The 57,671-nt window shown below is 65.2% G+C and carries 46 protein-coding genes; 20 read left to right on the plus strand and 26 right to left on the minus strand.

Annotated features, from left to right (window positions below; genetic code table 11):
- The 6 genes from mutL to ileS form a co-directional block, all read right to left on the minus strand.
- Positions 1–894: DNA mismatch repair endonuclease MutL (mutL, locus tag ACRECX_RS02570; RefSeq protein ID WP_431557250.1), on the minus strand; the 894-nt coding region annotated here is incomplete at its 3' end.
- Between the two features lie 67 nt (positions 895–961).
- Positions 962–2,233 (minus strand): M16 family metallopeptidase, encoded by a 1,272-nt coding sequence (locus ACRECX_RS02575; RefSeq protein ID WP_431557251.1) that lies wholly within the window; start codon positions 2,231–2,233, stop codon positions 962–964.
- 104 nt (positions 2,234–2,337) lie between these two features.
- Positions 2,338–3,693: a M16 family metallopeptidase gene (locus ACRECX_RS02580; RefSeq protein WP_431557252.1), complete on the minus strand. Its 1,356-nt coding sequence runs from the start codon at positions 3,691–3,693 to the stop codon at positions 2,338–2,340.
- A gap of 256 nt (positions 3,694–3,949) precedes the next feature.
- Positions 3,950–4,549, minus strand: coding sequence for a hypothetical protein (locus tag ACRECX_RS02585; protein ID WP_431557253.1), 600 nt, complete (start codon positions 4,547–4,549; stop codon positions 3,950–3,952).
- Positions 4,550–4,593: 44 nt separating this feature from the next.
- Positions 4,594–5,109 (minus strand): signal peptidase II, encoded by a 516-nt coding sequence (lspA, locus tag ACRECX_RS02590; protein WP_431557254.1) that lies wholly within the window; start codon positions 5,107–5,109, stop codon positions 4,594–4,596.
- 4 nt (positions 5,110–5,113) lie between these two features.
- On the minus strand, positions 5,114–8,104 hold the full coding sequence (gene ileS, locus ACRECX_RS02595; RefSeq protein WP_431557255.1) for an isoleucine--tRNA ligase: 2,991 nt from the start codon (positions 8,102–8,104) through the stop codon (positions 5,114–5,116).
- 73 nt (positions 8,105–8,177) lie between these two features.
- Here ileS and ACRECX_RS02600 point away from each other — a divergent pair, with 73 nt between their 5' ends.
- Complete coding sequence (locus tag ACRECX_RS02600; protein WP_431557256.1) at positions 8,178–8,462, plus strand: hypothetical protein; 285 nt, start codon at positions 8,178–8,180, stop codon at positions 8,460–8,462.
- On the opposite strand, the gene ACRECX_RS02605 is transcribed toward ACRECX_RS02600, so the two are convergent.
- Positions 8,459–9,469: a bifunctional riboflavin kinase/FAD synthetase gene (locus tag ACRECX_RS02605; protein WP_431557257.1), complete on the minus strand. Its 1,011-nt coding sequence runs from the start codon at positions 9,467–9,469 to the stop codon at positions 8,459–8,461. The genes ACRECX_RS02600 and ACRECX_RS02605 overlap by 4 nt on opposite strands.
- A gap of 20 nt (positions 9,470–9,489) precedes the next feature.
- Entirely contained in the window at positions 9,490–9,948 is a 459-nt protein-coding gene (locus ACRECX_RS02610; RefSeq protein ID WP_431557258.1) for a MaoC family dehydratase, read from the minus strand.
- Positions 9,949–10,193: 245 nt separating this feature from the next.
- Here ACRECX_RS02610 and ACRECX_RS02615 point away from each other — a divergent pair, with 245 nt between their 5' ends.
- Together ACRECX_RS02615 and ACRECX_RS02620 are read left to right on the plus strand one after the other, a co-directional pair.
- Positions 10,194–10,583, plus strand: coding sequence for a response regulator (locus ACRECX_RS02615; protein WP_431557259.1), 390 nt, complete (start codon positions 10,194–10,196; stop codon positions 10,581–10,583).
- 41 nt (positions 10,584–10,624) lie between these two features.
- The gene (locus tag ACRECX_RS02620; RefSeq protein ID WP_431557260.1) at positions 10,625–11,074 is read left to right on the plus strand and encodes a hypothetical protein; all 450 of its coding nucleotides are present in this window, start codon (positions 10,625–10,627) and stop codon (positions 11,072–11,074) included.
- A 3-nt stretch (positions 11,075–11,077) separates the two neighbouring features.
- On the opposite strand, the gene ACRECX_RS02625 is transcribed toward ACRECX_RS02620, so the two are convergent.
- On the minus strand, positions 11,078–11,950 hold the full coding sequence (locus tag ACRECX_RS02625) for a TIGR01459 family HAD-type hydrolase (protein WP_431557261.1): 873 nt from the start codon (positions 11,948–11,950) through the stop codon (positions 11,078–11,080).
- A gap of 202 nt (positions 11,951–12,152) precedes the next feature.
- Here ACRECX_RS02625 and ACRECX_RS02630 point away from each other — a divergent pair, with 202 nt between their 5' ends.
- The 4 genes from ACRECX_RS02630 (at position 12,153) to ACRECX_RS02645 (ending at position 14,119) form a co-directional block, all read left to right on the plus strand.
- The gene (locus ACRECX_RS02630; RefSeq protein WP_431557262.1) at positions 12,153–12,857 is read left to right on the plus strand and encodes a hypothetical protein; all 705 of its coding nucleotides are present in this window, start codon (positions 12,153–12,155) and stop codon (positions 12,855–12,857) included.
- Between the two features lie 41 nt (positions 12,858–12,898).
- On the plus strand, positions 12,899–13,126 hold the full coding sequence (locus tag ACRECX_RS02635) for a helix-turn-helix domain-containing protein (RefSeq protein ID WP_431557263.1): 228 nt from the start codon (positions 12,899–12,901) through the stop codon (positions 13,124–13,126).
- A gap of 115 nt (positions 13,127–13,241) precedes the next feature.
- Positions 13,242–13,592 (plus strand): hypothetical protein, encoded by a 351-nt coding sequence (locus ACRECX_RS02640; protein ID WP_431557264.1) that lies wholly within the window; start codon positions 13,242–13,244, stop codon positions 13,590–13,592.
- Positions 13,593–13,804: 212 nt separating this feature from the next.
- Positions 13,805–14,119: a hypothetical protein gene (locus ACRECX_RS02645; protein ID WP_431557265.1), complete on the plus strand. Its 315-nt coding sequence runs from the start codon at positions 13,805–13,807 to the stop codon at positions 14,117–14,119.
- A 15-nt stretch (positions 14,120–14,134) separates the two neighbouring features.
- On the opposite strand, the gene ACRECX_RS02650 is transcribed toward ACRECX_RS02645, so the two are convergent.
- A complete protein-coding gene (locus tag ACRECX_RS02650; protein ID WP_431557266.1) occupies positions 14,135–15,652 on the minus strand; it encodes an EAL domain-containing protein in 1,518 nt (505 codons plus the stop codon).
- Between the two features lie 241 nt (positions 15,653–15,893).
- On the opposite strand from ACRECX_RS02650, the gene ACRECX_RS02655 reads away from it, so the two are divergent.
- From ACRECX_RS02655 to groL, 3 genes are all read left to right on the plus strand, one after another.
- On the plus strand, positions 15,894–16,337 hold the full coding sequence (locus ACRECX_RS02655) for a hypothetical protein (RefSeq protein WP_431557267.1): 444 nt from the start codon (positions 15,894–15,896) through the stop codon (positions 16,335–16,337).
- A 166-nt stretch (positions 16,338–16,503) separates the two neighbouring features.
- Entirely contained in the window at positions 16,504–16,791 is a 288-nt protein-coding gene (groES, locus tag ACRECX_RS02660) for a co-chaperone GroES (protein ID WP_431557268.1), read from the plus strand.
- A 90-nt stretch (positions 16,792–16,881) separates the two neighbouring features.
- Positions 16,882–18,525 (plus strand): chaperonin GroEL, encoded by a 1,644-nt coding sequence (gene groL, locus ACRECX_RS02665; protein ID WP_431557269.1) that lies wholly within the window; start codon positions 16,882–16,884, stop codon positions 18,523–18,525.
- 174 nt (positions 18,526–18,699) lie between these two features.
- On the opposite strand, the gene ACRECX_RS02670 is transcribed toward groL, so the two are convergent.
- Together ACRECX_RS02670 and ACRECX_RS02675 are read right to left on the minus strand one after the other, a co-directional pair.
- Positions 18,700–22,425, minus strand: a complete 3,726-nt coding sequence (locus ACRECX_RS02670) for an autotransporter-associated beta strand repeat-containing protein (RefSeq protein ID WP_431557270.1) — start codon at positions 22,423–22,425, stop codon at positions 18,700–18,702.
- A 12-nt stretch (positions 22,426–22,437) separates the two neighbouring features.
- Complete coding sequence (locus ACRECX_RS02675) at positions 22,438–22,800, minus strand: hypothetical protein (protein WP_431557271.1); 363 nt, start codon at positions 22,798–22,800, stop codon at positions 22,438–22,440.
- 668 nt (positions 22,801–23,468) lie between these two features.
- Between ACRECX_RS02675 and ACRECX_RS02680 the strand changes: the two genes are divergently transcribed.
- Positions 23,469–24,608, plus strand: coding sequence for a helix-turn-helix transcriptional regulator (locus tag ACRECX_RS02680; RefSeq protein ID WP_431557272.1), 1,140 nt, complete (start codon positions 23,469–23,471; stop codon positions 24,606–24,608).
- Positions 24,609–24,656: 48 nt separating this feature from the next.
- On the opposite strand, the gene ACRECX_RS02685 is transcribed toward ACRECX_RS02680, so the two are convergent.
- Together ACRECX_RS02685 and ACRECX_RS02690 are read right to left on the minus strand one after the other, a co-directional pair.
- Positions 24,657–28,076: an autotransporter-associated beta strand repeat-containing protein gene (locus ACRECX_RS02685; RefSeq protein WP_431557273.1), complete on the minus strand. Its 3,420-nt coding sequence runs from the start codon at positions 28,074–28,076 to the stop codon at positions 24,657–24,659.
- Between the two features lie 284 nt (positions 28,077–28,360).
- On the minus strand, positions 28,361–30,088 hold the full coding sequence (locus tag ACRECX_RS02690) for an Ig-like domain-containing protein (protein WP_431557274.1): 1,728 nt from the start codon (positions 30,086–30,088) through the stop codon (positions 28,361–28,363).
- A gap of 378 nt (positions 30,089–30,466) precedes the next feature.
- Here ACRECX_RS02690 and ACRECX_RS02695 point away from each other — a divergent pair, with 378 nt between their 5' ends.
- The gene (locus ACRECX_RS02695) at positions 30,467–32,263 is read left to right on the plus strand and encodes an ABC transporter ATP-binding protein/permease (protein WP_431557275.1); all 1,797 of its coding nucleotides are present in this window, start codon (positions 30,467–30,469) and stop codon (positions 32,261–32,263) included.
- On the opposite strand, the gene ACRECX_RS02700 is transcribed toward ACRECX_RS02695, so the two are convergent.
- The 7 genes from ACRECX_RS02700 to ACRECX_RS02730 all read right to left on the minus strand — a co-directional run bounded on the left by ACRECX_RS02700 (position 32,260) and on the right by ACRECX_RS02730 (position 40,928).
- Entirely contained in the window at positions 32,260–32,976 is a 717-nt protein-coding gene (locus ACRECX_RS02700) for a histidine phosphatase family protein (protein WP_431557276.1), read from the minus strand. The two genes, ACRECX_RS02695 and ACRECX_RS02700, sit on opposite strands and share 4 nt — an antisense overlap.
- A gap of 156 nt (positions 32,977–33,132) precedes the next feature.
- Positions 33,133–33,837: an ATP phosphoribosyltransferase gene (gene hisG, locus ACRECX_RS02705; RefSeq protein WP_431557277.1), complete on the minus strand. Its 705-nt coding sequence runs from the start codon at positions 33,835–33,837 to the stop codon at positions 33,133–33,135.
- The gene (locus ACRECX_RS02710; RefSeq protein WP_431557278.1) at positions 33,834–35,012 is read right to left on the minus strand and encodes an ATP phosphoribosyltransferase regulatory subunit; all 1,179 of its coding nucleotides are present in this window, start codon (positions 35,010–35,012) and stop codon (positions 33,834–33,836) included. The genes hisG and ACRECX_RS02710 overlap by 4 nt, the downstream gene beginning before the upstream one ends.
- Before the next feature lie 5 nt (positions 35,013–35,017).
- Positions 35,018–36,508, minus strand: a complete 1,491-nt coding sequence (gene hisS / locus ACRECX_RS02715) for a histidine--tRNA ligase (RefSeq protein WP_431557279.1) — start codon at positions 36,506–36,508, stop codon at positions 35,018–35,020.
- A 303-nt stretch (positions 36,509–36,811) separates the two neighbouring features.
- Positions 36,812–38,188: a glycolate oxidase subunit GlcF gene (gene glcF / locus ACRECX_RS02720; RefSeq protein ID WP_431557280.1), complete on the minus strand. Its 1,377-nt coding sequence runs from the start codon at positions 38,186–38,188 to the stop codon at positions 36,812–36,814.
- Between the two features lie 8 nt (positions 38,189–38,196).
- Entirely contained in the window at positions 38,197–39,432 is a 1,236-nt protein-coding gene (glcE, locus tag ACRECX_RS02725) for a glycolate oxidase subunit GlcE (protein ID WP_431557281.1), read from the minus strand.
- Positions 39,429–40,928 carry an FAD-binding oxidoreductase gene (locus ACRECX_RS02730; RefSeq protein WP_431557282.1) on the minus strand — a complete coding sequence of 500 codons (1,500 nt, stop codon included), beginning with the start codon at positions 40,926–40,928 and terminating at the stop codon, positions 39,429–39,431. The genes glcE and ACRECX_RS02730 overlap by 4 nt, the downstream gene beginning before the upstream one ends.
- A 276-nt stretch (positions 40,929–41,204) precedes the next feature.
- Here ACRECX_RS02730 and ACRECX_RS02735 point away from each other — a divergent pair, with 276 nt between their 5' ends.
- Positions 41,205–41,600, plus strand: a complete 396-nt coding sequence (locus ACRECX_RS02735) for a c-type cytochrome (protein ID WP_431557283.1) — start codon at positions 41,205–41,207, stop codon at positions 41,598–41,600.
- A gap of 10 nt (positions 41,601–41,610) precedes the next feature.
- Here ACRECX_RS02735 and ACRECX_RS02740 read toward each other — a convergent pair whose 3' ends face one another.
- Entirely contained in the window at positions 41,611–42,693 is a 1,083-nt protein-coding gene (locus ACRECX_RS02740) for a TRAP transporter substrate-binding protein (RefSeq protein WP_431557284.1), read from the minus strand.
- A gap of 181 nt (positions 42,694–42,874) precedes the next feature.
- Between ACRECX_RS02740 and ACRECX_RS02745 the strand changes: the two genes are divergently transcribed.
- From ACRECX_RS02745 to ACRECX_RS02755, 3 genes are read left to right on the plus strand one after another with little or no spacing between them, the layout of a single operon-like run.
- Positions 42,875–44,836 (plus strand): polysaccharide biosynthesis protein, encoded by a 1,962-nt coding sequence (locus tag ACRECX_RS02745; RefSeq protein WP_431557285.1) that lies wholly within the window; start codon positions 42,875–42,877, stop codon positions 44,834–44,836.
- Positions 44,837–45,841 (plus strand): glycosyl transferase, encoded by a 1,005-nt coding sequence (locus tag ACRECX_RS02750; RefSeq protein ID WP_431557286.1) that lies wholly within the window; start codon positions 44,837–44,839, stop codon positions 45,839–45,841.
- Entirely contained in the window at positions 45,842–46,777 is a 936-nt protein-coding gene (locus ACRECX_RS02755; protein ID WP_431557287.1) for an NAD-dependent epimerase/dehydratase family protein, read from the plus strand.
- Here the strand turns inward: ACRECX_RS02755 and ACRECX_RS02760 are convergent.
- Positions 46,774–47,895 carry a glycosyltransferase family 4 protein gene (locus ACRECX_RS02760; RefSeq protein WP_431557288.1) on the minus strand — a complete coding sequence of 374 codons (1,122 nt, stop codon included), beginning with the start codon at positions 47,893–47,895 and terminating at the stop codon, positions 46,774–46,776. The two genes, ACRECX_RS02755 and ACRECX_RS02760, sit on opposite strands and share 4 nt — an antisense overlap.
- 197 nt (positions 47,896–48,092) lie before the next feature.
- On the opposite strand from ACRECX_RS02760, the gene ACRECX_RS02765 reads away from it, so the two are divergent.
- Both ACRECX_RS02765 and ACRECX_RS02770 read left to right on the plus strand, forming a co-directional pair.
- Positions 48,093–48,398, plus strand: coding sequence for a hypothetical protein (locus ACRECX_RS02765; protein WP_431557289.1), 306 nt, complete (start codon positions 48,093–48,095; stop codon positions 48,396–48,398).
- 88 nt (positions 48,399–48,486) lie between these two features.
- A complete protein-coding gene (locus ACRECX_RS02770) occupies positions 48,487–49,206 on the plus strand; it encodes a hypothetical protein (RefSeq protein WP_431557290.1) in 720 nt (239 codons plus the stop codon).
- Positions 49,207–49,218: 12 nt separating this feature from the next.
- On the opposite strand, the gene ACRECX_RS02775 is transcribed toward ACRECX_RS02770, so the two are convergent.
- The 3 genes from ACRECX_RS02775 to ACRECX_RS02785 all read right to left on the minus strand — a co-directional run bounded on the left by ACRECX_RS02775 (position 49,219) and on the right by ACRECX_RS02785 (position 55,372).
- Positions 49,219–51,540, minus strand: coding sequence for a tetratricopeptide repeat protein (locus tag ACRECX_RS02775; protein ID WP_431557291.1), 2,322 nt, complete (start codon positions 51,538–51,540; stop codon positions 49,219–49,221).
- 754 nt (positions 51,541–52,294) lie between these two features.
- Entirely contained in the window at positions 52,295–53,446 is a 1,152-nt protein-coding gene (locus ACRECX_RS02780; RefSeq protein WP_431557292.1) for a hypothetical protein, read from the minus strand.
- Between the two features lie 165 nt (positions 53,447–53,611).
- Positions 53,612–55,372, minus strand: a complete 1,761-nt coding sequence (locus tag ACRECX_RS02785; RefSeq protein WP_431557293.1) for a sulfatase-like hydrolase/transferase — start codon at positions 55,370–55,372, stop codon at positions 53,612–53,614.
- Between the two features lie 219 nt (positions 55,373–55,591).
- On the opposite strand from ACRECX_RS02785, the gene ACRECX_RS02790 reads away from it, so the two are divergent.
- Both ACRECX_RS02790 and ACRECX_RS02795 read left to right on the plus strand, forming a co-directional pair.
- Positions 55,592–56,197, plus strand: coding sequence for an ANTAR domain-containing response regulator (locus ACRECX_RS02790; protein ID WP_431557430.1), 606 nt, complete (start codon positions 55,592–55,594; stop codon positions 56,195–56,197).
- A 10-nt stretch (positions 56,198–56,207) separates the two neighbouring features.
- Positions 56,208–57,458, plus strand: a complete 1,251-nt coding sequence (locus tag ACRECX_RS02795; RefSeq protein WP_431557294.1) for a CmpA/NrtA family ABC transporter substrate-binding protein — start codon at positions 56,208–56,210, stop codon at positions 57,456–57,458.
- The last annotated feature ends 213 nt before the right edge of the window (positions 57,459–57,671 follow it).

The raw sequence follows: 57,671 nt of genomic DNA on the forward strand, positions 1-57,671 counted from the left end.
CACCTCCTCCGGCGGTACGGTCAGGAACAGCGCCAGCATGGGATAGCGGCCGCGCGGCACGAGATCGCCATAGGCGGCGCGCAACGTGCCGGCGAGAAGCTTGTCGCGCACCGGGCGGCCGTTGACCTCGAGGTAGAGCTGCAAGCCGTTCGGCCGGTGCAAGGTCGGCAGTCCGGCAAAGCCTTCGACGGCGAGGGTCGCGCGCGCGGCCCTCACGGGGAGCGCGTCGGCGACGAAGTCGGACCCGAGGATGCGGCCAAGCCGCGCTAGGGCATGATCGAGCAATCCTGGCTGGCAGGATTCGAGGCGAAGCGTGGTGCGGCCCTCCGTGGCGAGCGAGAAGGCGATCTCCGGATGGGCGAGCGCAAGACGCTTCACGGTGTCGGCGATCGACGCGGTTTCCGCGCGCTCGGACTTCATGAATTTGAGCCGGGCCGGCGTGGCGTAGAACAGATCGCGGACCTCGACCTCGGTGCCGGCCGCCAACGCCGTTGGTCTCAGCCCCGACTTGCGGCCTGCGTCGACGGCGATCTCATAGGCTTCGCCGGGCCCTCGGGCGCGGCTCCTGATTGCGAGTCTCGCCACCGCGCCGATGGAGGGCAGCGCCTCGCCGCGGAAGCCGAGAGTCTGGATGCGAGAGAGATCGTCATCCGCGAGCTTTGAGGTGGCGTGGCGCTCGACGGCGAGGGCAAGGTCGGTCGGCGTCATGCCGGCGCCGTCGTCGATGACCCTGATGAGGCTCAAGCCGCCACCGGTGGCCGCCACGTCGATGCGGGAGGCACCGGCGTCGATGGCGTTCTCGATCAACTCCTTGACGACGCTTGCCGGCCGCTCGACGACCTCGCCTGCGGCGATGCGATTGACGAGGTTCGGCGGCAGCTGACGAATGGCCATCGCATGCCTCCGCTGGCGCCGGACCGGCGCGCCCGCAGTCTACCCGATTCTAGGACGTGAGAAGCGCCTAGCCGGGGGCGCCTTCCCGCGCCGTCCCCGCCGGTTCGACCGGCTTGCCGACGATGATGGTGATGAGCCGGTCGGCGTCGATCATGCGCTTGGCAACCCGTTTGATGTCGTCGAGGGTGACCGTTTCGATCAGGGCGTTGCGCCGTTCGACATAGTCGGCGCCGAGATCCTCGATCTGGATCCACAAGAGCTGGCTGGCGATGCTCGTGGACGATTCGAACCTGAGCGCATAGGCGCCGGTCAGATAGCTCTTGGCGCTTGCAAGCTCCTCGGCGCTTGGCCCGTGTTTGGCAAGCCGCTTGAGCTCTTCCTCGATCACGGCGAGCGACTGACCCACCGCCTCGTTCTTGGTGGCCACATTGCCGATGAATACGGCGCCGTGCTGATAAGGATAGAGGTTGGAATAGACCGAATAGGCGAGGCCGCGCTTCTCGCGCACTTCCTCCATCAACCGGGAGGAGAACCCGCCGCCGCCGATGATGTAGTTGAGCACGTAGGCCGGGATGAAATCGCCGTCCTTGCGCGAGATGCCGCGCTGGCCGAACTGCGCCACCGACTGGGGCACGTCCATGACGATGATTTCGCGCTCCGGTCCCACCGGCGGGGTTGCATCTGCCACCGCCTCCAGCTCCGAATGCTCCGGCAGATCGCCGAACAGCGTGTCGAGCGCCTTGCCGAGCGTCTCCGCGTCGATGTCGCCGACCACCGTAATCAGGAGCTTGTCGCGCGCGAACACGCGGCGGACGTAATCCCTGAGATCGTGGGCGGTGATCGCGGCGATCGACTCCCGCGTGCCCTTGACCGGGCGGCCATAGGGATGATCGCGAAACGCAAGCCGATCCCAGGCGAGCGACGCCACGGTCTCCGGATCGTTCTCGTCGAACTTGAGCCCCGCCAGGATCTGCGCACGCACGCGCTCCAGCGCATCCGCATCGAAGCGGGGCTGCGACATGGCGAGCCGCGCGAGCTCGAACACCTCGTCCTTGTTCGCGGTCAGGGTCTGCACGTTGCCGAGCATGACGTCGCGCCCGGCGTCGAAGTCCATGCGCATGGCGAGCGCCTGCTCGCGCTCCTGGAAGGCCGTGGCGTCGAGATCGCCGGCGCCCTCGTCCATCATCGCCGTCACGAAATAAGCGACGCCCTCCTTGCCAGGCACGTCCTGTGACGCGCCGCCGCGAAAGGCAAAGCGGACGGCGATCAGCGGATTGGCGTGGCTCTCGACGAGCCAGGCCTTGATGCCGCCGGGGCTCGTAACCTGTTGAATTTTCATGCCGCTACCTTGAGCCGCGGTGGAAACCAGCAGCACGGCCGCAGCCAGCGAGGCGCCAAGCCGCACTGCCAGGGAAGAGAACCAAGGACGACCCATCATCGCGGCTACGACTTGCCATTCCCGGCCGCCGCGGCGGGCTTCGCACCAATGCTGCTCGTATATTCAGGTGCCGGCATGAGAACCCCCGTGACCGAGTTGTTATCAACAAGATACTTGCGAGCCACGGCGCGAATATCGTCGACGGTGACCTGCTTCAGCCGCTCGGGCCATTGCTGGACGTCCGCCACGGTCATGCCGGCCGACAGCCGCCAGCCATATTGCCTCGCCATGCGCGAAATCGAATCGGCGTTGTAGACGAACTCGGCGATGTGGGCGGCGCGGGCCCGGTCTAGTTCGGCTTGCGTCACGCCCTTCTCGCGGAGCTCGTCGATCACGCCGGCCATCGCCGTCTCGATCTCCTCCACCGTGTGCGCATCGCCGGCGATGGCGTAGAAGCCGAGGCGGCCGGAATCGAGACCGGAGTCGGTGTACCAGCCGCCCGCGCTCGCCGCCGCCTTCTGCTGCACCACGAGTCGCTTGTAGATGCGTCCGGTCGAGCCGTTGGTGGCGATGCGCGCCAACAGGTCGAGCGCTTCGGCTTCGCCCGGGTCGGCGGAGGCGTAGCTCGGCACGATGTAATAGCGCTGCACCGTGATGCGGCCGGCGCGCGGATCCTCCAAGGTCACCTTGACCGGTGCTGCGTGCTCCGGCTCCTTGGGACGCTGGCGCGGATTCATTTCGCCGCCCACAGGGATCTTGCCGAACGTCTTCTCGGCGAGTTCTTTCACGCCGTCAGGCTCGACGTCGCCGGCGACGATAAGGATCGCGTTCTGCGGCGCATAGAAGCGGCTATAGAAGGCGAAGGCGTCCTCGCGGTTCAACCCCTCGATCTCATGCTGCCAGCCGATAATGGGAATGCCGTAGGGGTGATTGCGGTAGAGCGCCGCCATCATCTGCTCTTGCAGGATGCTGCCTGGATCGTTGTCGACGCGCGAGCGGCGCTCTTCGAGGATGACATAACGCTCGGTTTCCACATCCTCCTCGGAGAGGCGGAGGTTGACCATGCGGTCGGCCTCCATCTCCATCACCTCCTCCAGGCGATCCTTGGCCACGCGCTGGAAATAGGCGGTGACGTCGTGATTGGTGAAGGCGTTATCGTCGCCGCCGATCCTGGCGATGATCTTCGAGAAGGCGCCGGTCGGAATGCGCTCGGTGCCCTTGAACATGAGATGCTCGAGAAAATGAGCGATGCCGGAGGCGCCCGGTGGCTCGTCCGCCGCGCCCGCCTTGTACCAGACCATCTGCGTCACGACCGGCGCGCGATGGTCGGGGATGACCACGACGTGGAGGCCGTTGGCGAGCTTGAACTCGTGCACCTGCTCGGGCGCGGTCTCAGCGGCGGCGACAGCGGCGACGGCCATTGGGGCGAGGCTCATTCCGAGGAAGACCAGGCCAGTGCGCGGGTCTAGTGCGGCCATGAGCTGATCTATCATCCATTCCACCATTGATCGGGGCCCGGGGTTAACAAGCAACAAAATAAGGTCGGGGGAGCGCTGAGGTTAACCGTCCGCCGACCTTTGTTCCACATGTCACCCCTTGCAGCCGGGTTTTCAAGCCAAATCATCGTCAAGCCGAATCAATGCAATTCCGCGGCCAGTCGCGGAATTGTGCGGTTCGCTACCAGCCGGCCTGATTGCCCGACGGATTCGACATCCCCTCGTAGGCGTCAGACGTTGTCTGCGGTCCCTCGGGAGGCCGCTCGGGCAGCGGCTCTTGCGGGACATGGGGCGTGAGGGGCTTCGGCCGCGATTCGGCGACCGCGTTGCTCTCGGGCAGGCGATCGGAGGCATCCGGCTCGGGCACGTCGGGGACCGGCTCCGTTTCGCTCTCCGACCCCTTGAACAGCTTGTCGAGGAGGGTCGGCTTGCCGGCATAAGGATTGGTCGGGTTGGCGGCAGCCTGGATCTCGGCCTTTTTGGCCTCCTGCTCCTTGGCAACGCGCTTGCGCACCTTCTCCGGATCATCCGGCCAGTCCTGGCGCGCGGTGACGGCGCTGCCTTGGCCTGGCGAGGGTAGGCTCTGCACACTGGGGGGAACCAGGAGCGGCGGGCGCTCGGTCATTTGCACGTCCGGTTCCTGACGATCGCCGGAGACGCCCATATAGTCGAATACTTTGCCTTGCAGCTCGACGCCGCCGCCGCAACCGCCCAGCAAAGCCACGCAGGCGAGCACACCCGCGAGCTTCAAGATCCGGTCAGCGCAAGCTGTGGCTGTCAAGTGCCCCAACGCTCCCTCAGGATCCGGCCAACTGCCGGATTCGCTTACATTTTGGTGGGGTTTCCGACCTTTTTATGACCCCCGAACAACGAGTCATATAGGAGTCCGAGTACCCCGGCAACTATGGCCACGTCGGCGATATTGAACACGTACCATTCGAAGCCGAAGGCGTGAAAAGCGAAGAAATCCGCCACCGCGCCGTAGACGATGCGGTCGATGGCGTTGCCGATGGCGCCGCCGATAATGAGGCCGATGGCGGCCGCCATGAGGGGCGAGGTCACCCTCGCGAGCCACACGATGAGGGCGAGGCTCGCGGCAAAGGCAAAGACGATCAGCCCCCAGCGTCCAAGTGCGCTGTCCTGAGGGAGCAGCCCATAGCTGATGCCCTTGTTCCACAACAGCACGAGGTCGAGGAACGGCGCGACGGTGACTACGCCCTTGGCGCCGATATCGTAGACGTGGAGCATCCAGGCCTTGTGGGCCTGGTCGGCCAGGATCACGAGGGCGGCGATGGCAAGCCCGAGCGGCGACAGCGGTCCCCAAAGCCAGCGGCGGAGCATGGCGCTACCGGGCCCCGCGGGTGCGGGCATCGAACTGACGCACCGCCGCCGCATCGCGCGGCGAAAGCTCGGGGAACTCGGGGTCGGCCCCAATATCGGGCAGGATCTTCCACGACCGCGCACACTTCTTGCCGCGGGCGCGCGCGAACACCACGGCCACGGACGGCACATCCTCGAGCCGGAAGGCGTCGTCAGGTCCCTTCTCCGCAATCAGAGTGGCGCCGCTGGTGATGGCGATCTCGGCGAGATCGATCCCTCGCAGCGCCTCGCGCAGGCTCGCGTCGGCGACATAGACCTTGGGCGCCGCCTCGAGGCTCGAGCCGATGCGGCCCTCCTTGCGCTCGATCTCCAGTGCGCCGGTCACCACGCGACGCACGGCGCGGACCTTCCTCCATTTCTCGGCGAGCGCCTGGTCGCGCCACTCGGACGGCATGTCGGGGAACCGGCGCAGATGCAGCGAGCCGGTCTCCTTGGGGTAGCGGGTGAGCCACGCCTCCTCCATGGTGAAGCACAGCATGGGCGCTAGCCAGGCGGTGAGCGCGGAGAACAGGCGGTCCATGACGGTCAGCGCGGCGCGGCGTGTCACGCTGTCATACGGCTCGCAATAAAGCGCGTCCTTGCGGATATCGAGATAGAACGCCGACAAATCGTTGACGCAGAAATTGAGCAGCGCGTGGAAGATGCGCTTGAAGTCGTATTCGGCGTAACTCTCGCGCACGAGCGCATCGAGCTCGGCAAGGCGCGCCAGCATGTAGCGTTCGAGCTCCGGCATGTCCGCGTAAGCCACGGTGAGCCGCTCCTGGTAATGGGCGAGATTGCCGAGCAGGAAGCGGAGCGTATTGCGCAAACGGCGATAGGAATCGACGTTGGCCTTGATGATGTCGGGGCCGATGCGCAGGTCCTCGGCGTAGTCGGAGCTCATGGCCCATAGCCGCAAGATCTCGGCACCGGATTGGCGTATGACGTCCTGCGGCGCGACGACGTTGCCGAGCGACTTCGACATCTTGCGGCCGTCCTCGTCGTTGACGAAGCCGTGGGTCAGCACCTGTTCGAAGGGCGCGCGGCCGCGCGTGCCGCACGACTCAAGAAGCGATGACTGGAACCAGCCGCGATGCTGGTCTGAGCCTTCGAGATAGAGCGACGCCGGCCAGGCAAGGTCGGGGCGCTTTTCCAGCACGAAGGCGTGGGTCGAGCCTGAATCGAACCAGACATCGAGAATGTCGTCGACCTTCTCCCAATCGTCGGGGTTGTCCACGAGGCCCGACAGGAAGCGCTGCTTGGCGCCGTCCACGAACCAGGCGTCGGCGCCCTCGCGTCCGAAGGCCTGCACGATCCGGTCGATCAGCTCGGCCGAGGGATTGAACTCGCGGCGCGGGATGACCTCGCCGGTCGTCTTGTGCACGAACACGGTGATCGGCACGCCCCAGGCGCGTTGCCGCGATACCACCCAGTCGGGCCGCGTCTCCACCATGCCCGTGATGCGCTTCTCGCCCTGTGGGGGCACAAATTGCGTCTCGCCGATCGCCTTCAACGCCCGGGCGCGCAAGGTGTCGCCGCCATCGACGGCCCGGTCCATGGCGATGAACCATTGCGGCGTGGCGCGGAAGATGACCGGCTTCTTGGAGCGCCACGAATGGGGATAGTCGTGCTTGCAGCGTGACCTGGCGATGAGCGCGTTGGCCGAGATCAGGGCCTGAACCACCGCCTCGTTGGCGTCGCCGAATTTGCCCTTGTCGTCGACCACGCGCTTGCCTTCGAAGCCCGGCGCATCCTTGGTGAAGAAGCCGGCCTCGTCGACGGTGAAGGGGATCGTCTTGTCAATCTGGCGCTCATGTAGGAGCCGCTCGTTGGCGGTCCACACCTCGAAGTCGTCGACGCCGTGCCCGGGGGCCGTGTGCACGAAGCCGGTGCCGGCGTCCTCGGTCACGTGCTCGCCGGCAAGCAGCGGCACCATGAAGCGGTAGTCCGTGGCGCTGCGCAGCGGATGGGCCGCCATGGAATGACGCAGCATTTCGCTCGTCGCGTCGCCGAGCCGCCGCCACCCTTCGATCCGCGCGGCGGTCTTGATCGTGTCCGCCAAGGTGTCGGCGAGGATGAGCCGTTCGCCGACCTTGGCCCAATTGCCCTCGGGCGCCTGGGTGATCTCATAGAGGCCGTAGGCGATCGAGGGCGAGTAGGAGATGGCGCGGTTGCCGGGGATGGTCCACGGCGTCGTCGTCCAGGTGACAACGGAGGCGTGCTGCAAGGCTTGCGGGTCCGGATTGTCGGCGCTCGCGAACATGATCGGGAACTTGACGTAGATCGCCGGACTCTCGATCTCCGCATACTCGACCTCGGCCTCGGCGAGCGCGGTACGTTCCACCACGGACCACATTACGGGCTTGGAGCCGCGATAGAGCAGCCCGTTCATGGCGAACTTCATGAGCTCGCGGGCGATGGTCGCCTCCGCGTCGAAGCTCATGGTGGTGTAGGGATGATCCCAGTCGCCCTCGACGCCGAGGCGCTTGAACTCCTCGCGCTGCACGTCGAGCCACTTCGCCGCCTCGTCGCGGCATTCGCGGCGGAAGGCGATCAGCGCGCTCGTGTCCGTTAGGTCGGGCTTGGCCTTGCCCTTGGCGCGGTAGTTTTCCTCCTCGACTTTCCACTCGATGGGCAGGCCGTGACAGTCCCAGCCGGGCACGTAGTTGGCGTCCTTGCCCATCATCGCCTGGCTGCGGGTGATGACATCCTTGAGGATCTTGTTGAGGGCGTGGCCGATATGGAGGCGGCCGTTGGCGTAAGGCGGCCCGTCATGGAGGATGAATTTCGGCCGCCCCATGGCCTCCTCGCGCAACCGGTCGTAGAGGCGCATCTTGGCCCAGCGCGCGAGCAGCTCCGGCTCCTTCTGCGGCAGGCCGGCTTTCATGGGGAAGTCGGTCTTGGGCAGGAACAGCGTCTCGCTCCAGTCGCGGCCGGTCTGCACCTTGAGCGGCGACGGCCTGGTCTTCGGCTTCACGGCTTGCGGCTTCTTGGCCGCGGCTTTGGCGGCTCGCTTGGGCTTTGGGAGTTTCCGTGGCCTAGCCGTCGTCTTGGACCTTCCCGGCGCCTTGGGCTTTGCCGGCGCCTTTGCCTTGCGGGCCATCTTTGGCTTCGTCGCCTTCGACCGGGGCTTTGGCGCGTTGGACTTCGCAACCGACCTGGCGGTCTTGGGCTTGACGGCCGGCTTCTTGGCCGGCTTGCCCTTGCGCGCGGATCCCTTGCGCGCGGACACGCCAGACCGCACGGCCTTGGCGGCCGGTTTGCCGCTCTTTCTTTTCCTCACCATGGTCCTTGCTTTCGCCCAGAAGCCTAGAATCGCCCGCGAGGCGTTCTAGCAACCGGCCCTGCCACAATCCAGTGTCCGCTCGGCCAGCGCTTCGCCCAGAGTGAACCGCCGCATGGGATCGTCGGCATCGATTGCGGTTAGCACCCTACGGGCGCTCTCGCAGTCTGCGGCCATCTGGGCGGCGAGCGCGTCCGCGCTGTCGAAGGCATGATCGGGCCGCAAGAAGTCGATGAACTCGACCTCGACCTCCTCGCCGTAGAGGTCGCCGGTGAAATCGAGGAGGAAGGCCTCGAGCACCGGCTCACTTTCGCCGAAGGTGGGGCGCGGACCGACATAGCCCGCGGCGTGGTGGCGTTGCCCCCGATGATGGACGCGCATGGCATAGATGCCGTGACAGACATCCTGGCCCGGCGCGAGCTTGAAATTGAGGGTGGGAAAGCCGAGCCCCTTGCCGCGACCCGCCCCCTTGCCGACCTCACCGCGCGCCCGCCACCAATAGCCGAGCTGCTCGGCCGCCGCCCTCACCTCTCCTTTGCGGAGATGGTCGCGGATCGTGCTCGACGAGAAGGTGACGCCTCCCTCCAGGGTGACGGGAGCCACGACGTCGAGGCCAAAGCCCACTGTTCTGCCGATCCTCGCCAATTGCTCGACATTGCCCCCGCGCCCCTTGCCGTAAGTAAAGTCGTAGCCGACCACGACATGGCTCGCGCCGAAGCTTCCCCCAACCACATCGGTGGCGAAGGTATCGGCGGGGAGCGACGACAGGACCGAGTCGAAGGTGAGGACGAAGGTCTGGTCGAGGCCGAGTGCCTCGAGCAGCTCGAGTTTCACCGGCAGCGGCGTCAGGCGGAAGAACGGCTGGTCAGGGGCGAAGAACTCACGCGGGTGCGGCTCGAAGATGACGGCGCCGGAGCGGCGGCCTTCGGAATCAGCGATGCGCTTCGCCGCGCTGAGCACCGCTTGGTGGCCGCGGTGGACACCGTCGAAATTGCCGATGGCCAGAACCGCGCCTTTGAGAGCCGGCGGCACATCCCGCCAGGAGCGGACAATGTCCATCGCTGATCCTTGCCCGCCACCTATTGGCGCGGCGCCCGGCGGTCGACCATCATCGTCGCCTCGCCCTCGAGCACGGTCTTGCCGTTGACGGAGCAGTCGCAGGCGAGCGTGACTCGGGACTTCTCGGGATCTACGGCCGTGACCTTGCAGGTCGCCACCACTTCGTCGCCGATATACACAGGGGCGCGGAACTTGAGGCCCTGGGAGAGGTAGATACAGCCGGGACCTGGCAGCTTGGTGCCGAGCACGGTGGAGAACAGGGCACCGGTCAGGAAGCCGTGGGCGATGCGCTTCTTGAAGATGGTGCCGGCCGCGAAGTCGTCGTCGAGATGGACCGGGTTGACGTCGCCGGAGAGCGCGGCAAAGGCGCTCACGTCCTCGTCGGTGATGGTCTTGGCGACGCTCGCCTCCATGCCCGGGGCAAGATCTTCCAAGTAGTAGCCGTGACCGAGGCCCATTTTGCCGTTCGCGATGTTCATGATTCTGCTTTCCCTGCTGACGATTATGCGAGTGGCGCAAAATAGCGAAGGCATTGCTGCACTGCAATAAGTGCTTGGCGGGCGCCGCAGCCCACCGCGGGTACTGGGCTTAACCCTCCATTCACGGCCAATCCTTAATCTCAGGTCGTCTTTTCCGCCGGTTTTCGGACAGGCAGGGCAGGCGTACGTCCGCGGGTGCATAAGCCGCCAGGGCGCCAAAGGCTCGTGAGGAGCGGAGGAAAAAAATGGCTTTAGACCATAGCATGCCGGTGCTCGTCGTCGACGACTACAAGACGATGATCCGTATCATTCGCAATCTCTTGAAGCAGCTCGGCTTCGCCAATGTCGATGAGGCAAGCGATGGAACCGCGGCGCTCAACATGATGCGCGAGAAGCAGTACGGGCTCGTCATCTCCGATTGGAACATGGAGCCGATGACGGGCTACGAGCTGCTGCGCGAGGTGCGCGCTGACGACCGGCTGTCGCGCACGCCGTTCATCATGGTTACGGCCGAATCCAAGACTGACAACGTGATCGCGGCGAAGAAGGCCGGCGTGAACAATTACATCGTCAAGCCGTTCAACGCGGCGACGCTCAAGGCGAAGATCGACGCCGTGTTCGGCGAAACGGCTTGAGGCGGGATTTTTCGGGGCATTTTTCAAGCGGGGACTTCCAAATGGTGCGGGGTGGGGCAACCAAAGCGAGGCGTCCGCGCCGCGCCGCGGCAAAGCGCGATGAAAGCAGTTATTCGGTTGCGGCGGAGATCACGCTCCTCCTGAACACGCTGCGTGAGCTTGCGGCAATCAGGGCCACGGCAGAGGACGCCGCGGCCCGCATCCTCGATTCCGCCGAGGGACTGTTGGCGCTCGCCGACAAGGAAGAAGCCAAGAAGGCCGAGGACGCCATCCTGTCGATTGTCACGGCTTGCGGGTTCCACGACCTCGTCGGCCAGCGGGTCACCAAGATCGCCGAAACCCTCGACCACGTGATCGCCACGCGGCTCAACGGTGAGCAGCCCGGATGGCAGGCGCCGGCCGCGCCACTCGTGGAGATCGTGCTCGAAGGCCCGGGTCACCCCGGCGCAAGCCAGGCGCAGATCGACGCGCTGTTCCGCGACAAGAACTAGGCCTTACCAGACGAGCGCATGGGTGGCGGCAAGCGGTCGCTTGCTCGCCCCAGCGAACAGTTCGGCGATGTGGAGCGCATCGAGGGCCGTGCCCCCCTCGCCCGGCGCATGCAGCGCGCTCGCCACGAACACCGCATCGATGCCAAAACCTTCCGCGCCGGCGATATCGGTGTTGACCCCGTCGCCGATGGCTAGGACCTCATGCTTGCCAATCTCGCGCCCGGCGAGGCGGGAGATCGTCTCGAGCGCAAGTTCGTAGACCGGCGGGTGCGGCTTGCCCGCATAGAGGACGCTGCCGCCCATCCTCTCGTAAACCGCCGCCAGCGCGCCGGCGCAATAGACGAGCCGGTGGCCGCGCTCGACCAAATGGTCGGGATTGGCGCAGATCATCGGCAGCCGGCGCGCCGCGAGTTCCTGCAATAGCTCGACATAGTCGTCGGGCGTCTCGTTGTCGTCGTCGAACGGCCCGGAGCAGACGATGAGCTCGGCGTCCGGCCAGTCGGCAAGGGTCACATCGAGGCCGGTGAAGATCGGCCGGTCGCGCTCGGGCCCGAGATGGAACACGCGCGCGCCCTTGTGCTTGCCAAGCTCGTGGCGCGTGAGGTCGCCCGAGGTGACGGTGATGTCGTAGGCGTCGTCGGGCACGCCGAAATGGCGGAGCTGCTGCTGCACGGCGGGGCTCGGCCGCGGCGAGTTCGACAGCAGCACGACGATGCCGCCCGCCTCGCGAAAGGCGCGGGTAGCGGCCGTGGCGCGGGGAAAGGCGCTGTGCCCGTTATGCATGACGCCCCAGATATCGACGAGCCAGGCGCGATAGCGCGAACCGATCTCCTTCAGCGACTCGACGACGGGGATGGCGGGGGCGCTCACGGTCATGGCGCCCGGTTAGAGGCTCGGGCCAAGAGGGTCAAGCGCGGCGGATTGCGGTGCTTTGTCCCCTGCCCTCCGCTCCCGCTGTGAGGGGCCTCACAAACGCGGCCCCGCCCGCCCCCCAGCTAGAGAGCAGAAGCACTTGGCTCAATCCACGGATAGGCATAATATTTATGCCTAATAGGTTAAACACGCAAAGGACCCCATCATGCCCAAACACAGCCCCCGCACCCTCGTCACCTTCCTGCTCGACCGCACCGGCTCCATGGAGCCGATCCGCGACGACACCATCGGCGCGTTCAACGCCTATCTCGACGGCTTGCAGAAGGACGGCGCGGCAATCGACTTCACCTTCCTCCAGTTCGACTCGATGAGCATCGACAAGATCTGCGTCCAGGTTCCGGTCCGTGAGGTGAAGCGGCTGACGCGCGAGACCTACGAGCCGCGCGCCTCGACGCCGCTGATCGACGCCGCGTACAAAACGATAAAGGCGGTGGAGGAGTCGCTGAAAGACTCATCAGAGACCAAGGCGGTGATCTGTTTCCACACCGACGGCCAGGAGAATTCCTCGACTGAGTATCGCTGGGACGAGCTCAACGCGCTGATCAAGGAGAAGGCCAAGCTCGGCTGGCAGTTCAACTTCATGGGCGTCGGCATCGACGCGTACGAGCAGGGCGCGCGCATGGGCATCGCCCCGCAGGCGACCGTGGCCTACGACCACCAAGATCCCGCCGCGACCAGGGCCGCGTTCGTCGGCAGCGCAGACAGCGCGAGACGCTACGCGACAGGCGCCGCCCCGACCACCGCCTATGCACCGGCGGAAAAAGCCGCGGCCGGCGACCGTTTCGGCGGCGTGGTGCAGAAAGCGAAGCGCGTGTTGAAGAAGGCGATCGTCGACGATATCAAATTGTAGTGGCCCGCAGGTCGAGATACGCAAGTCCATTCGGGGCCTCGGTGAGCGTGGCGCTCGCCGAGGCGCGCATGACCCAGACCGAACTTGCCGCCAAGACCGGCCGGTCCACGGCCTATGTCAATCAGCTGATCACCGGCCACAAGAAGCCGTCGCCGGAGTGGGTCGACCTCATCGCCGACACGCTGAACCTCGACCCGGAGCAGCGCCAGGCGCTGCACGTGGCGGCCGCCAAGCAGCACGGCTTCAAGCTCGACCTCACCAAGAAATAGCCGCGCGGGGCGATCGGGCTCGGCCAAAATCGTGATCGGGGGCGGGCTTGCGCCGGGATAACCCCAGCCCCACATACCCGGCGCCGGGGGACGGTCAGCAATAGGAGACGGAGAGATGTCTGACCCCCTAAAGACTGCGTTCCCGCGTAAGACTGCCTTGTTTGCCGGTGCCATTGCCCTCAGTTTTGGCCTGTTCGCCGCCTCGGCCCATGCCGGGCCGGCGGTCTCTGGGCTGGACGGGCTCAAGAGCCCGGGCATCGAGGCGCAGACGGTGGCCTCAAGAACCTATAAGAAGCGCCGGATCTATATCGGCCAGAACAATCAGCCGAGTTATCCGAGCAATCCGGACTACGCCAAGGAGCCTTACATGCCCTTTGGCGGCAGCGATGAGATTCTGGAGCTGCAGCGGCGCTTCCCGCAGACCAACTGGCCGCAGAGCATGCGCTATTTCCCTAACACGCCTTAATCGAGACCCTTCGAGTTCGTCGACAATTCGCAGCATTTTGCACGAAGCGCTCTGACGGTTCTTAGAGAGATTCCGGGCAAAAGACTCCCGCGTGGCCTGGAGACCCGAGCCGGCCCACGGCTCGGCGCTCCGGCCGCGGGAAGCGCTCCCCTCTACCAATTGGGCCGCCAGCATGCGCAAATAGCGCCTCTTCCGATTCGGAGATTAGAGCCATGGCCCACTCCCTCATTAAAGCGACTGTCGCAGCCTTTGCGTTCGGTGCGTTTGGTTTGGTCGTTCCGGTGTTCGCGGTTCCCCTGGTCCCGCTTGACGGCACCAGCGCCGTGATCCCCATCATCGACGAGGAAACCGCCGTCGAGGAAGCACTCGAACCCGACGTGATGCTCCCCGGCTCACAAGAGGGCGCGGGTGGAGGTCATCCGCCGGCCGAGTCCGGCGGTGGCGGCGACGGCAGTGCCGGCGAAATCCCGGCGCTAGAGGAGGCCTTCCCCGAGACCAATTGGCCGCCCAGCGACCGTAAAGAGTAACGGGAGAAGGGCGGCTCAGCTCGCGCCGGCATCCTCGAGCTCGCGGGCAAGCACCGTATTCATCGGCTTCGGCTCCGCGAACAGATGGCCTTGCGCCAATTCGATGCCGTGGTCGAGGAGCTCGGCCACGTCGCCTTCGTCCTCGACCTTCTCGATGATGAGCTGAATGCCGAGACCATCGAGGTCGCGCTTCAGGTCGGCGGCGGTGCGCCCGGGCCCTCCCAGAAAGCTCGCGGCGCTGACCTTGACGTAGCGGAAATAGCGGTCGCTCAAGCCGGCGAAGTCGGCTTCGAGATCGGCGACATTGTCGAGGCAAAAGTGATAGCCGAGTGCGCCCAACGTATCGAGGCAGCCGAGCTCGGACTCGGTCAGGCCCAACAGCTCCGGCTGGCTGATCTCGAAGATGAGGCTGTCGCTCAGGCCGCTGTTCTCCTCCATGAACTCGACGAGCTCGGGGAAATAGTCCGGATCGAGCAGCGAGTGCATGGAGACGTTGCAGAACAGCCCTTGCACTTTGGTGTCTGAACCGAGCCGCCGCAGGGCCTGGACGCTTCGCACCAGCAGGACATTGTCGATGAGCGGCATCATGCCGGCGCGCTTGGCCACGGGCACATAGTCGCGGGGCAGGATGAGGTCGTCGTCTGCTGAGGTGATGCGCGTCAGCGCCTCGAAGTAGCGGACCTTGCGGTCAGGCAGGGTCATGGTGGGCTGGAGATAGAGCTCGATCCGTCCACGCTCGACAGCCGTGCGAATCGTGCCCCGCATGACGTCGTCGTTGTCATCGTCGTCGACGAACGCGGCCACGTCGATCTCTTCAACCGCGGGCTCCGGGGTTTCCTCCTGCACCGGGGCAGGAGCCTCGGTTTCGACCGTCTCGGTTTCCGGCTCGGCGGCGAGGATCGTCGCGGCGACGGGCTCTTCCACCGGCTCCTCAAGTTCTTCCGCCTCCTCGATCTCGACGTCGATCTCTTCCACCGCGACGACGGCGGGCCGGATCGGCTCTGGCTCTGGCTCTGGTTCTGGCTCAGGCTCAGGACGACTCGCCGTTGTTGCCGCGACAAAATCGGTCGTCGCCAAGTCGGCGGAGTGGCGCCTCGTCATGCCGGCTTCGAGATCGGCGCGTACCGCCTCGATGCGCGCATAGACGTTGTCGAACTCGCCGGCGAGCTCCTCGGCGCGAGACTGCCCGCCGGTAAGCGCGCCAGGTGCAAGCTCGCCAAGCGCCCGATCGAGCCGCTCGACCCGGTCGGCGAGGAGGTCGAGACGGGCGACGTCGTCCTCGACCCGGTCGATGCGCTGAAGGTCGCCGTCGATAATCTCGAGCGCTTCCTCGATCTCGTCCAGACGGTCGCCGCCACCGCCGCGGGCGCGCGACGGGCGCCCGAGCATGATGAACGACGCCGACATGACGAGAAACAGCGCCGCCGTGGCGATGAGGACGGGGAGCAGCGGCAGGCCCGCCTGAAGCGTCAACCCGGCCGCGAATGCGGCCGCGGTGACGGCCATGGCGATCAGCACGATCAGGTCAAGCATGGCGAGCCCTCCTGAGGCGGCGCCTCGCCTGGCAGACATCGCGACGGTGTCCTGCATTCCTCACGCCACCCCTCGCACGGAATCATGGGCGACAGTCTGCGGCAACGCAACAGCAAATTGGCATACAACTCAATTTGATAGCAGCCAAGCCGCCCAAGGCCAAGCGGGTCTGCCGAGCGAGCGGAGGCGCCGTAGCCGGTGCGCCCTGGCGCGGACACCAGAGCCGTGGCAGAGATATCCCATGCCCAAGCGGGAACCGGCCGATCTCTCCGATAAAGCGACGCTGTTCCAGGCCTATGTCGATTTGATCAACTCGGAGCGCGAGACGATCTGGGCACGCCACAATGCCCTGCTGGTCGCCAATTCGCTGATCGTCGGCGCGCTCGCGCTGAGCCCGACGGCGTTGGCGAGCAGCCGATGGGCGACGATCGCGCTGATTGGGGCAGGCCTTCTCATCAGTATCGCGTGGCTCCTGATCACGGTTCATGGATGGTTGGCGATGCGGCGGCATGCCGAGATCGCCAGCGCGTTCACCTCAGCCCATTTCACCCATTTGCCGAACCCGTTCGCCGACATCACTTATCACCGGTCGGGACTTTGGATTCATTGCCTCGCCCTTGCGGTCATCGGCACCTTCATCCTCATCTATCTCGGGTTGGGCTATGTCCGGGTGTTCCACGTCTAGACAGGCGACTCGAAGTCCGCGACGCGTCGTCCCTCCCCGTAAAAGCTTCCGGCCTGCGTCCGTGTCTTGACAGGGCGCGGCGCGCGCCGGTACAAGCGCGGCTGATTGGCACTCGAATCTAGCGAGTGCTAACGGCGACAGTTCCAGCAAATAGGAGCGAAAATCCATGAAATTCAAGCCCTTGCATGACCGCGTGGTGGTCAAGCGGCTCGAGGAGGAGCAGAAGACCAAAGGCGGCATCATCATCCCCGACACGGCGGCCGAGAAGCCGCAGACCGGCAAGGTGGTCTCCGCCGGGCCAGGCGCCCGCGGCGAGGACGGCAAGCTTGCCCCCATGGGCGTCAAGGCCGGCGACAAGGTGCTGTTCGGCAAGTGGTCCGGCACCGAAGTAAAGATCGACGGCGAGGAACTCCTCATCATGAAGGAGTCCGACATCATGGGCATCCTCGGCTAACACCCCTTCCCCAACACACACCGCGCGTTCTTCGAGACGCCGGCTCAGCCGGCCTCTTGGGGGTGCGGACAAGAACCGGAGAAAATTCCAATGGCAGCTAAAGACGTGAAATTCGCCGCCGACGCCCGCGAGCGCATGCTGCGCGGCGTCGACGTCCTCGCCAACGCCGTGAAGATCACGCTCGGCCCCAAGGGCCGCAACGTGATCCTCGAGAAGTCGTTCGGCGCGCCGCGCTCGACCAAGGACGGCGTCACCGTCGCCAAGGAGATCGAGCTCGAGGATAAGTTCGAGAACATGGGCGCGCAGATGCTGAAGGAAGTCGCCCAGAAGACCAACGACACCGCCGGCGACGGCACCACGACCGCCACCGTGCTGGCGCAAGCCATCGTGCGCGAGGGCCTGAAGGCGGTGGCCGCTGGCATGAACCCGATGGATCTGAAGCGCGGCATCGACAAGGCGGTGGTCGACGTGGTCGAGACCATCAGGAAGCAGTCCAAGGTGGTGAGCGGCTCGGCCGAGATCGCCCAGGTCGGCACCATCTCCGCCAACGGCGAGAAGTCGATCGGCGACATGATCGCCCAGGCGATGAAGAAGGTCGGCAACGAGGGCGTGATCACGGTCGAGGAGGCCAAGAGCCTCGACAGCGAGCTCGAAGTGGTCGAGGGCATGCAGTTCGACCGCGGCTATATCTCGCCCTATTTCATCACCAACGCCGAGAAGATGGTGGCGGAGCTAGAGAACCCGTACATCCTCATCTACGAGAAGAAGCTGTCGGGCTTGCAGGCCATGCTGCCGCTCTTGGAGTCGGTGGTGCAGTCGGGCCGGCCGCTGCTCGTCATCGCCGAGGACGTCGAGGGCGAGGCGCTGGCCACGCTCGTGGTCAACAAGCTGCGCGGCGGCCTGAAAGTGGCCGCGGTCAAGGCGCCGGGCTTCGGCGACCGCCGCAAGGCCATGCTTCAGGACATCGCCGTCTTGACCGGCGGCGAGCTGATCTCCGAGGACCTCGGCATCAAGCTCGAGAACGTCACGGTGCAGATGCTCGGCAAGGCGAAGCGCGTGTCGATCACCAAGGACGACACCACCATCGTCCATGGCGCCGGCAAGAAGCCCGACATCGAGGCGCGCATCGGTCAGATCAAGCAGCAGATCGAGGACACCACCTCCGACTACGACCGCGAGAAGCTGCAGGAGCGGTTGGCCAAGCTTGCCGGCGGCGTGGCGGTGATCAAGGTCGGCGGCGCCACCGAGATCGAGGTGAAGGAGAAGAAGGACCGGGTCGACGACGCGCTGAACGCGACCCGCGCGGCCGTCGAGGAAGGCATCGTGCCGGGCGGCGGCGTGGCGCTGCTATGGGCCTCGAAGGCGCTCAAGACCAAGGGCGACAACGAGGACCAGGACGCCGGCATCAACATCGTGCGCAAGGCGCTGCAATCGCCGATCCGGCAGATCGCCGAGAACGCCGGCGTCGAGGGCTCGATCGTGGTCGGCAAGGTGCTGGAGCAGAAGTCGCCGTCCTATGGCTACGACGCCCAGAACGACGCTTACGTCGACCTGATCCAGAAGGGCATCATCGATCCCGCCAAGGTGGTGCGCACCGCCATCCAGGACGCGGCGTCGGTGGCCGGCCTCCTGGTCACCACCGAGGCGGGCGTGGCCGAGGCGCCGAAGAGGACTGCCGACGGTCATTCCCATGGCATGCCGGGCGGCGGCATGGGCGGCATGGACATGATGTAGGATGTAGGCTGCACACCGGCTGCAATCGCGGCCGATCCAGGCTCAAGACGTGACGAGGGCCGCTCCATCGGAGCGGCCCTTCGCTTTGTAGCCCGGATGGAGCGCAGCGAAATCCGGGGGGCATTCCATCGATTATTCCCGGGTTACGCTTCGCTTCACCCGGGCTACGGCGGCCTACAAGAAGAAGTCGCTCTTCACCAGGCTGCCGATGTTGACGAAGATCTCGAAATCGGCCTTGCCGTCGCCATTGGTGTCGCCCTGGACGATGACCTTCGAGCCCTTGTCCTCGTAGCGCAGCTCGCCCTTCGTGTCGCTGAAGTCGTCCTTGCCGATGAACTTGAACTTGCCGGGAATGCCGCGCAGGTCGATCATGTCGTCTTGGCCACGGCTGAAATCCATGAGCTTGTCGCGCTTGCCGCCGACCACGCTGTCCTTGATCGAGTTGAAGTCGAAGAAGTCGCGGCCGGCATCGCCGAACTGGATATCCTTGCCCCTGCCGCCGGTCAGCACATCGTTGCCGTCGCCGCCGCGCAGGGTGTCGTCGCCGTTGTTGCCGTTCAAGGTGTCGTTGCCGCCGAGACCGAAGATGGTGTCGTTGCCGCCATTGCCGCTGATGATGTCGCGGAAGTTAGTGGCGAAGGGCTGTGAGCCTACCGAGCTTGAGCCATTGATGATGTTGGCGGCAGAATTGCCGGCGATGATGGCGCCGGCGGTGAACAGTTCGACGTCGTTGCCGTCGCCGCCGGTGTAGTCGATGGTGAAGAACCGGTTGCCGATCAGGATCGCGCCGCCCTGGGCAAACGTGCCGACGATCGGGTCGACACCGTCATTGTCGATGATGACGAATGAGGCGGCTCCGGTCAGAGCGAAGCCGAGCGTTCCCTCTAGCGTGGCGTTGGAGAGATTGACCTCGCCGGTTGCAGACACGTGGAGCTGGTCGTAGTCCGTACCCGCCGTGGTGCCGTTTAGCTCGACAGAGAACATCGCCGCTGACGATTGGAAGGTGACGGAATCGGTGGAGAGGATAGCGGTGCTCGCGCCGGGCGCCAAAGTGCCGCCGTTCTGCACCAGGACATCGCCGACCGTGCCGCTGCCGCCAAGCGTGGCGTTGTTGGTGACGAACGTCACAGCGCTGTCCGCGATCGAGCCTTCGACCAGCAGCGTCCCGTTATTGATGGTGGTGTTGCCGGTATAGTCGTTGACGCCGGTCAGGGTCAGAATGCCGACGCCGTTCTTGGTCACGGTGCCGGTGCCGTCGATGACGCCGTCATAGTCACCGGCGAAGGCCTGCGAAAACACCAGGGCGGCATTGTTGAGGATGTCGCCTTGCAGGCTGTTGGTGGTGCCGGTCAAGGTGCCGGCGGCCACGTTGGTGCCGCCGGTATAGGTATTCGCGCCGGTCAAGGTCAGATTGCCGGCGCCCTCCTTGGTCAACGTGCCGCCGCCGTCGATCACGCCGCCATACGTGAGATTGTTGGAGCGGTTGAATTCGAGCTCGCCATTGACGCCGATGAGCACGCCGCCGTCGTCGGTGATCGAGCCGATGGCGCCGCCATTGCCGATTTGCAGGATGCCGTCATTGATGGTGGTGAGGCCGGTATAGGTGTTGGCGCCGGTCAGGATTTCGGTGCCGCCGTCAAGGGTGAGGCCGCCTGTGCCGCCGATGACGCCGCCAAAAGCGCCGTTGGCGTTGGTCAGAGTCAGAGTCTTTATGCCGAGAACAACCGAGCCGCCACCGTCAAGGCTGACGATGTCGGTGCCGGGATCGTCGACGCCGGAGATATTGAAGGTGCCGTCAGCGGTGACGGTGCTGGACTGGGCGATACTGCCAGTGCTGGTCAGCCCCAATGTCGCGCCTTCATCGATGAAGGTGGCGCCATCATAGGTGTTGATGCCCGTGAATGTCTCCGTTCCACCAAGGAGGTCGATCCCGCCGGTGCCGTCGATCACACCGGAGAACGCGGCCGCGGTTGCAGCCGTGAGGGCGAGAGTCTTATCGCCGAGATCGACGTTTCCGCTGCCTTGCAGGTCCCTGATGGACGTGCCGTCGCCAGGCGCGAGCCCGGAGATGTCGAAGGTGGCATCCAAGGCGATATCAACGACGCTCGACTGGGCGATGCTGCCGGTCCCCATCAGCGCCAAGGTGGTTTCGTCGATGTTGGTGGCGCCGGTATAGCTGTTGATGCCGGTCAGGGTGAGCGTGGCGGGACCGGTCTTGGTCAGGGGGCCGGCACCGCTGATGACACCCGAGAACGTGTCGTCGCCCGCGACGCTGGTATCGATGGTGCCGCCGCCGGCGCCGAGGGTGACGGCGTTGTCGAGAGTGAACGCGGCGGTGAGGTCGAGCGTGCCGTCATTGAAGATGACGGCACCGACGCCCACGTTGGTGTCGGCGCCGATCGACAAGGTGGCATCGCCGCTGATCGTGGTCGTGCCGGTATAGGTGTTGATGCCCGAGAAAGTCTGCGTGCCGCCGGTGATCGCAACGCTGCCGCCGGTGCCCATGATGGCGCCGCTGAAGGTGTCGGCGGCGGCGGTGATGTCGAGGGTCTCGTTGCCGAGATTGACCTCGCCGGCGCCGGCGAGGGACGTGATGGACGCGCCGGATGTGGTGCCGTCAATATCGAAGAGGCCGTCGACGGTGACCACGCTCGATTGCGAGATGCTGCCGCTGCCCGAGAGGAATAGCGATCCCAAGGCGTCGATGGCCGTGGCGCCGGAATAGGTGTTGACGCCGGACAGGGTCTGGGTTCCGCCTTCGACGGTGAGCCCACCGCCGATGCTGGAGATGACGCCGGCAAAGGTGTCGTCGGCAGCGGTCAAGGTCAGCGTGTTGACGCCGAGGACCACGCTGCCGGTAGCCGCTCCAGCCAGGCTCGTGATGGAGGCGCCGCCAGTGTGCGCGAGGATGTTGAGGGTCCCGTCTACGGTGACGACCTCGGAGGCCGCGATGCTGCCGCCGGCATTGAGGAACAATTGCGTGCCGGCATTGAGGGTAGTGGCGCCGGTATAGGTGTTGGCGCCGGTGAGTGTCTCGCTGCTGTCGCCGATGAGCGTGAGGCCGCCGGTGCCCTGGATCACGCCGGAAAAGATGGTCGCGGCGAGGGCGTCGGTCAGGGTCAGGGTCTCGTCGCCAAGCTCGACCGTGCCGTTGCCCTCAAGGTCCACGATGGAGGCGCCGGTCGTGGCGGAAATGTCGAAGGTGGCGCCGCCAGCGACGTTTACGACGCTCGAATCTTCGATGCTGCCGGTGGCGCCGAGCGCCAAGGTGCCATCGCTTATGGTGGTGCTGCCCTCATAGGTATTGACGGCGGTGAGATTGACGACGCCGTCGCCGAGCTTGGTGACCCCGCCCGCACCGGTGATGATGCCGTCGAAGCCGAACGGTGAGTCGCCAAGCGCTGTCTTGTTGAATGCGAAAACTGCGCCGGTATTGACCGTGACGTCGGTCATGATCGAGCCGCCGTCGCCAAGCTCGAGCGTGCCGCCGTCGACGGTGGTCGTGCCGCTATAGGTGTTGGCGGCGGAGAGCGTGAGCGTGCCGCTCGTGAGCGCGAGCGAGCCGCCGACGCCGGAGATGACGCCGCTCACGGTGAAACCGTCGCCGTCGGCCACGGTCAGCGTGTTGGCGCCGAGCACGAAGCTGCCGCCGCCGTCGATCGAGCCGGCGGTGATCTGGTTGTCGTTGTTGGTTCCGGTGGTGCCGGAGAAATCGACCGTGCCGGTGCCGGTGTTGACGAATGTGGCGTTGCCGCCATTGCTGGTGCCGAGGAACTGCACCAGCGCGCCGTCCCCGGTTTGGATGAGGGCGCTGCCGGCGGTGCTGGAATTGTTGAACTGCACGAGGCCGTCGTTGAGAATGTCGGCCTGGCCGGCGGTGCTCGTGCTGTTGAAAATCACGAAGCCGGCGTTCTAGATGATGGTGCCGCCGGTGCCGGTATTGTTGGCGGCGGTGCTCGCGCCGTTGAAGGTCAGCGTGCCGTTGCCGTCAACGAAGATGTCCTGGTCGTTGGCGCTGGCATTGGTGATGCCCGTGCCCTGGAAGGTGAAGGCTTGGCTCGAGGCAATGGTGAAGTCGTATTCGTCGGCGTCGGCGTTGAAGGTCCAAGCGCCGACACTGGTGCTCGCGGACGAGAAGGTGAGGCTGGTCGCAAAGAGGAGTTCGTCGATATCAACGAAGATGGCCGTGACGGTCGGCGGCCCGTCGGGCGGGCTCCAATTTGTTAGAAGGTTGTAGTCGCTAGTTGCGCCAACCCAAGTGTTCGTCGCAGCCATCACGCACCTCCCACGTTACTTCCCGCCACGCGCCGCAAAGGCTCCCCCGCCGCCTTAAAGCGCTTATGAATCGCTAAAAGACGCCCTTGAATCGCTAGAAGACGCCTATGAATCGCTATGCTTTTCGGGCTGTTCGCCACCCGTCTGGCGCGTAGCCTAGTGGCTCGGCGCAACCCTGACAACACAGAAATGCGCCGTTAACCAATGATAGAAAGTTGGGGATTCTGCGGAATATTTCGCTTACCGAGACAGATGGGAAGGCAAGCGGCCTTAACACGAAATCGCCTTTGCCGAGGGCGCTGACATCAACCCAAATTTCGATGGTGGCGACGGTGATCGTGTCGCCGGCGTTCGCCTGGCCAGCGCTTCACGCGCGGACAGAGCCCCGTCGCCCGCATCGACGCTGTCGAGGTGGGTGGTAACCGCCAGAGTGGCCATTACCTCTACTCTCTCCGGCAAAGCCGCTGGGGCGCCAGCCAGCGGCCCCTTCACGGGATTGAGCTACTTTTCCAAAAGCTTCCTTTTGGTACCGGCAGATGTTGTAAAAGTTGCGGGCAGTGGGACGGTACACAGTGAGGGGGCTCACAGACTACCCATTCAGGTGGGTCTAGGCTTTTTATGAGGACGATCTGGTAAGCTAACAGCCGGGATTTCAGGCGGTTAACCCCATGCAAGACCGCGAGGCGCAGTTTCTCGACGCTCTCTATCTCGGCGTGCGCGACCGGGCGGAGTTCGATCAGGCTTTGAACGTGCTCTGCACCTTGTTCGAGGTGCCCTCCGCCGTCTTGCTCGATTTCGACGCGGCGCGCCCAGAGGTTTCGGTGCAGGCTGCTATCGGCGTCTATTCGGGTGAGGCCCTTGAGCGCTATCACCGCGATTTCGCTCTGATCGATCCGGCGCCGCCGGCCTTCATTGCACGTCCGGCGGGCACCGCAATTCCCACTCGTCGCCTGCTGCCGGAGGAGTACCGCCGGCCCAGCGCGTTCCTCGGCGAATTCTTCCGCCCGCTCGGTCTCGAGGAGTGTCTGGGCGGGACGCTCGCCTCGACCAACGGCCGCTTCGCCTTGGTCGGGCTGCACCGCGCGCCGGAGCGCAAGGCCTTCGACGATGACGACATCGCCAAGCTTCAAGCGCTCATGCCGCATCTGTCGCGGGCGCTGCAGCTCCGCCGCGCCTTCCTTTCGCTGGATCGCAAGGCGGTGGCTCTTTCGGAGGCTTGCGAGCGGCTGGCGGCCGGCGTGATTGGGTTAGATGACGAGAACCGTTCGCTGTTCGTCAACGCCGCCGCGGCTTCCATGGGGCGGGCCAACGACGGGCTGGCGATCGACCGGCAGGGGCGGCCCTACGTGCTCGACCGCGCCGCCAATCATCGCCTGACGCAGCTCGCGGCCGACGTTAAGGCTGGCGGCGCGGGCGGCGTTGCCCGCATCCCCCGCGCGGGCGGCAAGCCGTCTTATCTCGCCTTCGTCGCGCCGTTCGTGCTCGATGACGGGCTCGACAATGGTAGTCAGGCCAGGCGCGGCGTGCTTTACGTGATCCACGACCCGCTCTCCCGGGAACCGTCGGCGCCTCAGCTGATCGCCGCGCTGTTCAGCATGCCGGTTGCCGCGGCCAACATGGTCGCGGCACTCGCCAACGGCGAGAGCCTCGCGCTCTATGCCGAGCAGACCGGCATCTCCATGAACACGGTGCGCTTTCACCTGAAGACGGCCTACGCGCGGACCGGCACGCGGCGCCAGGCGGAGCTCTTGCGGCTCGTCACCGCGGCCTTGCGCGACCTCGCCGACCACCGGGACGACCGCAGGTGAGAGGCGCGCCTTAGGGCGCAGCGCAAGGCCCGGTCCGAAGGATAGTCCCTACAAGACGAAGTCGCCTTTGGCGAGACTGCCGACATTGACGAAGATCTCGAAGTCGGCCTTGCCGTCGCCGTTGACGTCGCCCTGGACGATGACTTTGGAGCCCTTGTCCTCGTAGCGCAGCTCGCCCTTCTTGTCGTGGAAGTCGCTCTTGCCGATCCACTTGAAGGCCTGATTGCCGGAGCCCGTCTTGGCATCGATACCGCTCAGGTCGATCTTGTCGTGCTGGCTGTGCTTGAAATCCATGATCTTGTCGCGCTGGTTGCCGACCACGCTGTCCTTGATGGAGTCGAAGTCGAAGAAGTCCTTGTCGGCGCCGCCGCTGAGGACGTCCTTGCCCCTGCCGCCGTTGAGCACATCCTTGCCGGCATCGCCGAACAGCTTGTCGTTGCCGTTGCCGCCAATCAAGATGTCGTCGCCGCCAAGGCCGGAAATCTTGTCGTTACCGTTCTTGCCATTGATGACGTCGCGGAACTGGGTGGCGAAGGGCTGGCCGGCTACCGTCTGCGCGCCGTTGATCGTGTTGGCCGCGTTGGTGCCGTTGATGATGGCGCCGGCCGCAGTCAGCTCGACATCGTTGCCGTCGCCGCCGGCGTAGTCGATGATGAAGAAGCGGTTGCCGATCAGGAACTCGGCGCCCTGGGCCAGGCCGTCGAAGGTGCCTTGGACAGGGTCTGCCGTGCCATCTGCCGTGCTGCCGTCATTGTCGATGATAATGAATTGGTCGCCGGCGCCTGGGGCAAAGCCGAGACTGGCGTCGAGGGTCGCGCCGCCGAGACTGACCGTTCCCTCCACGTCGAGCTGATCGTATCCCGTGCCTGCCGTCGTGCCGTCGAGCTCGATGGAGAAGCTCGCTCCGGCCGTCATGACGACGTTGAGCGTGCTGAGAATGCCGGCGCTGGCGCCGGGCGCAAGCGTGCCGCCATTGTTGACGGTCACGTTGCCTGTTGCGCCGTTGCCGCCAAGCGTGCCGCCATTGCCGACCGTGGTCAGAGCGCTGTCGTCGATCGAGCCCTCGACCAGCAGCGTGCCGCCGTTGATGGTGGTGTTGCCGGTATAAGTGTTGTTACCCGACAGCGTCTGCGTGCCGCCGCTCAAGGTGAGGCCACCGCCGGCGCCGTCGATGGCGCCGGAGAAGTCGCCACTCCCGGCAGTGACGTTCAGAATCTTGTCCCCAAGGTCGACGTCGCCGCTTCCCCCCAGGCCCTGGATGGAGGCTCCAATGCCAGTGAGGCCAGAAATGTCGAAGGCGGCGCCTCCGGCGACGTTAACGCTCGAATTGGCGATGCTGCCGATCCCGGACAGCATCAGCGCGCCTTCGTCGATGTTCGTGGTGCCGGTGTAGGTGTTCGTATTGGTCAGCGTGAGCGCTGAGTTGGCAGTCTTGGTCAGCTGGCCGCTGCCGCCGATAATGCCTGAAAACGTGGCGCCGAACGCGCTCGTATCGATATTGCCGCCGCCGGCGCCGAGGGTGATGGCGTTGTCGATCGTACCATTGACGAGAACGGACAATCTCGCGTTGTTGGTGAAGACGATGGCGCCCGTGCCGAGGTTGGAATCGTCCGCAACGCGGAGGGTGCCGCCGCTGAGATTGGTGACCCCCGTATAGGTGTTGTTGCCCTGGAGGTCGACACTGCCGTCGCCCGTCTTGGTCAGGCTGCCGGTGCCGTCCATGTCGCCGGCGTAGAAGCTGCCGAAATCCTGATCGAACACCACCGACGCGTTATTGAGGATGTTGCCTTGCAGGCTTTCGGTGGTGCCGGTCAAGGTGCCGGCAATTACCGTAGTGGCACCGGTGTAGTCGTTGCTGCCCAGCAGGGTGAGATTGCCGGTGCCGTCTTTGGTCAGCGTGCCCGTGCCCGACATGTTGCCGGCGTACGTCCCTGCGAAGTCCTGATCGAACACGACGACCGAGCCATTGACGATGCCGCCCTGGAGACTGTCGCTGTCGCCGGTCAGAATGCCGGCGCTGACCGTCGTGCCGCCGGTGTAGGTGTTGGCGCCGGTCAGAATGGTCGTGCCGGTGCCGTTCTGCTCGACAGCACCGGTGCCGGAGATGTCGCCGCCATAGGTGTAGTCGTTCGACCGGTTGAAGATGAGTGTGCCGCCATTGGCGATGTCGCTGCTATCGGAGATCGCACCCGTTGTGCCGCCATTGCCGATTTGCAAGGTGCCGGCGTCGAGAATCGTGCCGCCCGTATAGGTATTGTTGCCGGTCAAGGTCAGCAATTGGGTACTTAGCATGGTGACGCTGCCGGTGCCGGAAATGACGTCGTCATAGCTGGAGACAAAATTCAGGAAGAACTCCACGCTTCCGTCATTGTCGATATCGCCTTGCACGGCGAGGGCGTTGCCGCGCAGCGTGCTCCCCGCGGATACAGTGGTGCCGCCGCTATAACTATTGTTGCCCCCGAGCGTCAGACTGATGCCACCGTCTATGGTCAGGCTTCCGTCGCCGGTGATGTCGCCATTAAGGGTCGCAAAGCCCGAGCGGTTGAAGGCAAGCGTGCCCGAGTCGATCGTGACGTCGGTGTTGATGTCGATCGCGCCGGTCGTTCCGCCATTGCCGATCTGCAAGGTGCCGTCACTGATGATGGTGGCGCCGGTGTAGCTGTTGATCCCGGTTAACGTGACGGTGCCGGCGCCGCCCTTGGTCAGGCTGCCGGTGCCCCCAATATCGTCTGCATAAGTGCCGCTAAACGCCTGCGTAAACACGACCGCCGCGTTGTTGGTGATGTCACCTTGCAGGCTGCCGGTGTCGCCGATCAGCGTGCCGGCGCTGATTGTGGTGCCGCCGGTATAGGTGTTGGTGCCCGAGAGGGTCAGCGTGCCGGTGCCGGTCTTGACGAGAGAGGCGCCGGTGCCGCCGGCGATGCCGCCGTCATTGATCGTGCCGCTGACGATGGTCGAAGCGTCGTTGCTGCCGACCGTCAGCGTGTTGTCGCCGAGATTGTAGTCGCCCGCGCCGGCGATCGAGCCTGCGGTGAGCTGGCCGCCGCTGAAAATGCTCTGCGAGAAGTCGACCGTGCCGCCGGCATTGGCGACGAGGGCCGCATCGCCGCCGTTCGAAATGCCGGCGAAAGTGGTGATCGCGCCGGCCGTGGTGGTGATGGTGGCGCTGCCGGCCGTGGTGTTGTTGATGAAAATGAGCTGGCTATTGTTGGCGATATTGGCGCTGCCGCTCGTGACATTGATGCCGGCGCCGTGGAAGGTGAAGTCTGCATTGATGTTGAAGGTGAAGTTCTGGGCAGAGATGTTCCAATCGGCAACCGAAGAGATCGCTGTGACGGTGACGGTGGTTGCCAGGGAGTCGGCGTCGAAATTCGCGGTGGCCAACGGAGGGCCATCGGGCGGGTCCCAGTTGACGTTTAGATTGTAGTCACCGCTGATACTGCCAACCCAGTCGTTGGTCACCGCCATGACGGCCTCCAGCTACGCTCGTTCCACCAGCGCGCCGCAAGGCCATCCCCGTTACGCTTCGGGGCGCGTGTACGTCAGCTCGAATTGAATCGTTTATTATTGGAATTGGATTTCGCTACTCCTTCGGACGCGAAGGCGTAGTCTCTCTCCGAAACCGACAACAGAATAGTTGTTGGTCCTGTCAGAGACGTTAAAGATTTTGCTGCAATTTCACTTGATGGCAACAGGATCGCGTAAGCGTTCCACTTGGTGCGCTATTTGCTTTCTGCGGTCCTGCTTGGGCGCTACAAGACAAAGTCGCCCTTGCCGAGGGCGCCGACATTGACGAAGATCTCGAAGTCGGCCTTGCCGTCGCCGTTGACGTCGCCCTGGACGATCACGCTCGCGCCCTTGTCGATGTAGCGCAGCTCGCCCTTCTTATTGTGGAAGCCCTGCTTGCCGATCCACTTGAAGGCCTGATTGCCCCCACCGGTCTGGGCATCGATGGTTCTGAGGTCGATGTCGTCGCCGACAATGTTGTTGCCGCGCGTGAAGTCGAGGATCTGGTCGCGCTGGGCGCCCTTCTTGCTCTCACTGATCGCGTTGAAGTCGAACAGGTCGCGGCCGTCGCCGCCGAACAGAAGGTCCTTGCCGGCGCCGCCGATAAGCGTGTCGTTGCCTTCCGCGCCTTCGAGCCTGTCGTTGCCGCCAAGTCCAAAGAGCGTGTTGGCGTCGGCATTGCCGAGGAGATGATTGGCCGCGGCCGTGCCGGTGGCGACGCCGGTGACGTCGATGGCGAGGGTCGCGGTGTCGGTCCCGCCGTTGCCGTCGGAGACGGTATAGGTGAACACGTCTTGCACGACGGCGCCGACGGCGAGCGGCTCGGCGAGGTTGGCCACATAGGTGTAGGAGCCGTTGGCATTGAGGGTCAGCGTGCCATGGTCGCCGGCCAAGGCCTGGCCGACAATGCCGCCGTCGATGGCGGAAACGGCGAGCGCGTCGCCCTCCGCGTCGGTATCGGCAATCCCCCCGAAAGCGTCGCCAAGGATTAGGTTGCCGTTGACGGTGGCGTATTCGTTGACCGCGCGCGCGTCGGCATTGGCGACGGGCGCGATGTTGGGCACATCGATGGTTACCAAGGTGCCGCCGGTGCCGTTTCCCAGGGCGGTGATCGCGCCGGTAATGATCCCCGTCAGCGTGATGATCGTTTCAAAGCTGCCGTTGTTGTCGCTGTCGATTTGAAGCTCGGTATCAGGGCCTGCGGACATCAGTTGGAACAGCTCCGAACCAAGCGCGAAGTCCGCGATGTTGATCGTGTCGATGCTGCTGAGGTCGGTGATGCGGTCGCCGGCAAGGTCGGCAAGGCGGCCCAAGAAAGTATCTGCGCCGAGCCCGCCCGTCAGAACGTTGGCGCCATCCCCGCCAATAATGTTGTCATCCCCGGCGCCGCCATCGATGGTGTCGTTGCCGGTCCCGCCAGCCTCATTGTCGCCAACGATCAGGTCATTTCCGCCGCCGCCATTGAGGATGTCGTTGCCGTTGCCGCCAAAGATGATGTCGTTGCCGCCGCCGCCATCGATGGTGTCGTTGCCGTCAAAACCCCTAAGAAAATCGTTGAAACCAGGCGCAATTTCGCCGGACTCAGACCCGGTGATCGTGTCGTCGCCGCCAAATATTGGGCCGCCCGTGTCGACCGCGAAGGGGTCAACAATGATGTCGACGGGCCAGGTGACCGACATGTCGGACAGCTCATAGCCGCCGCCAGGCTTGGTCACCTCAATGCCGGTCACGGTTCCGCTGATGAGAAGATCGTGCGGGGGATTCGACCCGGGAGGCTGAAACTCAGTATATCCGAAGTCCGTGCCGGTCGCTTGCCAGGTGATGCCCAAGGTGGCGCTGCTGACGACATAGGAGGTCGGCGTGGCCTCATCGACGCTTAGGTCACCCGCCTCACTGATGGCGACAAGGTCGGCCAAGAAGCTCAACGAGGAGGTCGTCATCACGAACGGCACGGTCGAGACGACGGTGGTCATGGGGCGGCCTCCTCCTTGGGAAGCGAGGACCGGGCAAGTTCGGCGCCGGCCTGTCGAACTTTATTCTTGTTGTCGGCAACTCTTGCGCGAGATGCCTGCGCGCGACAAATTACAAGGAGACAAGGCTAACCGCACTACCTGTTTGGGTAGTCCCGACCGGCGCGCTGTTGGTGAAAGGAGGCGAAGCCGCGGGGCGCCGGGGGCCATTTCTTGGCTGCTGCGGCCGTTGGCCGCCCCTGCCAGAGGGCCAGGAACCGGCCAATTCCTTCAAGCCTTACGCAAACGTAATTTTCCGCGCGCCCGATTTTGGCCCTATCGTCGCGCACATTTCAAACCGCTCCCGCCAAAGGGAGCCGAGCTTTGGGGTCGCCCCGCCACATGGCGAAATTCCGCAACACGGCCAACGAGTTCGCCCGCATCGCCTTTCCCTATTTCCGCTCCGAGGACCGGTGGTGGGGGCGCGGGCTGCTGCTCGTCGTCATCGCGCTTCAGCTGTTCCAGGTCTGGCTGAACGTCCGCTTCAACGCCTGGTACAACACGTTCTACACGGCGCTTCAGGACAAGGACTGGAACACGTTCATCTACCAGTTCGGCGTGTTCACCGTGCTCGCCGTGTTCTTCATCATCACCGCGGTCTACCAGCTCTACCTCCAGCAATGGCTGCAGATCCGCTGGCGCGGCTGGCTCACGCAAGCCTATCTTGGGCGCTGGCTGGCGCAGGGCACGCATTACCGCATGCGGCTCAAGGGCGACGAGGCCGACAACCCCGACCAGCGTATTGCCGACGATATTCGCCTATTCATCAACTGGACGCTCGACATCGGCATCGCGCTGCTCGGCTCCATCGTCACGCTGATTTCCTTCATCGTGATCCTGTGGAACCTATCGGCGGCGACGCCGCTGATGATCGGCGATGCCTCCTACCAAATCCCTGGCTATCTGGTGTGGGCCGCGCTCGTCTACGCCATCGTCGGCACGTGGGTGACGCATCTCGTCGGGCGTCCGCTCATCAAGCTCAACTTCGACCAGCAGCGCTACGAGGCCGACTTCCGCTTCAGCCTCGTGCGGTTGCGCGAGAACGCCGAGGAGGTGACCTTGCTCGCCGGCGAGCCGGCCGAGGAGGAGCGGCTGCGCGACCGCTTCGGCCACGTGGTCAAGAACTGGTACGGCATCATGAGCCGGACCAAGAAGCTCACCTTTCTCACCGCCGGCTACAACCAAGTGGCCATTATCTTCCCGTTCCTGGTGGTAAGCCCGGTCTATTTCTTCGGGACCTTGACGCTCGGCGGGCTGATGCAGATCGCGCAGGCGTTCAGCCAGGTGCAGAGCGCGCTCTCCTTCTTCGTCACCGCCTATTCGAGCATCGCCGACTGGAAGGCGGTGCTCGACCGGCTTTCCGGCTTCGAGGCGTCGATCGATTGGGCGCAAGGTCTCGATGCAACCGCGCCACGGGTCGAGTTCATCAGCGATGGCGCGGGCACGCTCCACGTCGAGCAGCTCAGCGTCGGCCTGCCCAGCGGTCGAGAGATCGTGCATCTCTCCGACCTCGTCATCGCGCCGGGCGAGCGCATCCTGGTGACCGGCCCGTCGGGGGCGGGCAAGACGAGCCTGTTCCGCGCGCTCGGCGGCGTGTGGCCGTTCGGGACGGGCGTGGTGCGCATCCCCGAAGGGGCGAGCGTGCTCGTGCTGCCGCAGCGGCCTTATCTCCCGCTCGGCACGCTCCGCGGCGCGCTTGCCTATCCCGGTCCGCAGGATGCGTTCAGTTCCGAAGAAATCGACGAAGTGCTCGAGGCGGTGGGACTCGAGGCGCTACGAGACCAGCTCGACAGCACGGCCTATTGGGCGGACAAGCTCTCAGGCGGCGAGCAGCAGCGCCTCTCCATCGCCCGCGCCCTTCTGCAAAGGCCGCAATGGCTGTTTCTCGACGAGGCGACGAGCGCGCTCGACGAGAGTTCCGAAGCCGACCTCTATCGCCTCTTGATCGCGCGGCTGCCTGACTCGGCGATCGTCTCCATCGGCCACCGCTCGAGCCTCGTCCAGTTCCACGGGCGGTTCTTCCACCTCGCGCCGGTGACGCCGGGCCTGCATCGTCTGACCGAAACCGACAAAGCGACGGAGAGCGCCGAGATCGCGCGGGAAGAGGCCGAGCGCGAGGCTGCGCTTCCGCCCGCCTAGTCTTTGCTCTTCGCCACGCAGCCGCTCGCTGCATCGAGCCCGTCCGGCTCACCCCAATCGTTCGCCGGGACGTTGGGAAACGACGTGCCGAACTCCTGCTTCATCATGGTGAATTTCGACGGCACGTTCGAGTTGTCGGGGAAGTCGACGATCCAGAAATAGTCGAAGGTCTCCTCGGGCCAGGTCTTCGGCACGCCGGGCAGAATATCGAGATTGAACAGCTGGCGGAGCGTGACCGCAGCATCGCCCTCATGCTTGGCGTCGAGCTCGGCGTCGGCGATGTGGTGATGCTCCCACACCATCACCACGGTCTTGCCCTTGAGCGCCGGGTTGGTGAGGATATTGGCGGCGGCCTCTCGAGTGCGCGCGGCGACCAGGTCCACAAAGACCTTCTCGCTGTCCTGCGGCAACGCCGAATAGAAGATGAGCGGCTTGTTCCAGCTTTGCACCGCGGGCGCGGCCAGCTCGGCAGTGTGCAGAGTGATGGCGAAGAAATAGGCCGGCGGCTCGCCGTCTTCAAATAGCGATTTCGCCGCGTCCTTGCCGAGATAGTTCAGCTTGAGGGCTTGGGCCCGCTGCTGCCCCACCTCGCACAATCTCCAGTCGTCGGCCTTCTCGCCGTGGCGCAGGATGATGATGCGGGACGGCGCCGCGACTGCGCCGCCGACAAGTCCGAGGGTAATGACGGCCGCCACGCCCAAGCGAATCAGCATGGGCACGGAGAGTAACCACTCTCGTCGGCGCTCGCTATCAGGCTCCCTTTCACCATGAACCTGTCATGCCCGGCCTTGGGCCGGGCATCCACGATTTTTGCGCCGTGCCACTGATAAATCGTGGATGGCCGGGACAAGCCCGGCCATGACGAGCCTTCAATTGCTGGAAAGCCGCACCAGGATCTTGTCGCGCAGCTTGGCGGCGGCTGGAGTCCAGGTGGCGACGCGGGAGGCCAGGAGATGCGCCTGGCTCTTCAAAATCAGGCCATCCTCCAGCACTTTGAGGCGGTTGGCTCGCAGCGTCGTGCCGGTGGTGGTGATATCGACGATCAGCTCCGACGTGCCGGTGGCCGGTGTCGCCTCGGTGGCGCCGACGCTCTCGACGATGCGGTAGCCGGTGACGCCCATTCGAGCGAAGAACCGGCGGGTCAGGTTCATGTATTTGGTGGCGACGCGCAGCCGGCGGCCGTGCGCCCGCGCGAACTGCGCGGCGACGTCCTCGAGGTCGGCCATGCGCGATACGTCGAGCCAGCAATCGGGAACCGCCACCACGACGTCGGCGTGGCCAAAGCCGAGCGGCGCCAGAAATTCGACCGTCCCGTCCACGTCGGCCAAGGTCTCGCGGATCAGATCCTCGCCGGTGATGCCGAGATGGACGCGGCCCGCCTTCAGCTGGTGCACGATTTCCGCGGCCGAGGTGTATTCCACCTCGACGCGATCGAGACCCTCAAGCTGACCGCGATAGCCGCGTTCGTGGCCCTTGACGCGCAAAGGCATGCCGGCCTGCTCGAACATGCGGGCGGCCTGGTCCTTGAGGCGTCCCTTGGAAGGGACGGCGATGACGAGTGCCGGCGCGGTCATGGCGCGGCCCTTTCCACGGCGGCGAGCAGGCGCTCGGTGTGAATGGCCGAACCCACGGCAGGCACGTCGCGCCGCGCGCCGAGCGCGCTTAGCAGCCCATCGTAACGGCCGCCGCCGGCGACCGGCTCCGTCTCGTCGAGCCCGGCGCCTTCGATCTGGAACACGAGGCCCGAGTAATATTCGAGCTTGCGGCCGAACTCGGTGGCGAAAATGGCGCGGCCGAGGTCGATGCCGTCCCGCGCCAGCCGGTCGAACCGGCGCAAGGCGGCATCGAGGCCCGCGTCGATGTCGAGGCCCGCGCCGCGGGCGATCATGGCGACCTTGTCCACCGCCTCGCGCGGCGGCGCCGCGACGGCGAGATAGTAGTCGATGATAGTCGCCACCTCTTTCGGCAGCTTGTCGGCGCGGAGATCGGCGGCATGATCGAGCAGCCGCTCGGCGATCTCGCTCAAGGTGCGGTTACCGGCGAGCGGAATATCCTGCTTCTCCAGGTAGGCCGCCACCAGTTCCTCGGCGCGCTCGGGCGTCGTGCCGGCGAGCGCGGCGGTGAGCACTTGAGGCAGGCCGTCGCCTTCGGGGCGATCGCCCTTGGCGAGCCGGTTCAAGAGCGCATGGAACACCGGCGGACGCCAAAAATAGTGGCGGAGCTTGAAGCGCCAGCGCTCGGGCAGCGAAAGCGCATCGATCAGCGCATAGAACAGCGCGATGTCGCCGAAGCGGAGCCCATAGTCGCGCAAGCCGGCGCTCCGCACCGCCCCCACCGCGAGCAGCACAATCTCGATATCGGCGCTCTCCTTGTCGGCAGCGCCGAAGCACTCGATGCCCGCCTGGCGGAACTCGCGCGGGTGGGTGCGGCTGGGGCCCAGCGGCTGGAAGCGGAAGGCCGGGCCGTTATAGCAATAGCGCGCAGGTCTATCGGCTTTCGGGTGCCGCTCCAGATAGAGCCGCGACACCGGCACGGTCAGGTCGGGGCGCAGACACAGCTCCTCGCCGGCGAGGTCGGTGAACACGTAGGTGCGACCCCGCACCTGCTCGCCGATCTGGTCGAGGAACACGCCGGCGGGCTGGATGATCGACGGCGCCACCGGCTCGTAGCCTGCGCGCGCGAACAAATCGAGCAGCGCACGGGCTTGTGCTTCGAGAGCCTCGAAATTCTGTGCGGACTCAGCGGCCATGACGCCTACGCTTTGTGGCGGGAGAGGACTTTGCGGACGGCCTTGACGAGGTCTTCCTCAGGCACGGCAAACTGTGCTTCGGTCTGCCTCTTTAGGTATTCGTCGCGGTCTTCGATGCCGGTGAGCGTGGCGCCCAGGATCAAATCCTTGATCTGCACCTCGCCGCGCGCTTTCTCGTCGCCGCCCTGAATGACCACGCACGGGGCGCCGCGGCGGTCGGCATATTTCATCTGCGCCTTCATGCCGGACGACCCGAGATAAAGCTCGGCGCGGATGTTCGCCGCGCGTAAGCTCTGCGCCATGTTCTGGTAGTCGGCCATGCGGTCCTTGTCGAACACGAGCACGACCACGGGGCCTTGCGCTGCGTTCTCCTGGAACTTGCCGAGGCGTTGGAGGCCGAACAGAAGCCGCGACACGCCGACGGAGATGCCGGTCGCAGGCACCCTCTCGCCGGTGAAGCGCTCGACCAGGCCATCGTAGCGGCCGCCGCTCATCACCGAGCCGAGCCTGATGGGTTGGCCACGCTCGTCTTTTATCGGCGCGAGGAGTTCCGCCTCGAACACGGGGCCGGTGTAATACTCGAGCCCGCGCACAACGGAAGGGTCAGGAAGGATCCGCGCCTCGCTGTTGGCCTTCTTGACGAGATCGAACAGGGCGACCAGTTCGTTCAGCCCTTCGGTGCCAGTCGCGGCATTTTTCTCGGCGAAGAGCTTACCGAGGCGCTCGAAGAAGTCCGTGCTGTTGCCGTCGCCTGTTCCCTCGGTGAAAAGCAGCACGGCTTCAATGTCCTCTCCGTTCAACTCGGCGCCAGGCGTGAAGTCGCCGCTCTCGTCCTTGCGTCCCTTGCCGAGCAATTGGCGGACGCCTTCGATCCCGAGACGATCGAGCTTGTCGATGGCGCGCAGGACCTTGAGCTTGCGCGCGTGATCGCCGGCGAGGCCGATCACTTCCATGACGCCATCGAGCAGCTTCCGGTTGCTGACCTTGACCACATATTCGCCGCGCGGGACGCCGAGCGCCTCCAAGGTGTCGGCGGCGAGCATGCACAGCTCGGCGTCGGCGGCGACCGACGCGGCGCCCACGGTGTCGGCGTCGAACTGCATGAACTGGCGGAAGCGGCCGGGGCCCGGCTTCTCGTTACGCCACACGAACCCCGACTGATAGCGGCGGAAGGGCTTTGGCAGGGTCTGGTAGTTCTCGGCCACGTAGCGGGCGAGCGGCGCGGTCAAATCGTAGCGCAGCGACAGCCACTGCTCGTCGTCGTCCTTGAAGGAGAACACCCCCTCATTGGGCCGGTCCTGGTCGGGCAGGAACTTGCCGAGCGCGTCGGTATATTCGATGGCGGGCGTATCCAGCGGCTCGAAGCCGTACCTCTCGAACACGCCTCTGATCGTGCCGAGCATCGCTTCGGTGGCGCGGATCTCCTGCGCCGAAATGTCCTGCAAACCCTTCGGCAGGCGGGCCTCTGGGCGAGGGCTTGCGTCTTTCTTGCTCATGGGAATTTCGGCTGATTCGACAGGGGCTCCAGCCGCCGCGTTCTAACCCATCGATCCCAGCCCAGCAAGCAACGGTGGCTTGAAACAAGGCCGCGCCTCGCCTTCTCCTTCGTCATGGCCGGGCTTGTCCCGCCTACGCGGGCCGAAGCCTTTTCGCCGAGGTCGCTAGCCAATTGCTTCGGCGGGCGAAGGCCGGCCATCCAATGATGTCCTGCCGCGAATCCCGGCGCCCTGAAGGTTGGCAACGCCCTATTGGATGCCCGGCACAAGGCCGGGCATGACGAAGGAGAGTGGGATAAAGGCTTAGTCGGCGAACTCGCGTTCCTTGGCGCTCATCCTGGCCATCTCCACCAGGGCCTCGATGGGATGGGCGCTATCCTTCATCTTGATGAGGGAAGGAGGACAGGGGCCGCCGGTCGCCCAATCGAGCAGCTCGACGGTATGCACGAAGGGCACCTCCGTGCCGCCCTGGAGCTGGGCCATGCAGCCGATATTGCCGGTGACGATGACATCGGGCTTGATGCGGTCAATGTTCCGCAGCTTCCGTTCGCGCAGCTCCCCGGACAGCTCCGGCTCGAGAATGTTGTAGCTGCCCGCCGAGCCGCAGCAGAGATGCCCTTCCGGAATGTCGACCAGGGTGTACCCCGCCTGTTCGAGCAGAGCCCGCGGCAGCTCGTCGAGGCGCTGGCCGTGCTGGAGCGAGCAGGCGGAGTGGTAGGCCAGTTTCAGGCCGGTCCACATCACTGGAGGATTGAGGCCGATGTCGTCGAGGAACTCAGTGATGTCGCGGGCCAGCCCCGAAACATACGCCGCACGTTCCGCGTAGCCGCGGTCGCGGGCGAGCAAATTGCCGTAGTCCTTGAGCATGGTGCCGCAGCCGCCGGCGGTGACGATCACGGCGTCGAGCAGGCGCTCGCGCATCACGGCGGTCCAGGCGTCGATATTGCGGCGGGCGAAGTCCCGTGCTTCCTCCTCCCGGCCGAGATGATGGACGAGCGCGCCGCAGCAGGCCTCGTCCTTGACGATGACGACGTCGACGCCATGACGCTTGAGGAGGCGGATGGCGGCAATGTTGATTTGCGGCGCCAGCACCTCCTGCACGCAGCCCAACATCAACGCCACGCGCTTGGCTTGTGGGGCGTCGGGATTGAGTGCCGACTTCGGCTTCAAGACCTTCATCTTCAGCGCGCCGCGCGGCACCAGATTGAGCGCCGCGGCGATCCGGCGGAAACCCATCTTGGCGAACAGGTTGCGAAACGGCTTCATGAACCAGCCGAGCACCAGCATGAAGCGGAAGCGCCGCGGGTTGGGCAGCACGCGGCTCAACAGCCAGCGCGTGGCGCGCTGCTTGGTCCCGCGGTGCGCGCGCTGCTCGATGCGGACGCGGGCGAGATCGACGAGGTGCATGTAGTCGACGCCGCTCGGGCAGGCCGTCATGCAGCCAAGGCACGAGAGACAGCGGTCGATGTGGTGAACCGTCGAGGCGGTCACCTCGCGACTCTCGAACATCTGCTTCATCAGGTAGATGCGGCCGCGCGGGCTGTCGCGCTCGTCCCCGGTCAGCACATAGGTCGGGCAGGTCGCGGTGCACAGGCCGCAATGGACGCAGCGGCGAATGATCTCATCGGCGCGGGCGATGGTCGGGTCGCCAAGCTGGAGCGCATTGAAGTTGGTCTGCATCGCCTGCCCTACATATCCCGGTACATCCGGCCCGGATTGAGAATGCCGAGCGGATCGAACGCGTGCTTAAGCTTGGCCGACAGCGCCGCGATCGGCGGGTCGAGCGGCTGGAACACGTCGATGCCCGCCCTGGTCGCGTCCTCGGCGCGGATCAGGGTGGCATGACCGCCGAATTCGGCAAGGGTGCGGCGGATGTCGACCGCGCCGCCGTCGGTGAGCGGCGGCGTCTCGATCCAGATCAGGCCGCCGGACCAGTCATAGACGGCACGGACCTCCATCTTGCGCGAGAGATTGCCGATCAGCTTCGCCGCGCAGGATGGGATGGTGGACACGCGCCACAACGGATTCGGCTTGCCTTGGAACATCTTGAGGGTGCGGACCTCGTTCCAGAACATCTTGCTCCGCTCCTGATCGAGTTCGAGCGCGGGGCTATAGGCTAGCAGGGTCTGGGTGAGACGGCTCGCCCGGTAGCGGGCCGAAGCGGGAAAATTCTCGACCCTGATCGCCGTAACCGAGGCCTCGGCGGTGGCGATGTCCTCATCGGAAAGGTGCGCGGCAAGCTCCGCGTGCATGTGCACGGTGCCGGATACCTCGAACGGCGTGCCCATGGCGATGCACAGCGCCTCGACGGCGGTTTGATCGGTCAGGCCGAAGAAGACGACGGTGCGGGCCTCACGCTGGGCGGGCAGCACTTTCAGCGAAATTTCGGTCATGATCGCCAGCGTGCCCCACGAACCGGCGAGGGCGCGGCCTAGATCGTAGCCGGTGACATTCTTCATCACCCGGCCGCCGGCCTTGATCTGTTCGCCGCGGCCGTTGACGGCGTGCACGCCGAGCACATGGTCGCGAGCCGAGCCTTTGAGAATGCGCCGGCTGCCCGATAGATTGGTGGCGATGACGCCGCCGATCGTTGCCTCGCCTGGCCCATAGCCGAGGACCGGCCCGAGATCGACCGGCTCGAAGGGCAGCTCCTGGTCATTCTCCGCAAGCAGGGCTTCGATTTGGCCGATGGTCGTTCCAGCTTGCACCACGAGGGCAAGCTCGGTCGGCTCGTAGAGGGCCACGCCGACCATGTTCTCGGTGCTGACCACGGCGCCTGAGCCCACCGGCAGCCCCACCTCGCGCTTGGTGCCGCGACCCATCACTTCGAGCGGCGTGCGGGTATCGGCCGCCTCGGCGACGAGGCCGGCAAGCTCGGCTCCAGTCTCCGGAGCGTGGAACCCGAGGCGCATGTGAACGGTCACGGCGCGTGGTGTCCTTCCGCCGGTTCGGGCTCGATCCCGTGCATGTCAAGCCCGCGCATCTTGCGGGCGTCGCGCCCCTCGATGGGGAACACCTTGCCGGGATTGAGCAGCCAAGAAGGGTCGAACGCTTCCTTGATGCGCACCTGCTGATCAATGTCCTCGTCGGAATACTGCAGGTACATCAGCTCGCGCTTCTCGATGCCGACGCCATGCTCGCCGGTGAGGCAACCGCCGAGCTCGACGCAGAGCTTCAAGATTTCCGCGCCACACAATTCCACGCGCTCGAGCTGGATCGAGTCGTTGGCGTTATAGAGAATGAGCGGATGGAGATTGCCGTCGCCGGCATGGAAGATATTGGCGACGTCGAAGCGGTATTTCCGGCAGATCCAGCCGATTTCGTCGAGCGCCTTCGACAGCTTGGACAGCGGGATGACGCCGTCCATGCAGTAATAGTCGGACAGTTGGCCGATGGCGCCGAACGCCGCCTTGCGACCCTTCCAGATGGCTGCGCTCTCCGCCGCGCTCTGGCTGCGGCGCACGCTGCTGGGGAAAAAGTCCCTGGCGATGTCCTCGACCTTTTCGAGTAGATACTCGATCTCATCCTCCGACCCCTCGACCTCGACGATGAGCAGCGCCTCCGCGTCGAGAGGATAGCCGGCCGCCACGAAATGCTCGCAGACATGGATCGCCGGGCGGTCCATGAACTCGATGGCTACGGGGACGATGCCTGCGGCGATGATGGCGGCGACGCAAGAGGCGGCGGCATCGGTTGAGTCGAAGCCGAGCAGAATGGGGCGCGATCCTTCGGGTGCCTTGAGCAGGCGAACGGTCACCTCGGTGACGACGCCAAGCTGGCCCTCGGAGCCGACGATCAGGGGCAGGACGTCGTAGCCCGGCGCTTCGAGATGGGTGCCGCCGAAGTCGACGACCTCGCCGTCCATCATCACCATGCGGACGCCGAGCACGTTGTTCACGGTCACGCCGTATTTGAGGCAATGCGCACCGCCTGAATTGGTGGCGACGTTGCCGCCCACGGTGCAGGCAATCTGGCTCGATGGGTCGGGCGCATAAAAGAAGCCGTTGCCGGAGGCCGCCTCGGTCACCGCGACGTTGGTGATGCCGGCCTCGACCCGCGCCACGCGATTCGCCGTGTCAATTTCCAGCACCTTGTTCATGCGCGACAAGCAAAGCACGACCGAATCTTCGAGCGGCAGCGCGCCGCCCGACAGCGACGTGCCGGCGCCGCGCGGCACCACCTTGACGTGATTGTCGTGGCAGAAGCGCAGGACAGCGCTCACCTCTTCCGTGGTTCCGGGCAGCACGACGGCGAGCGGCACGCGACGATAAGCCGTCAACGCGTCGGTCTCGAAGGTGCGGCGCCCCTCAAGATCGGTGATCAGGATCGCCTCGGGGACCAGCCGCTTGAGCTGCCGCACGATGTCGTTCCGGCGCGCAAGGACGGCGCGGTCCGGGTCGGGAAGGGTCAGTGTCGACATCAAAGGCTCCAAGACCGTCCGAGTGGCGTTGGCAGGACGAGCTTCCGCTAGTCTTTCGCATGGGCGAAGGGAGTGGGCAATATCCGCCGCTTGGGCGGTCCCAAAATGGCTCTTTTGCAACGCCCGCTGCCCTTTACGCGTTACCAAGGACACGAGGGAGCTGCTTTTGAGGGCGTCATCGGCCTCTGATAAAATCGGCCGGGGCGTCCTACGAACACTGGGCTGTCCAAGGCAAGCGCCGCAGCGCTTCTTGGGCATTGTTTGAGGAGGACTGAGATGAGGAAACTTGCGCTTTTAGGGCTGGTCGGTGCCGGCACGCTGGTTGCGTTGGTGGGTCCTGCTCCTGCCGCCGGCGATGCCGAGAAGGGCAAAGAGGCGTTCGCCAAATGCGCCATCTGCCACCAGGTCGGACCGGACGCCCAAATCGTCGTCGGCCCCCCGCTGAACGGCGTGATCGGGCGGAAGGCTGGAGCCTTTCCCGACTTCACCTATTCGGCAGGCATGAAAAAGCTCGGCGATGACGGCTATACGTGGACCGAGGACAACATCGACAAGTTCATCGCCGATCCGAAGGCGCTGTTGCCGGACTCGCCCATGTCGCTCGCCTTTCAGGGCGTGCCTGACGCGGACGAGCGCGCGAACGTCATCGCCTATCTGAAGACGCAGCAGTAGCAGCGCCACCTCACGGCGCGGCGTCCGGTTCCGGCGAAGCCGGCGGTTCCGCCGCGCCTGAGGAAGTGGACTGGAACTTCTCGATATCGTCGAGAACTTCCTTGAAGAAATAGTCGCGTGCGCCCTCCTCCTTGGCGATCCCGGCCCAGGCCTCACGCAACGCCTCGATGACCTGGTCCGGCCAATCGAGAATGCGGACGCCATCCTTGGTCGAAAGGCTGGCGAGCGCTTCGGCTTGCAGGCCGGCGCTCTCGCCAAGCGTGGTGCGCAGCATGTCCCTGCATGCCGCCTCGATCGCCTCCTGCCGCGCGGTGCCGAGCGCGTTCCAGCGATCCTTGTTGATCAGCAGCTCGAGCACCGTCTCGGGCTGGTGCCAGCCGGGCATGTAAATGATCTTCACCGTATCCTGCAGGCCTTGCTCGCGATCGACCGCGGGCGTGTAAAGCTCGGCGGCGTCGATCTTGCCTTTCTTGAAGGCCTCAGCCAGAGCGCCGCCGGCCACGAGCACGGGGACCACGCCGAGCCGCGCGGCGACCCGCGCGCCGAGCCCGAAGATGCGCATGCGCAGGCCTTCGAGATCCTTCTTGGCGTTGATCTCCTTGACGAACCAGCCGCCTGCCTCGGCGCCGCCGAAGGCACATGGAATGACATGCACCTTGATGCCGGCATGGTCGTACATTTCCTGATAGAGCTTGCGGCCGTTGCCCTTGTCGAACCAGGCGAGATAGACCTTGGCGTCGGGCCCGAAGGGGTAGCCTGCGAACAGGCTCGCCGCCGGCACTTTCGCCGCCCAGAAGCTCGCCGTGGCGATTCCGGCGTCGACCGTTCCGTCCGCCACTTTGTCGAGGATCTCGTGCGGCTTGGTGCCGTCGCCGGGTTCCTTCAAGTCGAGGACGACGTCGCCTCCCGAGCGCTCCTTGATCGCCTTGGCGAGCGCGGCGGCAGGCTTGCCGAGTCCGGGTAAATGGGTGCCATAGACAAGCGGCGTGACGAGCGCGACCGGCGCCTCCTCCGCCCTCGCGTCGGTGGGCTGGAGCAGCAGACAGGCGGCGAGCGCCACGGCGCCCACCCCAACTGCGACCCGATTGGCCATTTCCCTCGTCACGCCTGGAGTGCTACATCCCGGACCACGCGACCTCAAGCCTCGCTGCCGGCCCCGGGGGCCCTATCCCATTGCTTCCGTTTGCCAAAGGCTTCCGCTATGGTTCAACGCACACTTCCTATGTGCATGATCTATTTGGGGCGGACTTAGGTCCGGTGCAGGGTCGGCCACCATGTCGCTAGCCGTTTGGCTGATCGAGCGCCCACGCTGGTTCAAGCGGACGCTCTTGATCGTGAACGACTTCACGATGCTCGGCATCTCGTTGTGGGCCGCTTATTCGTTGCGCCTCAGCCAACTCTACGTGCCGGAGACGTTCGGGGTCTTCCTTCTCATGCTGGCGGCGCCCGTGGTCGGCGTCCTGGTGTTCCATTGGCGCGGGCTCTACAAGCTCGTCACCCGGTTTATCGGCCCGGAAGGCACCACGCGCATCTATACCGCCGTGGCCATCGCCGCCGTGCTGTGGGCGCTCGTGGTGTTGATGAGCGGCATCCAAGGGCAACCGCGCTCGGTGGTGGTGATCTATGCCCTGATCGCCGCTGGTCTCATCCGCCTCAGCCGGCAATGGGCGGGCTCCCTCCTGCTGAAGGCTGCGCCTCAACATAAGCCGCTGAGCTTCGACGAGCGGAAGAACGTCATTATCTATGGTGCGAGCACGATCGGCATCCAGCTGTTGCGCGCGCTGAACGAGACCGACTCCTACCGCACGGTCGCCTTCATCGACGCCAATCCGTCGCTGGCCGGCCAGGTCGTGCACGGCGTGAAGGTGGTCCGGCCCGAGAAGATCGGCAAGCTCATCGCCGAGGAGAACGTGAAAGAGGTGCTGCTCGCCACGCCTTCGGCGCTCCGCGGCGAGCGGCGCGTGGCGATCCGGGCGCTCGAAGCTTATCCCGTGGTGGTGAAGACCTTGCCGGCGCTCGAGGAGATCGCCTCGGGCAAGGTCGAGGTCAGCGACCTTCGCCCCATCGACGTGGAGGACTTGCTGGGTCGCGACCCGGTCACGCCGGACCTCGAGCTTCTGACCGCTCAGGTAAGCGGCAAAGTCGTGATGATCACCGGGGCCGGCGGCTCGATCGGCTCGGAGCTGACCCGCCAATTGTTGCGGCTCGGGCCGAAGACCCTCGTCCTATTCGATCTCTCGGAAGTCGCCCTCTATGATATTTCCATGGAAATCGAGGAAATGCAGCGGCGGCGGCAAAAGGAAGCCGGAGACCGGCCGGCCGAGACCACTGTGGTTCAAGTGCTCGGCTCCGTGCTCGACCGTAAACTTGTCGCCCGCACCATCGAGGAGCAGGGCGTCGAGGTGATTTATCACGCCGCCGCCTACAAGCATGTGCCCATCGTCGAGGTGAACCCGTTCGCCGGACTCCAGAACAACACGTTCGGCACGCTCGTCGTGGCCGAGGCGGCCAAGGAGCTTGGCGTCGAGCGCTTCGTGCTCGTATCGAGCGACAAGGCGGTGCGTCCGACCAACATCATGGGCGCCAGCAAGCGCCTCGCCGAGCTGATCCTCCAGGCTCTGGCGCAGGAAGGCGCGGCCACGATCTTCACCATGGTTCGGTTCGGCAACGTGCTCGATTCCTCCGGCTCCGTGGTCAGGTTGTTCCGCAGCCAGATCAAATCGGGCGGCCCGGTCACCGTCACCCATCCCGAGGTGGTCCGCTACTTCATGTCGATGCCGGAGGCGGCCCAGCTCGTGATCCAGGCGGGCGCCATGGCGACGGGCGGCGAGGTGTTCGTGCTGGAGATGGGCACGCCGGTCAAGATCGACGACCTCGCCCGCACCATGATCCGCCTGTCCGGCCTCGAAGTCCGCGATGAGGAGCATCCCGACGGCGACATCGCCGTCGATTATGTCGGCTTGCGGCGCGGCGAGAAGCTCTACGAGGAGCTTTTGATCGGCGAGAACACGACCGGCACCAACCATCCGCGCATCTTCAAGAACTCCGAGCCGATCCTGCCCTATGACGATCTCATCGCCGCGCTCGAACGCCTCGAGGACGCGATCCAGCGGGTCGACGTGGGCGAGCTTCAAGAAATGCTGCGCGCCACGGTGGAAGGCTATGTGCCGGCAAGCGCCGTCATCGCGGTCACCGCCAAGGACGAGTGGCAGCCGGTCTCGCGCACGCTTCACTAAATGCCGGAAGCCGTCGTCTCTTGGGTCGCCGTGGTGGCGGGCAGCGCCGGGCTCAGCGCCGGGCTGATCTTGCTCCTGAAGCCGCTTCTGGTCCGCTATCTGCTCGCCCGTCCCAATTCCCTCTCGTCGCACTCTACCGCCACGCCGCAAGGCGCGGGCCTTGCCGTCATGGCGGCACTGCTCGTCATGTGCGGCGGGGCACTATTGCTGGGTGTGGCGCCTCCCCCGCCGAGCCTCTTGCCCGTGCTGGCCGGCATTGCCTTCCTCACCGTGCTCGGTGGGCTCGACGATGCGCGTGCGCTGCCGGTGTCGTGGCGGTTCATCGGCCAAACGCTCGCAGCGCTTCTCGTCGTCCTCACCCTTCCTTCCGGCTTTCGCCTCATCGAGTTTCTGCCGCTTGGCTTGGAGCGGGTGCTGATGGTGCTCGGCGTGGTGTGGTTCGTGAACGCCATTAATTTCCTCGACGGCCTCGACTGGATGACGGTGGCGCAGGTCGTGCCGATGGCCCTTGGGGTCGCGATCCTGCAAAGCCTCGGCGTGGTGCCACCGAGCATTGGGCTTCTGGCGCTCGCTTTGCTCGGCGCCATGCTCGGCTTTGCCGTCTTCAACAAACATCCCGCGCAGGTGTTTCTCGGCGACGCAGGCAGCCTGCCGATCGGGCTCTGCCTCGCCTATCTGCTCATCTACGTGGCCGAGGCCCATCTCGTGTCCGGCCTCTTGCTCGCGCTCTACAGCCTCGCCGACTCCATGATCACGCTCTGCCGCCGCATGCTCGACGGGGAACCCATCCTGTCGGGGCACCGGCGGCATTTCTATCAGCGGGCGGCGGCGCTCGGGCTGGCCGCGCCGCAGGTCACGGCGCGGGTGTTCGCGCTCGGGCTTCTGCTCATGGTTCTTGCCATTGCCGCGGCGCTCGCCAAGTCGCTGGCCGCAGATTGTCTGCTGCTCGCGCTCGGCGCCGGGGCCACGGTTTTTGTGCTGTTCAACTTCTCGCGGGGGCGGTGAATGGCGCGCCGCGTGCTCATCACCGGCGCCACCGGCTTCATCGGCAAGAAGCTGACCACCGCGCTCTCCAAGCAAGGCTTCGCCGTGCGCGCCGCGGCGCGCGATCCCTCCGCCATCATCGCCGTGGGCGAGGTGGAGCGCGTGGCCCTGCCCGACCTGGCGCGTCCTGTGGACTGGTCGCCCCTCCTCGACGGCGTGACTGAGGTCGTGCATCTCGCCGGCATCGCGCATGCGCCGGGCACTCTGCCCGACGACGCGTACACCCGCATCAACGCCGAGGCGGTGGGCGAACTCGCCGAGCAGGCGCGCAGTAAAGTGGAGCGCCTCGTGTTCGTCTCGTCGGTGCGCGCGCAGGCCGGCCTTTCGGCGGACCGCGCCATCACCGAGTCGGATGAACCCGAACCGACCGACGCCTATGGTCGCTCCAAGCTTGACGCCGAGCGGCTGCTTGCGGCAAGTGGCGCCCGCTACACCGTGCTCCGTCCTGCCGTCCTTTACGGCAAGGGCGTCAAGGGCAACATCGCCGCGCTTGCCACGCTCGCCAAGACGCCGATGCCGCTTCCCTTCGGCGCGCTCGACAATCGCCGCTCGCTGCTCGCCCTCGATAATTTCGTCACGGCGGTCACCCACGTGCTCGACACGGAGGAGGCGCTTGGCGAGACCTATCTCGTGGCCGACGCCGAGCCGATCACCGTCGCCGATCTCGTCGCCGCCATGCGCGAAGGACTCGGCCGGCCGCCGCATCTCGTGAAGGTTCCCGCCGGCGCGGTGCGGCGTATTTTGAAGTCGGTCGGCCGCGAGGCGGACTGGGAGCGCGTCTCGGGTGAGTTTGTCGTCGATGTCTCGAAGCTGATGGCGACCGGCTGGCGTCCCCACGTCGAGACCCATGCCGGCATCATCCGCATGATGCGCGCCGAGAACGGCGCCGCGGCCTAGCGGCCGGTCAGCCGGTCGTAGAGCGCCACCGTCTGCCGCCCGATCGCTTCGGCGGAGAATTCCGCCTCGACCAGGCGGCGCGCCGCCTTGCCGAACCGCTCGCGCAGTCTCGCATCCTCCGCCATGCGTCCCATGGCGTCGGCCAAAGCCTCGATGTCGTCGACCGGCACGGTGAGCGCCGTCTCGCCGGCGATGGCGATCTCGCGGCAGCCGGGCGCGTCGGTCGCCACCATGGCACGCCCGCAGGCCGCCGCTTCGAGCAGGCTCTTGGGCAGCCCCTCGCGGCGCGAGGCGAGCACGGCGAAATGCGCTTGCCGCCACACCTCTCGGATATCGGCGACATGGCCCAGCCATTGGATGCCGAAGGCGCTGGCGAACTCGCGCAGCTGCTCCGGCGCGAGCGAGCCAGGGTTCTCCTTGTCGGTGTCGCCGGCGAGCAGCAGCCGCATGGCGACGCCGCGTTTGGCGAGGAGCGCGAAGGCGTCGATCAGGGTCATCACGCCCTTGTCGGCAAGCATGCGCCCGACATAGGCCGCGGTGATTGGCGGCGGCGGCTCGGGCAGCGGCACGAGGCGCTCGGTGTCGACGCCGGACCCTCTGATGGTCACCACATGCTCGGGCGGGACCCCTAGCTCCAGCACGAAGGCGCGGTCGTCGGGGTTCTGCACCACGGTCCAACTCTTGTCGCGGCGAAGGAGGCTGCCGAGGGCGAAGCGGACGGCGCGCCGCGCGAGCCCGCTCACCCGCGCCTCGCCGATGAACAGCGAGCCGACGCCGGTGAGGCTGTTGACCACGACGGGCGGGAGGCCAAGGCTCGCCGCCGATCCCAGCACGACAGGCTTCAGCGAGACATTGTGGACGAGGGCCGGGCCGAGGCTGCGGAAGAGACCTCTCAGCTCACGGATGGCAGACAGGCTGTCGCCCAACGAGAGGCTGCCGCGGCTCCAGGAGAGCGCATGGGGGGTGAAGCCCTCCTTCGCGATCGCCGCGCCGGCGTCCTTGATCCTGGTGGCGACATGGATCTCATAGCCAGCCGCCTTGGCCGCCCGGGCCATTGGCAGCCGGTGCGACAGGAAATACCAGTCTTCGGTGACGACGTAGAGGAGGCGGGGGGCCATGGCGGCACCGCTTGTAGCAGCGCCGGGGTTTCAGCGGAACAGACAGGCCTTTTGCCCGGCTAAACGTCATATCTTGCCGACTGTTGCGGACGGGCCACGGTCGATCGTCGACGGGGATGATCTGCGATCACGCTCTGGCCTCCCCCGCCAAATCACGCTAGGATTGGCCTACGGGAAAAGCGGACTTAGAGGGAAAGATGAAATATCGCGGTCTCGTCCTGGTGCTTTGCGGCGCCGCCGGGCTGGCTTTGCTGCCGGCCAGCGCGAGCGCGTTCGAAATTCAAGGCGAAGGCGAGAAGGTCCCCGGAAGTGCGGCCGAATTCTATGGTTTGAACGGGACCTACACGCTGCCCAAGTTCGACGGCTACTCGCTGGCTATGCCCTACAGCAGCAGCACCAGCACCGACAGCAGCCACGTCTCCGACTACGGGAATTCGATTCCGATCCCGGCGCCTGGGATCAGCCAGCCAGCGCCCGCTTACATGCGCGGCCCGTTCCGCTAGGCCCTAGTTTCGTCCATCGCACTACCTGATCTCGCGGGGCGCTTGCCCCGCGATTGATTTGGGCGCGGCCCCGTGCAACACCGCCGGCATGCAGGAGATCATCGCCCTCCAGCGCTGGCTCTATGGCGGCATGGCGAGCGGGCTCGGCGACGTCGCGCAAGGCAACATAGCGGCCGTCGCCGCGGCCATGGCCGCCGCGGTGCTGTTCGGCGCGCTCCATGCCCTGATGCCGGGGCACGGCAAGACCGTGCTGTTCTCCTACCATTTGGGCCAGCCCGGGAGCGTGATGGCCGGGATCGCCAACGGCGCGATCCTCGCCCTCACCCATGTCGGCCTCGCCGTGCTGCTCGTGCTGGCCGGCTTTGCCGTCATCAGCAAGGTGTTCGCCGTCGGCGGCCGCACGCCGCAATTCGAGACGGCGAGCGGGGTGCTGATCGTGCTGATCGGCGCATTTCTGCTATGGCGCGCGGCGGTGAACCACGCACACGCCGACGCCGCCGACGGGCGGACGCTCGCGTTCGTCACCGGGCTCGTCCCCTGCCCTCTGACCACATTCATCCTGAGCTATGCGTTGGCGCGCGGCCTGTTGGCGGCGGGGCTGGCGGTGACGACGGCGATGGCGGCGGGGATGGTGGTCACCATCGCGGCAGTGGCGGTGATTGCGGTCTTGTCGCGACAGCGGCTGCTGTCGCTGCTCGCCCGGACGGAAGGATTTCGCGGCATGGTCGGTCGCGTCTTCGAGGTGGGCGGCGCGGTGCTGGTCCTGTTGTTCGGTCTCTTGACGCTGCTTCGCGCGCAAGGGGTATGAGTCCTATTTGCCTCATTGCTGAGAGACCTCGCGGCGCAGCGCCTCGACGAGTGCGGCCACGCTTTCGTTTTCCGGTTCGAGCACGGCGAGCCGCTCGGCGTAATGCAGTGCCGTGGCGGGATCGCCGCCGGCCCTGGCGAAGTTGACGAGCGCCAGCAGGCTGTCGCGGTCGTTCGGGTGGCGCATGACATTGGCCTTGAGCACTGCGATGGCGTCGTCGCGCCGTCCGGCCGAGTCCAGCGCGACGGCGTAGACATAGGCGTAGCGCGCGCGATCCGGCTCGAGCTCGGCGGCGAGGCGCAGCTCTTCGAGCGCTTCGTCCGGTTGCTTGAGGCGCACGAGGGCGAGCCCCAGCGCATGATGCAGGCCGCCATCGTCGGGGGAGGATTGAAGCGCCTGGCGCAACACCACCTCCGCGTCCTTGTCGCGGCCGAGCGCGCGGTAGAGATCGGCGAGGTTGACGGCGGCCGGCGTGAAGTGGGGACTCAAGCGGAGCGCCGCCTGATACTCGGCCTCCGCCTCAACCATGCGGCCGGCCCGCGCATGATAGCGAGCGAGCAGCGACCGCGCCTCCGGCCGGTCGGCATTGAGATTTTGCGCGGCGACGAACTCCTGTTCGGCTTGCTCCAGGCGCGCACGCTCGTCGGCCGAGAGGTTGCCGAGCGGGTAGCCGCCAAGCAGGAACCCGGCCTTGATGCGCACGCCACGAACGGAATCGGACAAGAGCGGCGAGACGATTTGCCAAAGTTCCGCCGGCGGCACCGCGTCGAGATGGTCCAGCGCCGCGATCCGCACCAAAGGATCGGGGTCGGTCAGTCCTTTCTTGATGAGCGCCGCGGTCTCGGGCGAGGCGTGGGCGATCAGCTCCTGAAGCGCGCTGGCGCGAACGAAGGCAGGCGCCGCGGGATCGGACGCGACCTCGGCCAGCAGGCGTTCGGCGTCCTGACCGCCATGCCAGGCGGCGTGGAACGCCGGGCCATGGGTCGGGAAGCCCTTGCGGTCGGGGCCGAACCACTCCGCGACCGCCGTCGCCGCCCACGCCGCCGACTTGTCCGTGTGGCAGTCCGTGCAAGCATTGTTGGCGCCGAGACTTGCGGAGAGATCGGGGCGCGGCACACGGAAGGAATGATCGTGGCGCGGATCGACGACCATATAAGTCTTCACCGGCATATGGCAGGCGACGCAGCTCGGCGCGGCTTCGCCTTCGTGATGCGTATGGACTGCCGTCTCGTAGCTCGACGCGTGGCATTGCAGGCAGACCTGATTGCCCGAGTGGCGGAGCTTCGCGCTGTGCGGGTCGTGACAATCGCTACAGGTGACGCCGGCGGCGAACATCTTGCTCTCTTTGAACGAGCCATAATTGTAGACCTCGTCCAGCATCTGGCCGTCGGGCTGGTAAAGCCCGCGCGCCAACATCGACACCACGTGCGTATCGGACAGCGGACGGCCCGGCACCCAAGCCTCGGCGATCTGCCCACGCCGCGCATGGCAGCGCCCGCACATCTCGACTTCTTTACGTAAGGCCGCCGGTTGCGCACTCCGCGTGGGTAAACCGGTCTTCGCATCGCGCGGCCAGGTGACGCCGGACCGCTCGTCGAAGCGCGCGAGGAGTCCCATCAATGCATCCTTCGCGCCGGGCTCGGCGCCGCCCTTCGCCCAGGCGACATGGGCGGAGCCCTCGCCGTGGCAAGCCTCGCAGCCGATGCTGATCTCCTCCCAGGTGGTGGCGAAGCGATCCGCGGCAGCATCGTAATTCTTGGCAACGCCGGTCGAGTGGCACTCGGCACACATGAAGTTCCAGTTCTGGTTCAGCCTGGTCCAATGCAGCGGGTCGTCGTGACGGATGTCCTCGTCCGGATAGAGGTGGAACCAGCGCTGACCACCCTCCTCCTTCGGCCGGCTGTCCCAAGCGATGGTGAGCGCCTGGACGCGGCCGTCCGGGAAGTCCACGAGATATTGCTGCAACGGCTCGAGCCCGAACGTGTACTTCACCTCGAAGGTGTCGAGGGCGCCGTCGGTGCCATCAGTCTCGACGTAGAACTTGCCGTCCTTCTTGAACAAGCGCGAGCTGACGCCGTGATAGTAGAACGTCGCATCGTCGAAGTCGCCGAGCACCGTGTCGACGGTCGCGTGCGCCATGGCGTGGGCGTGCTGCGAGCCGTGCCACAGTCTGCCCTGCTCGGCGTGGCAGGAGATGCACGTCGCGCTGCCGACGAAGCTGAGCTTTTCCTCCGCGCGGTCGGTGGGGCCGCACGGGTCGCAAAGCAGGAACTTCCAGATCAGGCCAGCGGCAAGCACGATAACGGCGGCAATAAAGGCTAAGCCGGCAAGCAACCATCGCCGTCGCTTCGCCCGCGGCTTGGACTCGGCCTCGCTCTCCCGAGTTGGAGCAGTTTGCGGCCGTCCAGGCTTAGGCTTGAGAGATGATTTGCGCCGGCGGCGAGCCACTGAACGTCCCGGGTCGAATCTAGACGGCCTCAGGGAAGCGCGAAGGGACCGATAAGTCCAGCCTGTAGCCCGGATAAGCGAAGCGAAATCATTTGTAGCCCGGATGAAGCGCAGCGCAATCCGGGAGTCCAAGCGAAGGCGCCTTGCATTCCGCTTCGCTTCATGCGGGCATATGAAAATATTCCTAGACCTCCGCCAGAGCTCTTGCTACAATACGCCCACCTCGTCCGCTTAAGGGGCGTTGCTCTAGAGGCGTCTTGAGTGGCGGGACGGGGTGCGGCGCCTGCGGGACACGTTACGCAACGACGTCCTCCGGGCGGCACCGGGCTACCCCCCGGGGCTACTACGAGCCCCCGGCAAGAGCCATACGACTTGGCCTGTCGCGCGTTTGAGCGCGATGCAAGGCCATTCGAAAGAGGGGTCCGCTGCTGCCGACCAACGCCGCAAATGACATGCGCTTTCGCCCATTGGCGGAAGCGCGTGTGGCGCGCCGGAAGGCGCCCGCCGCGTCTCCCAAAAGGAACGCGGACACCATTACGGACTGCGCCGTTCGGCGCGCCATCCCCCTTCGCTCACGATGGGGGCTTGCTCTTTGACATAAGCCGGACGCTGACCGCGCCGCGGCGACGATGAGGCGCGCCTACCAGCGGAAGGTCAGCTCGGCGAGCGGCCCGTGCAGGATCACATCTTGGCCGCGCCGGCCCTTACTGGACGACTCCTCGTAGTGCAGCCCGAGCGCCTTGTAGCCGATGGAGGTCGTCGTATCGTACCCGAACAGCTTGCCGTCGCAGTCGAAAGTCAGGACCACCTGCCAGCTGAAATCGTCGGCCTGGAAACCGCCGACGTCGCCCATCGCCGTGAACGACCGCCCGTTGCCGATCTCGTGCGTCATGCGCATGGCAACGACCGGGTCGACCCACTCGATGAGGCCGCTATTGGCGAAGGCGAAATTGCCGGAGAAGTCTTTGTCGGCAAGGGCGATGCGCGCCTTGAGGAAGGCGACGCGCAACTTCTCCAGCTCCTCGAGCGCGCCGATTACCTCGCCGCGTCGGTCAACTCTCTTGAGGCGATTCTCGAGCCGGGCGACGCGGCGCTTCAAGACCGGCGAGTTCTCGTCATGGACGATCCGCCTCTCGATGAACGCCTGCCGCAGCTCGTTGAAGCGTGCCAAGGCCGCGACCCGGTCTTCCCGGTTATCGATGCGCTGGAGACGCTCCTTCAGGCGGTCGAGGCGCTGGCCGATGTCGCGGGTGACGGAGAGATCGACGGCGAGAGTCACGTCGAGCTCTTGCCGCACCCAGCGCGCGCCGCCGCCAAGCTCGAGCGTGGTGTTGCTCCCTGTCGCGCCGCTGAAGTTGGCGACCTCATAGAAACCGTCGGCCTGGTAGACGCCGAATTCGTAGTCTGCGCCGAGGCGCCCGCTACCCTTGAGCGTGAGCCCGCCGAGGGGAGTGGCTTCGCCGAGGAAGTCGGAATCCATGGCGAACTTGGAGTAGATAATGTCGGTGTAGAGCGCGAAGGGGCCGCGCCTGGCTTCGAAATTGGCCATGATGATCGGGCCGTCCAAATGCTCGATCAGATCGATGGGGTCGGCATAGACGTCGAAGGTGAGTCCGCGCGTGGTGGCGTCGCCCTGCACCCAAAGCGCCCAGCCGTAGAGACCGCCGTCGAACTCCCAGGCCGAGACGGGCGCAGGCGGCTCGAGTTTGTCGCTCCCCGCTGCCGCGGCACATGGAAACGCGACCGTCAACGCGCAAGCGCCGAGCACGCCAAACCAAGTCTCACGCAACATCCGCCGCCCCCGAAAGGCCTCCCGACTGCAAGAATAGGGGCAAGCCGGGTGCCGCGCTTGTCATTTCGGGCCGCCGGCGAGCGAAATTCCGCGCGCTTGTTGCGGCGCTGCCACAGTCCGAAAAGCCAGGGGGCGTGCGCGCACGCACGCCCCCTTCAAGGACCGCTAAGGCGTCGGTCTGCCCGGCCCCTGCTCCTCCATGTTCTTTTGATGCAGCTTCTGCATCTGCGGCAGGAGGTCGTAAACCGGCGGGTTATTGGACATGAAGCCGATCTTGAACTGCGGCGGGTACTTGAGGAGGTCCTTCATATACGCGCCAGATGCCGCCATGATCGGCACACCCATCGGAATGTGGCGAATGCCGATGCTGACGTCCTCTTGCGGGTTTGTGTAAAGGTTGAAGGTAATGCCGCCGCCCGTGTCGGTAAAGATGCCGCCGCTAAATCCACCGAAGTCGCCCCGCTGGACCACGGAGTTCTCGATTTCCATGGTCATGACTCCCTTGAACTCATCGATGCGCGTGGCGGCGAAGTATTGGTTCAGGGTGTAGATGCGGCTGCGCCGCGCCGACAGTCCGTTGTCGGCAACCAGGAACGACGCCTGATCCACGCCGTCGATATAGGTGGTCTTCGGAAAGAGATCGGCAAGCTTGGCACCTGGGACGCTGGCCAGCGACAACGCCGTCGGCAACAGATCAGCGAGGTCGAACAGCTGGTCGGACTTGCGCGGGCTGATCATGTCTTTCCAGTAGACGAAGGTCGGCACGCGGACGCCGCCCTCCCAGGCAGAGCCTTTGCAGCCGCGGAACGGCGTGCGCCCAGCCGGCGGGATCTCGCACTCCGGCCCGTTGTCAGAGGTAAAGAAGATCAGCGTGTTCTCGAGCTCGCCGACTTCGGCGAGTTTGTCGATCAGCTTGCCGAGGATGTAGTCCATTTCAACCATGCAGTCGCTGAACACAGTGCGCGCCATCGACTTGCCGGCCCAGTCGTCCGACGGGTAGTTGTCGAAATGGCAGCCGCGCGTCGCGTGATAGAGATAGAACGGCTTGTCGCTGCCCTTCATCTTGTCGAGGAAGGCAAGGCTCACATCGAGCCAATGCTTGTCGAGATGCTTGATGTAGTCGAGCTCGATCAGCTTGCCGTTCTCGCATTTCTCCGTGTCGGCCGGCGTGCAGTGAACCTCGTAGTGATTGAAGTCCTCCGCCTCCAGCATCTTGAAGCGCTCAGGCGAGAGCGCGACCTCGGGATTGAAGTAGATGTCGCGCCACTCGGTGTACATGTCGGACACTCCGAGGAAGCCGACATAGGCGTCATAGCCGACATTCTGCGGCAGCGAGCCCTTGTTCTCGCCCATGTGCCACTTGCCGACGCCTTGCGTGATGTAGCCGGCGTCCTTGAGCAGCTTCGGCATGGTGATGGCGCCGTCGAGCCCGCCAGCCTCGCCATACATCGGCGGGCGGAGAATGCCGTGATGGAGCGGATTCTGCCCGGTGTGGATGGTGGCGCGCGTCGGCGAGCAGGACGGGGTCGAATAAGCGCTCGTGAGGATCAGGCCCTCGTTGGCGAGCCGGTCCATCACCGGTGTGGCGTTGCCGACGGCGACGCCGCCGCCGTTGAAGCCCGGATCCATCCAGCCGACGTCGTCCAGCAGGAAAATCATGATGTTCGGCTTTTTGCCGGTCTTCTCGGCGAGCGTGGCAAGCTTCTCAGCCGCGTCCTTGTCCTGATCGGGGTGCGGCACTACGGGGTACATATTGTCGGCTGGCTTCACGTCTTGCAGGTGAATGTATTGCTCGGGATGGCTGAACCCGGGCGCGGTGGTGGGGCCCGTCGCGGCCCCGCGAATATTCTCTTGCGCCAAAGCGGGTCCGGTAAGGACCAGGCCCAAAACGGCGACGGCACACGGATTTATTATGAACGGCCTCATGATGGGGAACTCCTTCGGCACCAGTCGCCTGTCGAATCTCAAATCGAAGAGACTCGCGGCGCTGGATTGGCGGCGATTCGCCGATTATCGGAGGCTTCGGTGACGGTTCAAGCCGTCAGGCTTGGAATGGTAAGGGTTTTCCGCATGAGAAGTGCTTGCCGTCGCCCGGAACCCGCGTCACAATTGTGCGCCGCACAAAGAACCCTCGAGCCCTTGTCCATTTCCGCCATCGATAGCCACGACAACGCGCTGAGGATTCTCGTTATCGACGAGACGCCAATCCGGCGCGCGATTCTCGAAACCGGCCTCAAGGAGGCCGGTTTTGCCAATGTTACGACGCTCGACACCGCCAACGGACTGATCGAGCGAATCTATACGCTCGACCCGGACGTCATCCTCATCGATCTCGACAATCCAAGCCGCGACGTGCTGGAGCAGATGTTCCAAGTGTCGCGCGCCGTGCGCCGGCCGATCGCCATGTTCGTCGAGCAAAGCGACAAGGCGACCATCGAGGCGGCGATCGACGCGGGCGTCAGCGCCTATATCGTCGACGGCCTCAAGAAGGAGCGCGTCAAGCCGATCCTGGAGATGACGGTGTTGCGGTTTCGCGCCTTCGATCGTTTGCGCACCGAGCTTGAAGAAACCAAGAGCGCGCTAAAGGAGCGCAAGGTGATCGAGAAGGCCAAAGGCATCCTGATGAAGAGCCGAGGCTTAAGCGAGGAGGAGGCGTACACGCTCCTGCGCAAGACCGCCATGGATCAAGGCAAGCGGCTGGTCGACGTCGCCGAAGGCTTGGTCAGCACGTTCGAGCTGCTGAAGGAGTAGAGCAAGCGTCATGCACGAGCTGAAGCCAAATCGAAAGAGCGAGCGGGAGGTGCGCGCAGGCTTCATCCCGCTGCTCGATTGCGCGCCGCTCGTCATCGCGCGCGAGCGTGGCTTCGACCGGCGGTTCGGCGTGTCGCTCAGCCTGCATCGCGAAGCGTCGTGGGCCAACATCCGCGACAAACTCGATATCGGCGTGTTCGACTGCGCCCATATGCTGGCGCCGATGCCGATCGCGGCAACCCTTGGTCTTGGCCGCGCGACCGAGCCTGTGATCGCGCCGATGTCGCTCAGCCTCAACGGCAACGCCATTACGGTATCGCAGCCGCTCTATGCGGAAATGCGCAACGCCGACGCGCCGGCGGTGCGCGAAGGCGGCATGGCGGCGGCGCGGGCCATTGCCGAAGTGGTGCGCCGCCGGGCTGCGGCAGGCCGCGAGCCGCTCACGCTCGGCATGGTCTATCCGTTCTCCTGCCACAACTACGACCTCAGGGCCTGGCTCGCCTCGGCCGGAGTCGATCCCGACAACGACGTCAACCTCATCGTCGTGCCGCCGCCGCTCTTGGCAGAGTCGCTCAAAGCAGGACGCGTCGACGGCTTCTGCGTCGGTCAGCCGTGGAACAGCGTGTCAGTCGCCGAGGGTCACGGGGTGATCGTCGCCACCAAGAACGAGCTGTGGCCGATGAGCCCCGAGAAGGTGCTCGGCGTGCGCGAGACGTGGGCGGGGCGGGAGCCCGAGCTGTTGAGCGACCTCATTCGCGCGCTGACCTTTGCCGGGCAGTGGCTCGACGAGCCTGCAAACCGGCAGGAGGCCGCCTCTATTCTGGCGCAGCCGCACTATGTCGGGGTGCCGGCGGAGACCTTGCTCAGGCCCCTCACCGGAAATTTGCCGCGCGGCGGAGACGAAGCCGACCTTGTCGATCCTGACGCCGTCGTCTTTCACCGGCACGCCGCGAATTTCCCGTGGCGGTCGCACGCGGTGTGGATCATCACGCAGATGATCCGCTGGGGACAAGTGCGCGAGCCGTTCGATATTCTGGCGCTGGCAGAGCGCGTGTACCGTCCCGACCTTTATCGCGCAGCCGCGGCAGGACTTGAGATCGAGACTCCCGAGCACGACTACAAGAGTGAAGGCGCCGCTGCCGGCGCGTTGTTCTTTGGCGGCGCGACGTTTGATCCGCGGGCCGCGGTCGGCTATCTTGAGACCCTCCCCATCCGCGCCGCAGGGACCGATCTCAAGGCTTTCGCCGCGCACAATCCATGACGCCCACCCGCCCTGGGGTTTGCCGCACAAAGCAGCAGCAGCACTGTGCAGTGCACAACGATTGCGCATGAAGCGGGCCGGCGAGCCGCGCGAAGTTTGAACTAACTCATTGAACTCACTTAGTTATTTCTCTAGGCCCACTTTGGCACGCTTCTTGACTCTCTAATCCTGAACGGAGGAATGGCTCTTCCGACACTCTAATGCGGTCCAAGG

Source organism: Methyloceanibacter sp., from assembly GCF_050726195.1.
Lineage (GTDB): Bacteria > Pseudomonadota > Alphaproteobacteria > Rhizobiales > Methyloligellaceae > Methyloceanibacter.

Bases quoted from the DNA above. Each gene is read 5' to 3' on its own strand.
- ACRECX_RS02580 (WP_431557252.1), bottom strand. From the start codon at position 3,693: ATGGCCGTCGCCGCTGTCGCCGCCGCTGAGACCGCGCCCGAGCAGGTG.
- ACRECX_RS02615 (WP_431557259.1), top strand. From the start codon at position 10,194: ATGGCTTTAGACCATAGCATGCCGGTGCTCGTCGTCGACGACTACAAG.
- glcF (WP_431557280.1), bottom strand. From the start codon at position 38,188: ATGCAGACCAACTTCAATGCGCTCCAGCTTGGCGACCCGACCATCGCC.
- ACRECX_RS02765 (WP_431557289.1), top strand. From the start codon at position 48,093: ATGAAATATCGCGGTCTCGTCCTGGTGCTTTGCGGCGCCGCCGGGCTG.
- ACRECX_RS02620 (WP_431557260.1), top strand. From the start codon at position 10,625: ATGGTGCGGGGTGGGGCAACCAAAGCGAGGCGTCCGCGCCGCGCCGCG.
- ACRECX_RS02625 (WP_431557261.1), bottom strand. From the start codon at position 11,950: ATGACCGTGAGCGCCCCCGCCATCCCCGTCGTCGAGTCGCTGAAGGAG.
- ACRECX_RS02645 (WP_431557265.1), top strand. From the start codon at position 13,805: ATGGCCCACTCCCTCATTAAAGCGACTGTCGCAGCCTTTGCGTTCGGT.
- ACRECX_RS02610 (WP_431557258.1), bottom strand. From the start codon at position 9,948: ATGAACATCGCGAACGGCAAAATGGGCCTCGGTCACGGCTACTACTTG.
- ACRECX_RS02605 (WP_431557257.1), bottom strand. From the start codon at position 9,469: ATGGACATTGTCCGCTCCTGGCGGGATGTGCCGCCGGCTCTCAAAGGC.
- ACRECX_RS02690 (WP_431557274.1), bottom strand. From the start codon at position 30,088: ATGACCACCGTCGTCTCGACCGTGCCGTTCGTGATGACGACCTCCTCG.
- ACRECX_RS02630 (WP_431557262.1), top strand. From the start codon at position 12,153: ATGCCCAAACACAGCCCCCGCACCCTCGTCACCTTCCTGCTCGACCGC.
- ACRECX_RS02755 (WP_431557287.1), top strand. From the start codon at position 45,842: ATGGCGCGCCGCGTGCTCATCACCGGCGCCACCGGCTTCATCGGCAAG.
- ACRECX_RS02655 (WP_431557267.1), top strand. From the start codon at position 15,894: ATGCCCAAGCGGGAACCGGCCGATCTCTCCGATAAAGCGACGCTGTTC.
- ACRECX_RS02780 (WP_431557292.1), bottom strand. From the start codon at position 53,446: ATGTTGCGTGAGACTTGGTTTGGCGTGCTCGGCGCTTGCGCGTTGACG.
- ACRECX_RS02750 (WP_431557286.1), top strand. From the start codon at position 44,837: ATGCCGGAAGCCGTCGTCTCTTGGGTCGCCGTGGTGGCGGGCAGCGCC.
- ACRECX_RS02730 (WP_431557282.1), bottom strand. From the start codon at position 40,928: ATGTCGACACTGACCCTTCCCGACCCGGACCGCGCCGTCCTTGCGCGC.
- ACRECX_RS02745 (WP_431557285.1), top strand. From the start codon at position 42,875: ATGTCGCTAGCCGTTTGGCTGATCGAGCGCCCACGCTGGTTCAAGCGG.
- ACRECX_RS02795 (WP_431557294.1), top strand. From the start codon at position 56,208: ATGCACGAGCTGAAGCCAAATCGAAAGAGCGAGCGGGAGGTGCGCGCA.
- ACRECX_RS02695 (WP_431557275.1), top strand. From the start codon at position 30,467: ATGGCGAAATTCCGCAACACGGCCAACGAGTTCGCCCGCATCGCCTTT.
- ACRECX_RS02770 (WP_431557290.1), top strand. From the start codon at position 48,487: ATGCAGGAGATCATCGCCCTCCAGCGCTGGCTCTATGGCGGCATGGCG.
- ACRECX_RS02740 (WP_431557284.1), bottom strand. From the start codon at position 42,693: ATGGCCAATCGGGTCGCAGTTGGGGTGGGCGCCGTGGCGCTCGCCGCC.
- ACRECX_RS02735 (WP_431557283.1), top strand. From the start codon at position 41,205: ATGAGGAAACTTGCGCTTTTAGGGCTGGTCGGTGCCGGCACGCTGGTT.
- ACRECX_RS02575 (WP_431557251.1), bottom strand. From the start codon at position 2,233: ATGAAAATTCAACAGGTTACGAGCCCCGGCGGCATCAAGGCCTGGCTC.
- ACRECX_RS02640 (WP_431557264.1), top strand. From the start codon at position 13,242: ATGTCTGACCCCCTAAAGACTGCGTTCCCGCGTAAGACTGCCTTGTTT.
- groL (WP_431557269.1), top strand. From the start codon at position 16,882: ATGGCAGCTAAAGACGTGAAATTCGCCGCCGACGCCCGCGAGCGCATG.
- ACRECX_RS02700 (WP_431557276.1), bottom strand. From the start codon at position 32,976: ATGCTGATTCGCTTGGGCGTGGCGGCCGTCATTACCCTCGGACTTGTC.
- ACRECX_RS02675 (WP_431557271.1), bottom strand. From the start codon at position 22,800: ATGGCTGCGACGAACACTTGGGTTGGCGCAACTAGCGACTACAACCTT.
- ACRECX_RS02710 (WP_431557278.1), bottom strand. From the start codon at position 35,012: ATGGCCGCTGAGTCCGCACAGAATTTCGAGGCTCTCGAAGCACAAGCC.
- ACRECX_RS02685 (WP_431557273.1), bottom strand. From the start codon at position 28,076: ATGGCGGTGACCAACGACTGGGTTGGCAGTATCAGCGGTGACTACAAT.
- ACRECX_RS02650 (WP_431557266.1), bottom strand. From the start codon at position 15,652: ATGCTTGACCTGATCGTGCTGATCGCCATGGCCGTCACCGCGGCCGCA.
- ACRECX_RS02680 (WP_431557272.1), top strand. From the start codon at position 23,469: ATGCAAGACCGCGAGGCGCAGTTTCTCGACGCTCTCTATCTCGGCGTG.
- ACRECX_RS02760 (WP_431557288.1), bottom strand. From the start codon at position 47,895: ATGGCCCCCCGCCTCCTCTACGTCGTCACCGAAGACTGGTATTTCCTG.
- hisG (WP_431557277.1), bottom strand. From the start codon at position 33,837: ATGACCGCGCCGGCACTCGTCATCGCCGTCCCTTCCAAGGGACGCCTC.
- groES (WP_431557268.1), top strand. From the start codon at position 16,504: ATGAAATTCAAGCCCTTGCATGACCGCGTGGTGGTCAAGCGGCTCGAG.
- hisS (WP_431557279.1), bottom strand. From the start codon at position 36,508: ATGAGCAAGAAAGACGCAAGCCCTCGCCCAGAGGCCCGCCTGCCGAAG.
- ACRECX_RS02785 (WP_431557293.1), bottom strand. From the start codon at position 55,372: ATGAGGCCGTTCATAATAAATCCGTGTGCCGTCGCCGTTTTGGGCCTG.
- lspA (WP_431557254.1), bottom strand. From the start codon at position 5,109: ATGCTCCGCCGCTGGCTTTGGGGACCGCTGTCGCCGCTCGGGCTTGCC.